This is a genomic window from Actinomadura sp. 1N219 (genome assembly GCF_044326405.1).
Taxonomy (GTDB): Bacteria; Actinomycetota; Actinomycetes; order Streptosporangiales; family Streptosporangiaceae; genus Spirillospora.
Window position 1 is genome coordinate 287,151 of record NZ_JBIRAY010000009.1, and the last position, 57,671, is coordinate 344,821.

The following is a 57,671-nucleotide window of genomic DNA, read 5'->3' on the forward strand; positions in this document are numbered from 1 at the left end:
CTCTCCGCGTAGGTGTGCTGCGGCGCGACGCCGGTGCCGGTCTCGCCGTCGCCGAAGTCCCACGCGTAGCCGGTGATCTGGCCGTCGGCGTCGGCGGAGGTGGCGCCCTGGAAGGCGCATTCGCGCGCCTCGCAGGCGGTGGTGAACGCCGCCACCGGCTCCTTGTTGGCCGTGCCGGCGAGCAGGAACATGGCGCGGGAACGCCAGTCCCCGGTCGAGTCGACGGTCTTGATCGTGCCCGCGACGGGCGCGCCGTTCTCGAAGTCGACGCTCTTGAGCGCGCCGTTCGCCTGGCTCGCCCAGTACAGCTTGCCTCCGGCGACGAACATGCCCTGGACGTCGGTCCAGCTCAGCCCGGTGATGCCGGTGGACGCGGTGTACACCTCGCCGCCGACGATGCCGCTCTCCGGCTCGAAGTAGCGGTAGAACAGCTTCCCGGTCGCGCCGAAGCCCGATCGCGTGTAGTAGACGCGGCCGTTCTGGAAGAACATGCCGGTGATGTCGTCCACCTCGCCGTGCCAGGTCGACATGTTCGCGAGCTGGTCGGCGGTGGTGATCGCCTCGGCGGCGCCGTAGGTCGTCCCGTCGAAGCTGCGGCGGTTGAAGGTGCCGTTGGACGCGCCGTAGTACAGCTGCCCGTTGATCATGAACGCGCCGCGCGCCGCGGACCAGGGGGTGCCGCCGTTCGGGACGGACGCCGCCGCCCCGGCCGTGGTGCCGTCGAAGTGGCGCTTGTCGACGTTGTTGTCCGGGTTGACGGGCTGGACGCCGCCGGCCATGAAGACGTCACCGGGAAGCTTGCCGGTGTTGTTCTTCGGGATCTCCTTGCCGCCCGCGAGCGGGAACTTGGCGATCTTGGCGTGGTACTCGCCGCCGACCTGGTCGGTGTCGGCGCCGAACCACAGGCCGTCGGGGGTGGGGAGAATGTCCTCCACCGCGTGCCCGCGGTCGCGCCCCGGGTTCCAGGCGTAGGGGACGCCGTTGACGGGGTTGAGCGCGGCGATGCCGGGCCGGTCGACGGCGCCCTGGCAGGCGCGGTCGGCGCAGAACGGGTTGTTCAGCCAGCGGTTGTGGCCGCCGACGTAGACGGCCACGCCGGTGATCGCGACGGCGCTCAGCGTGTCGCCGCCGGTGTGGTTGACCCAGGTGGGCTTGAGGTCGGTGCCGCTCTGGTCGGTCTTCCACCGGCTGGCGGTGTCGCAGAGGGTGTTGGCGTAGTAGGCGCCCGTCGAGACGATGACGAAGTACTCGCCGTCGGGCGAGAACTCGACGTCCCGCACGTAGGTCTCGACCGAGCGGGTGCAGCGGGCCTCGAAAGCCTTGGTGTAGTAGTTCGCCACCGCGGCCTTGTCGCCGGTGAGGTCCAGCATCGCGAACTGGTCGCGGGTCTGGCCCTCCATCTGCGTGAAGTTCCCGATGACCGCCATCTTGCTGCCGTCCGGGGTGATGGAGAACTGCCAGACCTTGGTGGTCCCGCCGTTGTGGAGGCCGCCGACACCGACGTTGAGGAAGTCGGTGACCTTGCCGGTCGTGGCGTCCAGCGCGGCCAGCGCGGCGTGCGGCTGGTTCGCGACCTTGGCGAACGAGCCGCCGATGAACAGCCGGCCCTTGGACAGGCCGATCGTGCGCACCATGCCGTCGACGAGCGACGGCTTGAACGAGGTGACCGTCGACCCGTTGGCGACGTTCAGCAGCGCGACGCCCTTCTGCGCGACGCCGTTCACGTTGTTGAAGGTGCCCGCGGCGTAGACGGACTTGCCGTCCGGCGCCGCCTGAAGGTCGTACACCGCGCGGTCGAGCTTCGGCACGAACGCGGTGTCGATCTTCCCGGTCGTCGCGTTGAAGGCGAGGATGTTGGCACGGGCGAAGGCCGTGCTGTTGCCCACCTCCTTCACCTGCGTGAAGGTGCCGCCCACGATGATCTTGTCACCGATCTGCTCGATCGCGTAGACGGTGCCGTCGAGGATATTGGGGGACCAGTTCACCGGGTCGGCGCTCACCAGCCGGTCCTGGGTCAGCCGTTCCGCGGATGCCTGTCCCCCGAGGGCGAAAACCCCCGTCATGACAAGGACAACCGCGGCCAGCGCTCTACACGTTCGAACCATCTACGGTCACTCCTGGAATTGCCCCATCCGGGGGCCCACCGAGGCGCGGGACCTAATGAGGGGACGGCCCCCGCGCACCACCGTTGCGCGAGAACGTTACCGCTAGCGCTTCCCCCGTCTCACGAGTTTCCAGAGGTCATCCGGTGCTACGCAAATTGTTATGTACGTTAAGTAAAAGTCGGTCACTTAAAGTGATTCCTGCCTGGATGCGGTAAACCGCCCTCCCGGCCGGGGCGTCTACTCCTGGCCGTTCTTCCACAGCCGGATTGGCCGGACGGCCCATGCGCCGTGCTACGGCATAATTGCGCAGACCCCTCACTTACGCTGCGGCGTCCCGGCCTCCGGCCCTAACACTCTCAAGGTGCCATGTCCGTCTTCATTGCTCTCTTGCTGCCTTTGGGCCTTCTGCTGATCGCACTCGCGGGCGGCGCGGCCTTCCGCCGCGCCGGACGCCTGGAAACCGCCCCCGGGGCGAACGCCCGCGGCGGGGAACGCGGCGGGGTCGTCGCGATGCTGCGCGGCGGGCCGCTGGGCCGGCTGAGCGCGCCGTTGCGGTTCGCCGTCGTGGCCGCCGGGACGCTCGCGGTCGGCTGGGGGATCTCCGCCGCGCTGGGCCCGGTGGCGGTGGCGTCCCAGCCCTTCGACGACTGGGTCTACCAGGGCATGGTGGACAACCAGATCGGGGCCTGGAAGTCCGTCAACAATGTGATCACCGATGTGAGCACGTCGTGGCTCGTCCGCGGGACGTGCGTCGGGGCCGCGCTGATGCTGGCGCTGGTGTGGCGGCGGCACCGCTGGCTGCCGGTGGCGGCGATGGGCGTCATGCTGTTCGCCTCGCACTACCTCGTCCTCGGCCTGACCTACCTGATGGACCGGCCGGCGCCGCCGAATTCGGGCGGCACCTATCCCTCGGGCGGGAATGTGCGGGTCGTCGCCGTGTACGGGATCGTGGCGGTCTTCTTCTTCCTCAGCGCGCGCGCGGGACCCCGGGGCCGGGCGATCGGCTGGACGATCCTGGCCCTGCTCGCCTGGATCGAGGCATATTCTCGCACCTATCTGGCCGTCCACTGGGTGAGCGATGTGATCGCGGGCCTCGTCTTCGGCGTCTTCCTACTGATCGCGCTGAACCTCGCGACCCGCGCCGTCATCGGCGACGACGACCCCGCCCGCGACCCGGCCGGGCCGGGCGCCGCGGGGGCGGAGCCGGCGCACGCGTACGCGGAGAGCGCGCCGCGGCGGGCGGCGACCGGCGCGGCCGGGCCGGGCGTGATGACCTGAACGACTGCTGAAAGAGGATCGGGGGGCGTTAGAACTTGAAGGAGCCGACCAATTCCCCGCAAGGGGGCGGACCTGCCGGACCGGGCGGACTCGCCGGACCCGCCGGACCCGTAGGGCCTGGCAGGCCCGGCGGGAGCCCGGACGGGAACGTGCCGAAGCGCCGCGGGACGTCCCAGCGCCCGCGGGCGCTGGGAGTCGTCGCGGGCGCGGCGGCCGTCGTGCTGGCGGCCGTCGGGGGGCTGGCCTGGGCCGCCCGCGAGGACGACCCGGCCACCGTGCGGGAGCTCGACTCCTATCCGGCGGGCGGGCCGCGTCCGCCCGGGAAAGGCGCCTGGTTCGGCGCGTACGTCGACCCGAAGGGCGGCGACCACACCCAGCAGGGCCAGATCGACGCGGTCACCGACTTCGACCGGCGGATCGGCGGGCCGCTGGACCTCGTCCGCAGCTACTACCCGTGGGACAAGCCGTTCCCGCGGGACGTCGACCAGAAGTTCGCCGCGGAGGGCCGGGTGATGATGATCGGCTGGGGCGGCACCGCCACCGAGTCGATCGTCGAGGGACGCGAGGACGGCCTGATCCGCGAGCGCGCCCGCGCCGTGAAGCAGCTCGGCAGGCCCGTCCTGCTGGCGTGGCGCGGCGAGATGGACCGGCCGAACCTGCAGAAGGAGATCGGCTCCCCGAAGCAGTACATCGCCGCGTGGCGGCGCATCCGGGGGATCTTCCACGACGAGGGCGCGTCCAACGTCGGCTGGGTGTGGTGCCCCACGGTCGAGGGCTTCGACGCCGGCCGCGCCCCCGCCTACTACCCGGGGGACGGCCAGGTCGACTGGATCTGCGCCGACGGCTACGCCTACCCGGCGCTGCGCACGCCCGAGCAGATCTTCGGCTCGTTCCTGACATGGGCGAAGAACCACGACAAACCCGTCGTCATCGGCGAGTACGGCGCCGAGGAGCAGGGCGGCGCGCGCGCCGAATGGCTGCGCTCGTTCGGCGACTACATCCGGCGGCAGCCGCAGGTGAAGGCGCTCGCCTACTACGACAAGAACCACAGGCACAACAAGAAGACGACCATGTACTACTCGCTGCGCGGCTATCCGGAATCGATGCGCGCGTTCCGCGAGCTCGCCCAGTCGTCCTATTTCAACCCTGACGGAAGGAGGCGGCCGTGACCGGTTCCCAGGCGCTGACGGGATCCGCCAAGCAGACGGTCCGCAGGAGCGTGCGGGCCGTGGGGCGCCTCACCCACGAGGCGCGGATGGTCCCCGACTTCCTCATCGTCGGGGCGCAGCGGGGCGGCACCACGTCGCTGTTCCGCTACCTGCGCGCGCATCCGGCCGTCCTGCGGGACCGGATGGACAAGGGCGTGCACTACTTCGACATGGCCTACGAGCGCGGTTTTCCTTGGTACCGCGCGCATTTCCCGCTGAAGGCGACCGCCCGTCTGGTGGAGCGCCGCGTCGGAGTGCGGCCGCAGACTTTCGAGGCCAGCCCTTTCTACATGTTCCATCCGCTCGCCCCGGAAAGGATCGCGCGGGATCTGCCGGGCGTGAAATTGATCGTGATGGTCCGGGACCCGGTGGAGCGTGCCTTTTCGGCGCACGCCCAGGAGGTGCGGCGCGGGTTCGAGTCCGAGCCGTTCGAGCGGGCGCTGGAACTGGAGGAGGAACGGCTGGACGGCGAGATCGCCAAAATGGTCGCCGATCCGTCGTATCTGAGCTTCGCCGTCCAGCATCACGCCTACCGGGCCCGCGGGCGGTACGCCGAGCAGCTCGAACGGCTGGAGGGCCTCGTCGGACGGGAGCGCATCCACGTCATCGACAACCAGGATCTGGCGACGAGCCCCGAGAGCGTCTACGACGGCGTGCTGACGTTCCTCGGCCTGCCCGGCGGGCAGTACCCGGCGTTCGAGCGGCACAACGCGGCGCCCCGCGCGTCGAAGCTCTCGGACGCGGTGCGCCGGGAACTGTCGGACTATTTCCTCCCCGAGGACGAGCGCCTCGCCGGCTGGCTCGGGAAACCGCCGTCCTGGCGATGACACCTGCACGTATGGACACGGCATCTGAAACGACCACGACCCCCACACGCGGGACGGCCGACCTGCGGGCGCTGGCGCGCGGCGGGGTCCTGAACTTCATGGGCGCCGGGTTCGCCGCCGTCGCCCAGTTCCTGTCCGTGGTGGTGCTGACGCGCGGGTTCAGCAAGGAGGAGGCGGGCGTCTTCTTCGCCGCCACCACCGTCTTCCTGATGGGCCTGGCGCTCGCACGGCTCGGCACGGACGTCGGGCTCGTCTACTTCATCGCGCGGACGCGAGCGCTCGGCCTCGGGCACCGCGTCGCGGCCTACGTCCGCGCGGCGTTCGGTCCGACGGTCGTCGCGGCGATCGTCATCGCCGCCGTGCTGTACGCGGCCGCGCCGTGGATCGCGGAGGCCGCGGTGGACGGCCCCGCCGACGACGGCGCCCGCTACCTGCGCGCCCTCGCGCTGTTCCTGCCGGCTGCGGTCGTGTCCGACGCGGCGCTCGCGGCCACGCGCGGGTACCGCTCCATGCGCCCGACGGCACTGGTCGAGAACATCGCCCGGCAGGGTCTGCAGCTGTCGCTGCTGGCGGGTCTCGCGCTGTTCGGCGCGACGTCGCTGCTGGGCGCGGCCTGGGCGGGCCCCTACATCGTGACCGCGGTGATCGCCGTCCTGCTGCTGCGGCGCCTGATGCGCCGCCCCGTCCAGCCCCTCGAACCCGCGGCGGAGGCGTCGGAAAAGCCGAGCGAAGAGGCCGCGCACGGCGGGACGGCGGGCGAGTTCTGGCGGTACACGGCGCCGCGCGCCATCGCGTCGGTGGCGCAGATCGTGCTGCAGCGGTTCGACATCGTCCTGGTCGCGGCCATGCTCGGCCCCGTGCAGGCCGCCGTGTACACGGCGGCCACCCGCTACGTCGTGGTGGGGCAGATCGGCAACCAGGCCCTCGGGCAGGCGGTGCAGCCGCAGCTCAGCGCGGTCCTGTCGCGCGGCGACATGGCCGGGGCACGGTCGCTCTACCAGACGGCGACGTGCTGGCTCGTCCTGCTCACCTGGCCGGTCTACCTGGTGTTCGCCACGTTCGCGCCCTACTCGCTGCAGCTCTTCGGCGGCGGGTACGAGGAGGGCGCCGACGTGGTGCTGATCCTGTCGCTGACCATGCTGTTCGCGACGATCTGCGGCCAGGTCGACACCGTGCTGATCATGGCGGGCAAGACGACCTGGAACCTCGCGAACATCGTCACCGCGATGACCGTCAACATCGTGGCCGACCTGCTGCTGATCCCGTGGCTCGGGATCACCGGCGCGGCGGCCGGCTGGGCGATCGCGCTGTTCGTCAAGAACGTCATCCCGCTGGCGCAGATCGCGCACGTGCTGCGGCTGCATCCGTTCGGGCGCGGGACGCTCACCGCCGCGGCGCTCGCCGGGTTCGGCTTCGGCGTCCTGCCGCTGACCACGCGGCTCCTGCTGGACGGTCTCCTGCCCCTCCTCATCGCCACGTTCGCCGGCGCCTGCCTCTACGGCGCGGGCTGCCTGCTGCGCCGCGACGTCCTGCGCCTAGACGAGATCCGCCGCATCCGCCGACGCGCCGCCCCTTCTAGACCGACTCACGCTTGACCCCCACCCCATGCCCGTGAAGGAGTCCCATGCCACCGACTGGAAGACAGGTCCTGCTGATCGGGTCCGCGGGCGGCCATCTGACGCAGCTGCTGGCCCTCGAACCCTGGTGGCGTCCGCATGAGCGCTCCTGGGTGACGTTCGAGTCCCGGCACGCGGAGTCGCTGCTGGACGGCGAGCAGGTGTCCTGGGCGTACCAGCCCACCACCCGCAACATCCCCAACCTGCTCCGCAACACCCGGCTCGCCTGGCGGCTGCTCCGCAAGTCGCGGCCGGACGTCGTCGTCTCCACGGGCGCCGGGGTCGCGCTCCCGTTCTTCGTCCTGGCCAAGCTGATGCGGATCCCGTCGGTGTACATCGAGGTGTACGACCGCATCGACTCCCCGACCCTCACCGGACGGCTGTGCCGCCCCTTCGCGTCGCTCTTCCTCGTCCAGTGGGACGAGCAGCGCCGCTTCTACCCGAACTCCGTCGTCGTGGGGAACCTGCTGTGAACGATCTTCCGCTGGTGCTCGTGACCGTCGGCACCGACCACCACCGCTTCGACCGGCTGATCGAGTGGGTGGACCGCTGGTTCGACGAGCTGGGACGCGGCCGGGTCCGCTGCGTCGTCCAGCACGGCGCGTCCCGCGCGCCCGAGCACGCCGAGGCCCGCGACTTCCTCGACCATGTCGAGCTGCTGGACCTGATGGGGCGGGCGTCGGCGGTGGTGACGCACGCGGGCGCGTCCACGATCGGGGAGGCGCGCCGCCTCGGCCGCCTGCCGGTCATCGTGCCGCGCGACCCGTCCCTGGACGAGATCGTGGACGGCCACCAGATCGACTTCCTGCGGCGGATCGAGGAGAAGGGCCTCGTCGCCGCCTGCGCCACCGAGAAGGACCTGCGCACGCAGCTCGACCGGCTCCTCGACGACCCGGACGCGTTCCTGCTGGCCGAGGGCGACTCCGGGGCCGTCCAGGCGGCGGCCGTCCAGCGGACCGGCTCGCTGATCGACACCCTGATGAACGTGCGCGCCAAAACGCCCGCCGAAACGTCCGGCGAGGCCGTCGCCGAGCCGGAACGACCCGGGGACGACCGCGAGCCGGAGGAGTTCCCGGGCGTGACCGTCATCGTCGCGACCCGCGACCGGCCGGAGCTGCTGCGCGTCGCGCTCGACTCGATCCTCGCCCAGGACTATCCCGGCGACGTCCACGTCCTCGTCGTCCACGACCAGAGCGAGATCGACGGCACGCTCGTCCTCGACAAGCCGGGCCGGCGGGTGTCGGTCATGTCCAACGCCCGGGCGCCCGGCCTCGCCGGGGCGCGGAACTCCGGCATCCTCGCCGCCGCGAGCGAGCTCGTCGCGTTCTGCGACGACGACGACCGGTGGCTGCCCGGCAAGCTGACCGCGCAGGTCGCGGCGCTGCGGGACGCGCCGGGCGCGGGCCTGGCGTGCTGCGGCATCCGCGTGCTGTACGACGAGACGAAGGTCGACCGGACGCTCGACCGCGGCGAGGTCACGTTCACCGACCTGCTGCGTTCCCGCCTCACCGAGCTGCACCCCTCGACGTTCCTGCTCCGCAGGGACGTGCTGATCGAGCGGATCGGCCTGGTCAGCGAGGAGGTCCCCGGCAGCCACGGCGAGGACTACGAGTTCCTGCTGCGCGCCGCGCGGGACGCGCCGATCGTCAACGTCCAGGACGTGCACGTCGAGGTGCTGTGGCACAAGCGGTCGTATTTCGCGCAGCGGTGGCAGGTCATCGCCGAGGCCCTGGCCTGGCTGCTGGAGCGCTTTCCCGAGTTCCGCCTGATGCCCGCCGGGTACGGGCGGATCGCCGGGCAGATCGCGTTCGCGGAGGCGGCGTCGGGCCGCCGCCGTGCCGCGCTGCGCTGGGTGCGCCGGACCGTCCGGGCGAACTGGCGGGAGCCGCGCGCCTACCTGGCCGTCGCGATCGCCTGCCGCCTGGTCGGCGCCGACCGCATCGTCCGCTTCCTGCACCGCCGCGGACGCGGCGTCTAGGACCGGTCGCGGACGCGGCGTCTAGGACCGGCCGGGGGCGGGGAGTCTGACGCGGGTCAGCCGGTAAGGCTGAACTTGGTGGTGTACGGGGCGCGGCCCGCCTTCGCGAGGGCCGCGACCTCGGCGGGCCTGTCCAGCAGCCGGTACGGGCACACCATGCCCTTGGGCGGCTGCCAGAGCTGGACGGCCTTGATCTGCGGGTACCGCGCCAGCGCCGCCGGGAGCTGCTGGTACCAGCGGACCGAAAGCGCCGGGTCGGCGAACCGCACGGACGCCATGCCGTTCAGCATGTACGGCTTGCGCGGGTCGATGCCCGCCTTCACGCCGTCCTTCTTGAGCCAGTCGTAGAACGGCTTGAAGGTCTGCTCGAACGTCCGGAACCGGCGGTTCTCCCAGACGCGGCCGTCGCAGAGCGTGCCGAGGTAGTTCTCCCAGCCGATCCAGTCGACGTACCGGTTGCCCGGGTAGAAGCCCGCCGCGCGCGGGAAGTTGCCGGAGTAGCCGGTGAGGACCCACGCCCAGACGGCGTTGGTCGCGCCGTTGCGCTCGTAGATGTCGTGGACGCGGCGCCAGGCGCGCGCGAAGTCGGCCGGGGTGCCGCGCGTGCGCGCCTTCTCTTTGGTGTCGGGCTCGTGGTCGAACGTCAGGAAGATCGGCTCGCCGAAGGCGGCGACGCCGCGGGCCTGCTTGGTGAGCGCGGCGTCCCAGCGTCCGGCGGCGACGTCGCTCCACCGGGCCGACCCGGAGCCGGCGAAGGCACGGGACGCGATGTTGACGTGCAGGATGCGCCCCTGCGCGGCCAGCCGCTTGGCCTCGCGGCTCGGCACCGTGGTCTGGTCGACGCCGTGCCAGAAGTGCACCAGGTCGAACCGGCGGCCGAGCTTGGCCTCCAGCACGTGCAGCGGGTCGATGCCGGGGCTGTCGCCCCACAGGACGCCGCAGCGCGGCACGAGGTTCGCGCCGAGGACGCAGTCGCCGGCGCCCGTCGGGCGTGGCCGCGGCGAGTAGGACTCCCGGGCGGCGGCATCGGTGCCGCCGTCCGGGGCGGCCTTCGGCGCGGGCCGGGACGTGGGCGTCCCGACCGACGGGGACGGCGCCTGGGCGTCGGCGGCGGGGCGGGCGTCGGCCACGCCGCGCCCGTCGTGGAGCACGTAGGCGGCGCCGGACGCGGCCATGACGCTCGCCGCTGTCACGGCCAGCGCGGCACGGCGGCGCCTCCGCCGGGAACGGCTGGAACCCTCGGGTGGACGTCGCACAGCGAGAAACCTAGCCGTACCGCGACCTCCAGGGCATCCCAGGCCACATCCGGACAACTCAGACACAAGCGCGGGCGGCCCGGCGGGGCAGCCGCCGGGGCGGTGCAATCAGCCGCCGGGGCGGCGGCGGTAGCCGTAGCGGCCGAGCATCGGCATCGTCACGGCCGTGACCAGCGCGCGGTGCGCGGGACGCGTCGCCTCGCGCCACGCCTCGTCCGCCCGCAGCTCGACCCGTCCGGTGCGGAACCGCATCGGGTTGCCCGCGACCTGGTGGTTGGCGCTCAGCTCCACCGCCGCCGGGTCGGTGAACGGCGGTTCGGCGTCCTCAAGCCCGGCGAATCCGGCGATGCCGCGGACGGTGTCGGCGGGCGCGGCGGCGAAGTCCTCGTAGCGGACGCGCAGCGTCGGGACACCGGCACGGGCCAGCAGGTCGAACCCGAAGTTCTGGGCGTCCCAGTGCAGCGCGGTCTTCCCCGGCGACCAGCGCGCCATGAACTCGCCCTCCGCCGTCTCGCCGACCGCCTCCGGCCGCCGCACCGTCTTCGCCCACGAGTGGGCCACGGCGCGCGGGTCCCGGACGACGTGGACGATCCGCAGGTCGATCTCCGGGCTCCACCGCAGGCAGTGCGCCAGCGACGCCGACTTGCTGGAGTCGATCAGCACCCTGGCGCCGCTCACCTCGCGGACGGCGCCGTACAGCCGGGCGTAGACGGCGTTGTGCTTCTCGACGCGTCCGCGCAGGTCGTCGGCCAGGCGGGCGCGGGCGAGGGACGGGATGTACCGGGTGCGGTCCGCCGACGCCTTCACGTCCAGGAAGCCGGTGACGTCGAACGACGGCCAGCCGCCGAACGCCCTCTCCCCCGCCTTCCGCCACAGCCCGCAGTCGTGGAACGGCTCGCCGCAGCCGCAGCGCTCGCCGTCCACGACGCCGCGCTGCCACAGGTGGACGACCTCGCCCATCGCGAACGCGCCGTCCAGCTCGCCCAGGATCCGCTCCAGCAACGTCGAGCCGCTGCGCCCGAGCCCGCCGATGAACAGGACCCGGACCGGCTCCGCGCCCTCGTCCGCGCGCGCCACTACCGGGCGCCGGTGATCATGCCGGCGCCGACGGTGTTGTTGGTGGCCTCGTCGATGAGGATGAAGCCGCCGGTGAGGCGGTTGCGGCCGTAGTCGTCGACGAACAGCGGCTGCGTGACGCGGAGGGAGACGCGGCCGATCTCGTTCAGCTCCAGGGCCGCGGCCTGGTCGTCGCGGTGCAGCGTGTTGACGTCCAGGCGGTAGTGCAGGTCCTTCACCAGCGCCCGCGCCGTGCGCGTCGTGTGCTTGATGATCAGCTTGGTGCGCGGGCCGAGGGTGCGGTCGGGGGTCATCCAGCAGACCATCGCGTCGATGTCCTGCGCGACCTCCGGCCGGTTGTGCGGACGGGCGATCATGTCGCCGCGGGAGATGTCGATGTCGTCGGCGAGGCGCAGCGTGACCGACATCGGCGCGTACGCCTCCTCGACCGGCCCGCGCGGCCCGTCGATGTGCGTGATCGTCGTGGTCAGCCCGGACGGCAGGTGCACCACCTCGTCGCCGGGCTTGAGCACGCCGCCCGCGACCTGCCCCGCGTAGCCGCGGTAGTCGTGCAGCTCCGGGTCGGTGGACGCGTGCGGCCGGATCACGTACTGCACCGGGAACCGCACGTCGATCAGGTTCCGGTCGGACGCGATGTGCACGTGCTCCAGGTGGTGCAGCAGCGACGACCCCTCGTACCACGGCGTGTTCACGCTCCGCTGGACGACGTTGTCGCCGTGCAGCGCCGAGATCGGGATGAACGTCATGTCCGTCACCTCCAGCTTGGAGGCGAACGCGGTGAACTCGTCCACGATCCGCTCGTAGACGCCCTGGTCGTAGTCGACCAGGTCCATCTTGTTGATCGCCACGACGAGGTGCGGGACCTGCAGCAGCGTGGTCAGGAACGCGTGCCGCCGCGACTGCTCCAGGATGCCCTTGCGGGCGTCCACCAGGATGATCGCCAGGTCGGCGGTCGACGCGCCCGTCACCATGTTCCGCGTGTACTGAATATGGCCCGGGGTGTCGGCGATGATGAACTTGCGGCGCGGCGTCGCGAAGTAGCGGTACGCCACGTCGATCGTGATGCCCTGCTCCCGCTCGGCGCGCAGGCCGTCGGTCAGCAGCGCCAGGTTCGTGTACTCCTCGCCGCGGTCGGCGCTGGTCTTCTCCACCGACTCCAGCTGGTCCTCGAAGATCGACTTGGAGTCGAAAAGCAGCCGGCCGATCAGCGTGGACTTGCCGTCGTCGACGCTGCCGGCGGTGGCGAACCGCAGGAGATCCATGCTCTTTCCCGTGGAAGACCGCTGCGCGGGCTCGATACCGGCCATTAGAAGTAGCCCTCCTTCTTGCGGTCCTCCATGGCGGCCTCGCTGGTGCGGTCGTCGGCGCGGGTCTGGCCGCGCTCGGTGATCCGCGTGGCCGCGATCTCCTCGATCACCTCGTCCAGCGTCGCGGCGGACGACTTCACCGCGCCGGTGCAGGACGCGTCGCCGACCGTCCGGTACCGGACGGTCGCCTCGAACTCGGGCTCGTCGTCGCCGCGGTTGGCGAACCCGGTCTCCGCGTCCAGCAACAGGCCGTCCCGCTCGAACACGCGGCGGTTGTGCGCGAAGTAGATCGGCGGGAGCTCCAACTCCTCCCGGCGGACATAGTCCCAGATGTCCAGCTCCGTCCAGTTCGACAGCGGGAACACCCGCACATGCTCACCCTGGACGATCTTGGTGTTGAACAGGTTCCACAGCTCAGGACGCTGGTTCTTCGGATCCCACTGCCCGAACTCGTCCCGGAACGACACCACCCGCTCCTTCGCCCGGGCCTTCTCCTCGTCCCGGCGCGCCCCGCCGAAAGCCGCGTCGAACCGGTTCTCCTCGATGGCGTCCAGCAGCGACGTCGTCTGCAGCCGGTTCCGGGACGCGCGGCGCCCCTTCTCCTCCACCACCCGGCCGCTGTCGATCGACGCCTGCACGGACGCCACCACCAGCCGGATGCCAAGATCGGCGACCCTGCGGTCGCGGAACTCGATCACCTCGGGGAAGTTGTGCCCGGTGTCGACGTGCATCACCGGGAACGGGATCGGCGCAGGCCAGAACGCCTTCTGCGCCAGCCGCAGCATCACGATGCTGTCCTTGCCGCCCGAGAACAGCAGCACCGGCCGCTCGAACTCGGCCGCCACCTCCCGGAAGATGTGGATCGACTCGGCCTCAAGGACGTCCAACTGTGACAGCAGATAGTCGCAACGCTGCATGGTGTAGGGCTCTTTTCACGCTGTTGTGGCAGATGCACCGGTGGCCGACGGGACGGACGGCCACACCGGGTCGAACACCGGCCCGCCGCTGATCAATCCCGCCAGGCCGGCGGCCTGTCGGGACGGTCCCGCAGGACGGTTCCGCAAGGCGGTTCCGCAGGACGGGCCCGGCGTGCGGATCAGTCGGGCAGGGCGCCGGACACGTCCCGGATGCCGGTCAGCAGCGTCGGCGCCGACACGGGGTGGCACACCAGGATATCCGGCAGCCGGGGGTCCTCCCGGTTGTACTCCAGCGGCGCCCCGTCCACCCGGGACGCGTGGGCCCCCGCGGCGAGCGCCACCGCCGCCGGCGCCGCCGAGTCCCACTCGTACTGGCCGCCCGCGTGCACGTACGCGTCGACCTCGCCGAGCAGGACCGCGGAGATCTTCGCCCCCGCCGACCCGATCGGCACCAGCTCGACATCTAGATCAAGGCTTTCCGCCAGGACCCGGACGAATTCGGGCGGGCGGGTGCGGCTGACGGCGATGCGGAGCTTGCCCGCGTCCGGCGCCGGGACGTGCAGCGGGACCTCGCGCGGCTGCCCCCTGCGGGACGCGTCCCTCCCGGCGGTCACCGGGTCGGGCTCGCCGGGGTCGATCCGGACGAGGGAGGCGCCGCCGGTCGCGTCCGTCCGGAGGGTCAGGCCCTGCGCCGGGAGCGCCACCGCCCCCGCCACGAGCCGGCCGCCGCCGGCCGGGTCGCGCCGCCACAGCGCCACGTGGACGGCCCAGTCGCGGCGGCCCTCCTCGGAGAACTCGCGGGTGCCGTCCAGCGGGTCGACGATCCACACCCGGTCGGCCGTGCGCCGCTCCGCGTCGGACGTGTTGCGGGTCGGGGCGCGGTCGTCGCCGCCCGCCCGCTTCCCCGCGACGGCCGAGCGGCCCTCCTCGGACAGGACGGCGTCGCCGGGACAGCGCTCCGCCAGCGCCGCCATGAGGTACTCGTGCGCCCGCAGGTCGCCCGTGTCCTTCAGGGCCCGCGCGTCGGCGAAGCCCTGCTCGTCCCGGACGTCCAGCAGCAGCCGTCCCGCCTCGGCGGCCAGTTCCGCCGCCAGCGCGTGGTCGTCCGCCGCCGCTTCCACCGTCATCCCTCGATCACATTCCCGACTCGGCCGAGTTGCTCGGTCAACTTTCTCATGCGTCCAGAATGCCGCCCCGCGGCAGGGTGGACGATGCCGAAATGGGCGCTCAGTAGTTCAGTACGCGCCGGAGCCGCGGAAGACCGCGGACCAGGTCTTCCACATGATCTGCAGGTCGAGGGCGAGCGTCCAGTTGTCGACGTACCGCAGGTCGAGCCGGACCGACTCCTCCCAGGTCAGGTCGGAGCGGCCGCTCACCTGCCACAGGCCCGTCAGCCCCGGCTTGACCACCAGCCGCCGGTACACGTCGCCGCCGTACTGGGCGACCTCCTCCGGCAGCGGCGGACGCGGCCCGACCAGCGACATGTCGCCGCGCAGGACGTTGAACAGCTGGGGCAGCTCGTCCAGCGAGTACCGGCGCAGCCAGCGTCCCATCCGGGTCACCCGCGGGTCGGCGCGGATCTTGAAGAGCACGCCGTCGTTCTCGTTGTGCTGCATCAGCTCGATCTTGCGGGCCTCGGCGTCCCGCACCATCGTGCGGAACTTCAGCACGGTGAACTCGCGGCCGCCGCGGCCCACCCGGACCTGCCGGAACATCACCGGGCCCGCGCTGGTCACCTTGATCAGGAGCGCGACGGCCAGCAGCAGCGGGCTCATCAGGACCAGCCCGCCCAGCGCCGCCGTCCGGTCGAACGCGCCCTTGAGGATCTTCCGGCCGCCGTCCAGCTCGGGGTGCTCCACGTGCAGCAGCGGCAGCCCCGCCACCGGCCTGATCGAGATGCGGGGGCCGGTCACGTCCATCAGCGCGGGCGCGACCACCAGCTCGACGTCGTCGCGCTCGATCTGCCAGGCCAGCCGTCGCAGCGCCGTCCCGTCCATCTCCGGGCAGGCCAGCACCGCCACCGAGTCGGCGCCGATCCGGTCGGCGACCGCGGCGGCCTGGCTGAAGTCGCCCAGCACCGGCACGCCCTCGACCTCGCTCACCGCGTCGTCGCCCGCGGCCAGCGCGGGCGGCAGGCACACGGCCGCGATGTCCATCCCGTGGTAGCGCTTCTGCTGCAGCACCCGGATCAGGTCGGCGACGGACGTGCGGTGCCCCACCGCGACCACGCGGCGCATGCACTCGCCGTTCCAGCGCTTGCGGTGCAGCCACTTGCGGAGCCGGTACCGCGCGAACACGTTGAGGATCGTGCCGAGCGGCATCGCCATCACCACGTAGCCGCGGGCCACCTCCGTCTTGGTGGCGTACGCGATGATCGCCAGCGCGGCCGTGAGGATGAACCCGGCCCGCAGCACGCGGTGGAACTCCTCGTAGCCGACGCCGATGTACCTCGGCTGGTAGGCCCGGCACATCATCAGCGTCGGCACCCACACCATGGGCAGCGCCACCGTTAGCGCCACATACGGCACCGTGGGGTCGGTCGGCACTCCGGGGAACCGGAGCACGAAAGCGATCACACCGGCCAGGAGCATGCTGAGGAAATCGAGATATCCGGCGACACGCCGGTACACTCCGCTCCAGCTCTGGAAGGTCGCTCGCCGCTGCTCATGGCTGATCGATGACTCGGCCTGCACCTTGTCAACGACGGCCATAAACCACTCACCAATCCCCTGTAACGCGCGCCCCGTCAGCGCGATTCACACCGAAGACGGCTGAACGTCGCGTGAGGTTCACAAGCATCATGAACCACATTCGAGCAGCATCCTACGTCCGCTTTACCGTGGTCAGCGGACAAACGCGTACATCACTGCGGCAACACCGGCAAACCCTGCCGGACGTGCGGCGAAACCCGCCCCGGAGCATGGGGTCGTCCCGTATGGTGATCTTGCGGTCCCGCTCTGTGGCCGGATCCGGTCAGGCCGATTGAGCCCCCGGACCGCCGGCTCAGCCCGCGTGGAAGACGTTCTGCGCCGCGCCCAGACCGTCGGCGATCAGCGCCTCCACCGCGTCCGCCGCCCGGTCCACGTCGAGGTCGAGGTCCTTGCGCTCGGCCGCCGAGAAGTCCTTCAGAACGAACGCCGCCGCGTCCATCCGCCCGGGCGGCCTGCCCACCCCGAACCGCACCCGCAGGTACTCGCGCGTCCCGAGCGACCGCGTGACCGACCGCAGCCCGTTGTGGCCGTTGTCACCGCCGCCCAGCTTGAGCCGCACCGCGCCGAACGGGATGTCCAGCTCGTCATGGACGACGATCAGCCGCTCCGCCGGCGCCTTGTAGAAGTCGCACAGCCCCTTCACCGGGCCGCCCGACTCGTTCATGAACGACCGCGGCTTCGCCAGCACCGCCCGCGCGCCCGCCAGCCGTCCCTCCAGCACGTCCGCCCGCGCCCGGTGCGACTTGAACCGCCCACCGGCCCGCGCGGCCAGGACGTCCAGCACCATGAACCCGGCGTTGTGCCTGTTCTTCGCGTACGACGGCCCGGGATTGCCCAGGCCGGCCACCAGCCAGAGATCCGCGCTCACCCGAACTCCTCCACCACGAGCCCGCTGGGACAGCGGGAGCCCACCCGACAACGAGCACGGCCCCCGCCGGTGCGCACACCCGCGGGGGCCGTGAAATGCAGCTTTGAAAAGCGGCCGGCCACCCGGCGCGCCTAGCCGCCTCCGTCAAACGGAGGCGGACGTCACTCGGAGGCGGACTCGCCCTCGGCGGCGCCGCCCTCGCCCTCGCCCTCGGCGGCCTCGGCCTCGGCCTCGACCTCCGGCTCGGTGGACACGCTCGCGTCGCGGATCTGGACGATCAGGATGTCGTCGTCGGCGACCAGCGTGGTGCCGGACGGCAGCTTCAGGTCCTTGGCCAGCACCTGGCTGTCGATCTCCAGGCCGCTGATGTCCAGCTCGACGGACTCGGGGATGTGCGTGGCCTCCGTCTCGACGGAGATCTCCACCACGGTCTGCGCGATCTGGCCGCCCGGGATCACGTCGCCGGTCAGGACGACGGGCAGGTCGACGACGACCTTCTCGCCGCGCTTGACCAGCAGCAGGTCGACGTGCTCCAGGAACCCCTTGACCGGGTCGCGCTGCACGTCCTTCGGCAGCGCCAGCTCGGCGCCGTCGCCGACGCCCTCGATCGTCAGCAGCACGTTCGGGGTCTTGAGCGCCAGCATCAGGTCGTGGCCCGGCAGCGAGATGTGCTGCGGGTCGGTGCCGTGACCGTAGAGCACGGCGGGCACCCTGCCGGCCCGGCGGGTGCGCCGCGCGGCACCCTTACCGAACTCGGTGCGCGGCTCGGCGGCGATGCGTACCTCGGACACGGCGAAAACTCCTCATTGTTGCGATCCACGGCCGTCCGCCATCGGACGTCCGCTACGGACAGTAGCGATCCTCGCACGCCTACCGGGGGCGGGCGAATCAAAGACTCTTTGCGTTACCCAGGGAGCGCGGAACCTAACCGGCACGCACTGAACGACCTGAGGCAAGCGCGGGTTGGCCAAGTCTAGCGTGTTCATTGCAGTGCTCTCCTCCTTCGGGCGCTGGGCGCCCTCCATCGTCGAGCACTGCGCGCGATCGCTGCATCGCTCCGGCTCGCCTGGCGGCTCGCTGCGCGATCAGGTTTCTCGCAAGCTCGAAACCTGCCTTCGGACGCGATCGCAACTGGTCAGATCGTTGCGTGGTTGCGGTGATGGTCGAGGTCGTCGTCAGCTATGGCCGCCGAACAAGCTCGTGACGGAGCCGTCGGAGAAGACCTCGTTGATCGCGCGGGCGATCAGTGGGGCGATGGGCAGGACGGTCAGCTTGTCGAACTGCTTCTCCTCCGGGATCGGCAGGGTGTTCGTCAACACGACTTCAGAGACGCGCGAGTTCTTCAAACGGTCGACCGCCGGGCCCGACAGGACGCCGTGCGTGGCGGCGACCACGACCCGGCTGGCGCCGTGGTCGAACAGGGCGTCGGCGGCCTTCACGATCGTCCCGCCGGTGTCGATCATGTCGTCCACCACGACGCAGGTGCGGCCCTCGACCTCGCCGACGACGTCGAACACCTTCACTTCGTTCGCCACGTCCGGGTCGCGCTTCTTGTGGATGATCGCCATCGGGACGCCGCCCAGCCGGTCCGACCAGCGCTCGGTCACCCGCACCCGGCCCGCGTCCGGCGCCACCACCGTCACCTGCGAGGTGTCAAGACGGCTCTCGAAATGGTGGGCCAGCAGGTCGAGCGCGAACAGGTGGTCGACCGGGCCGTTGAAGAAGCCCTGGATCTGCGCCGTGTGCAGGTCGACCGTGATCAGCCGGTCGGCCCCGGCGGTCTTGAACAGGTCCGCCATCAGCCGGGCCGAGATCGGCTCACGGCCGCGGTGCTTCTTGTCCTGCCGCGCGTACCCGAAGAACGGCGCCACCACGGTGATCCGCTTGGCCGACGCGCGCTTCAGCGCGTCCACCATGATCAGCTGCTCCATGATCCACTGGTTGATGGGCGCGGTGTGGCTCTGGATCACGAAGGCGTCGGAGCCGCGGACGGACTCCAGGAACCGCACGAACGTCTCGCCGTTCGCGAAGTCGTACGCGGACGTCGGCGTGAGGTCGACGTGGAGGTTGTCGGCTACTTCCTTGGCCAGGTCCGGGTGGGCTCGGCCGGTGAAGAGCATCAGCTTCTTCTGGCCGCTCGCTTTGATCCCACTCACCTCTGACAACTCCCCCTCAATGGAATATGCCTTCACGTGGGTTGTTGTCCCCACTCCCCGCGCACCACAAGAGTCCGGGGCACGGGTTGCCTAGTTGTTCGCGGAGAACGCCGCTGTCCTCCGCCTCCCCGCCATGGGGCGGGGCAGTCTTCGCCGGACGCGCCGGGGTTACGGCGCGTCCTCCTCATGGGCCTCTCGGGCCTCGTCCGCCTCTTGCGCCTCGTCCGCTGCTTGCGCCTTCCGGGCCCGGCGGGCGGCGTCGGCGGCGGGCGTTCCCGCGCGCTTCCGCTCGACCCAGCCCTCGACGTTGCGCTGCCGCGCCCGCGCGACCGCCATCGCGCCCGGCGGGACGTCGTGGACGATCACCGAGCCGGCGGCCGTGTAGGCGCCGTCGCCCACCGTCACCGGCGCGACGAACATGTTGTCGCTGCCCGTCTTCACATGGGACCCGATGACGCTGCGGTGCTTGCGCACGCCGTCGTAGTTCACGAACACCGAGCTCGCGCCGATGTTGGAGTGCTCGCCGATCTCCGCGTCGCCGACGTAGGTCAGGTGCGGCACCTTCGTGCCCTCGCCGATGTCGGCGTTCTTCGTCTCGACGAAGGTGCCGATCTTGCCCTTGCGGGCCAGCCGCGTCCCCGGCCGCAGGTAGGCGTACGGCCCGACCGTCGCCTCCGGGCCGATCTCCGCCTCGACGCACACCGCGTTGATCACGGACGCGCCGTCGCCGACGCGCGTGTCCGTGAGCGTGCAGCCGGGCCCGACGCTGGCGCCCTCGCCCAGGTGCGTCTGGCCGTGCAGCTGCGTGCCCGGGTGGACCTCCGCGTCCCGCTCGGCGGTCACGTGCACGTCGATCCAGGTCGTCGCGGGGTCGACGATCGTGACGCCGGCCCGCATGTGCGCTTCGAGGATCCGGTCGTTCAGCTGCCTGCGCGCCTGCGCGAGCTGGACCTTGTCGTTCACGCCCTGCGTCTCGACCCAGTCGGCGGCCAGGTGCGCGCCCGCGCGGTGGCCGTCGCCGCGCACGATCGCGACCACGTCGGTGAGGTACTCCTCGCCCTTGGCGTTGTCGGTCGTGACGCGCTTGAGGGCGTCCGCCAGCAGGGCGCCGTCGAAGGCGTACATGCCGACGTTGATCTCGTTGATGGCGCGCTGCTCGCCGGTCGCGTCCTTGTGCTCGACGATCGACGCGACGCTGCCGTCCGCGGCCCGGATCATCCGGCCGTAGCCGGTCGCGTCGGGCATCTCGGCCGTCAGGACGGTCGCCGCGTTGCCCTCGTCCTCATGCGTCCGGACGAGCGCCGTGAGGGTCTCGCCCCGCAGCAGCGGGACGTCGCCGTTCAGGACGACCACGGTCCCGTCGAGCGCGCCGGTCTGCTCCAGCGCCATCCGGACGGCGTGGCCCGTCCCGTTCCGCTGGTCCTGGACGGCCGGCTCGGCGTCCGGCGCGGCCTCGGCGAGGTGCTCGACGACCTGCTCGCGCCGGTGCCCGACGACCACGACGAGCCGCTCGGGCTCCAGCTCGCGGGCGGCGGCCAGCACATGGCCGAGCATGCTTCGCCCGCACAGCTCGTGCAGCACCTTCGAGGTACGGGACTTCATCCTGGTGCCCTCGCCCGCGGCGAGAACGATGACGGCGGCCGGGCGGCTCGCAGCACTCACAAGGAGGCTCCTCGGCATCGCGGACGGGATCGGTCGCGAGCGCGTCCACCCCGCGACATCCCTGTCCACCAGGCCGGACGCACCCGACACGGGCAGGATACCGCCCGCTCCCCACCTGTCACCCCGCCGCCCACCCGCGGCCGCACCGGTGGCATGTCCCGGACATTCTCAACAGCTCCGGCGCCAGGACTCGAACCTGAACTATGGGTACCAAAAACCCAGGTGCTGCCAATTACACCACGCCGGATCAAACGGGACATTTCCCCGCTGGAGATCACTTGCCGGGACCAACGATACCGGTCGCGGAGTCGGCGCCCACATCGATTACCGGCGGCCCCCGCGCGGCGGGCGGACACGCTCGACCGGCCGTCAGGCGAGCCAGGCCGGAAGGGGCTCGCGGGCGGCCAGCCAAGAGGCGGGGACGGCCTCGGGCCCGAGGTGCGCGGCCACGATTCCGCCGGCCATCGCGGCCGTGGTGTCCATGTCGCCGCCGACCATCGCGCAGGCGCGGACGGCCGCCTCGAAGTCGGTCAGCCGGGTGGCGGCGGCCCACAGCGCGTACGGGACGGTGTCCTGCGCAGAGACCCGGCTGCCGTTCCCCAGTTCGCGGGCCGCTTCCAGAGGGGTCTTTCCGAGCAGCCGAAGCGAACGGCGCAGCCCTCGCCGCACGTACTCCCCCATCGTCGTCCACTCCAGGGCCGCCTCGATGACCGCCTGGGGCGGGACGGGCCGTCCACGCCGGGACGCGACGTAGGCCGCCGCGGCGCCCACTGCCACCGCACCGGCGATCCCTTCCGGGTGGGCGTGGGTCACCTCCGCGGACAGCACGGCCTGCTCCGCGGCGCGCGCCGGATCGTCGCTGAAGAAGGCGCCGAGCGGTGCGACGCGCATCGCGGCCCCGTTGCCGTAGGAGCCCCGCCCGCCGAAGAGCCGCCGGGACGCCGCCCGCCAGGACTCGCCGCCCTGGACCTCGGTGAGCAGCTCGTACGCGCCGGCGCCGTACCCGCGGCCGACGTCCATCCGGGCGGCGAACGCCGCCGCCAGCGCATCCTGATCGATTTGCCCGGTTTGGTGTAGGACGTCCAGGACGGAGCATGCCATCTCCGTGTCGTCGGACCAGGGCCAGGGGGCGGGCGGCACGCCGGTCTCCGCGGAGACGTCCCGGTTCGCGAGGAGGAAGAACTGGTCTCCGAACGCGTCGCCGACCGAGAGGCCGGTGAGCGAACCTTCGGCGAGCGTCGCGCGTTCGTCCAGGGTGAGGGGCATATCGCCATTCTTCCGTGCGTCCGGGACACAGGGGCGGAGTCGGACGACAGAGGCAGAAGAGTGTTTTGTTGCCTGTTGGGGCAGTTTCCCCCTTAATTTACCGTTGACCAGGTTCCAACCTACGGTTCCGTAGGTTACGTTGGCGTAGGTAAGGCCCCGAGGCCCGCCGTAGGCAAGACCGCCCGAAGCCGCAGGGAGTGGTGACGCAATGACGACAGCGCCGGCCGTGGATCCGCCTCGCCCGCAGAAGCTCCCGGAGACAGAGCCCGTCCCCCAGGGGAACGCCGAACGAGTGCTGGTCGCGGTGTTCACCGGCGTTCCGTTCCTGGCCCTGTTCGCGGCGATCCCGCTGGCCTGGGGCAGCTTCCTCGGCTGGACGGACATCGTCCTCATGGCGGTGTTCTACGTGCTGTCCGCGGGCGGCGTCACGGTCGGGTACCACCGGCACTTCACGCACGGCTCGTTCCGGGCCAAACGCCCGCTGAAGGTCTTCCTGGCGATCGCCGGGAGCCTGGCGATCGAAGGTCCCGTGATCATGTGGGTCGCCGACCACCGGCGCCACCACAAGCACTCCGACAAGGAGATGGACCCGCACTCGCCGTGGCGCTTCGGCAGCGACTGGAAGGCGCTGACGAAGGGGCTGGCGTGGGCGCACTACGGGTGGCTGTTCGGCGGCGACCGGACGTCCAAGCGCCGGTTCGCCAAGGACCTGCTCAACGACCCGGACATCAGGCGCATCCATCTCGCGTTCCCCGGGCTGGTGGCGGTGTCGTTCCTGCTCCCGGCGCTGATCGGCGGCATGGTCTCGATGTCGTGGGCCGGGTTCCTGACGGCGCTGTTCTGGGCGGGGTTCGTCCGGATCACGCTCGTCCACCATGTCACCTGGTCGATCAACTCCATCTGCCACACGTTCGGCAAGGAGGACTTCGAGGTCCGCGACAAGTCCCGCAACGTGTGGTGGCTCGCCATCCCCTCGCTGGGCGAGTCGTGGCACAACCTGCACCATTCGGACCCGACGTGCGCGCGGCACGGGGTGCTGAGGGGGCAGATCGACATCAGCGCGCGGATCATCTGGCTGTTCGAGAAGGCGGGCTGGGCCTATGACGTCCGGTGGCCGAACGATGACAGGCTGGCCGCGAAACGCACCAAGCAGGCGGTGTGAGCGCCACAATTGATCCTGTGACAGAACCCGCTCCCAGGACCCGCAGAAAGCGGATGACCGGCAAGGAACGTCGCGAGCAGCTCCTCAACATCGGGCGGACGCTGTTCGCGGCGCGTGGGCTGGACGGCACGTCGGTGGAGGAGATCGCCTCGGCGGCGGGCGTGTCGAAGCCCGTGGTGTACGAGCACTTCGGCGGCAAGGAGGGCCTGTACGCGGTCGTCGTCGACCGGGAGTTCGAGCGGCTGCTGCGGCTCGTCACGGAGGCGCTGAACTCGGCCGTCCACTACCGGAGCAAGCTGGAGAGGGCGGCGCTGGCGCTGCTGGAGTACATCGAGGAGAACCCGGACGGCTTCCGGATCCTCGTCCGCGACTCGCACGGCGGCACCGGCACCGGCAGCTACGCGAGCCTGCTGAGCGAGATCGCCGGCGAGGTGGAGTACATCCTCGCGCAGGAGTTCGACCGGCACGGCTACGACGTCAAGTTCGCGTCGCTGTACGCGCAGAGCCTGGTCGGGATGGTGGCGCTGACGGGCCAGTGGTGGCTGGACGTCCGCAAGCCGCGCCGCGAGGACGTGGCGGCGCACGTGGTGAACCTCGCGTGGAACGGTCTCTCGGGCCTCGAGCCGAGGCCGTCGCTCGATCCGCGCCGCCGCCGCAAGGAGCTTGAGCGGCTGGAGAAGCGCGCGGAGAAGGCGGCCGCGAAGGCGGAGAAGGCCGAGGAGAAGGCCGCCGCCAGGGAAGAGAAGGCCGCGGCCAAGGCCGAGAAGGCGCAGCGCAGGGGCCGCCGCGACTCGGAGATCGCCGACCCGTCCGCATAACGCGAGCACTGTGGCGCTGGTGGCGCGTCAGCGGCGTGGGGCGTCAGGGTGTCGGCTGCAGGAATTCGAGGCGGTTGCCGACGGGGTCGTCGGCGTAGAAGCGCCGGTGGCCGGGGAACAGCCCGTCCGGCGTGACGTCGTGGCCCGCGGCGCGGAGGCGTGCGGCGAGTTCGTCCAGGTCCCGGACGAGGAGTGCCGGGTGGGCCTTGCGGGCGGGACGGAAGTCGCGCTCGATGCCGAGATGCAGTTCGACGCCGCCGCCCCGGAACCAGGCCCCGCCCCGCTTGGCAAGCTCGGGCGGCTTGGCGATCTCCGCCAGGCCGAGGACGCCGCCGTAGAAGGCGCGGAGCGCATCTTCGCTGCCGGGCGGTGCGGCGAGGAGGACGTGGTGGACACCGTTGATCATCTGCGGCTCCTCGGTGCGGACCCGGCCGCCTTGTGACACCGGCGCCTTTGTGACACCGGCGCCTTTGTGACACCGGCCGCTTTGTGACACCGGCCGCTTTGTGACACCGGCCGCTTTGTGACACCGGCGGCCGGCCGGAGTTCGTCCGGGCGGCCGCCGGCCAGGGGTCGCCGGCCTCGGGTCGCGAGGCCGGGATACGCCGGACGCCGCCCATCCGTCCGAGGAGGCACACCGCAGGGGAACGAGTCGCCCCCTCGGCCGGACCGGGCGGCACCCCGTCCTTGGATGCCGGGGCCGCGCACGGCATCTCTCGACATCAAGACATAGGATGCCTCAGCCGGTATCTTGAGGTCAAGAATCCGGCCGGGTGGCGATCACGAAGATCCGCCGGAACGGGAACACGGTGCCGTAGGGCGCGGACGGGTACGCCTGCCGCAGCCTCTCCCGGTAGGCGTCGAGGAACTCCTCCGTCTCGCCGGGGTCCAGGGCGGACAGGACGGGTCGCAGCGCACTGCCCTTGACCCATTCGAGGACGGGGTCGTCCCCGTGCAGGACCTGGATGTAGGTCGTCTCCCAGGCGTCGACCGCGCATCCGTGGCGGATCAGCAGGTCGAGGTAGCCGGCCGCGTCGAGGACGGGCGCGTCCCGCTGGAGCGCGCCGAGCTTGCCGCGCCACCGGTCGGAGCGGCCCAGCTCGCGCAGCAGGACGTGGCTGGGCTCGCCGAAGTTGCCGGGGACCTGGAAGGCGAGCCGTCCGCCCGGCGTGAGCGCGTCCATCCACTGGGGCAGCAGGTCGAAGTGCTCCGGGACCCACTGCAGGACGGCGTTGCTCACGATGAGGTCGACGGGACCATCGGGGCGCCAGGCCGCGACGTCCCCGACGCGGAAGGTCAGCCGTCCCGGGATCTCGCGCCGCCGGGCCTCGGCGATCATCTCGGCCGAGCTGTCCAGGGCGTCGATGACGGCGTCCGGCCATCGGGCGGCGAGGGTCGCGGTCAGCTCCCCCGTCCCGCAGCCGAGATCGACGACGCGGGCGGGATCGGGGCCGGGGCCGTCGAGGCGTCCGACGAGTTCACGGAAGGGCCTGGCGCGTTCGCCGCCGAAAGCCTCGTACTGCGCGGGATCCCACACCGTGTTCACAGGCCACCGTCCATAATCCGCCCTGCCTGGCTCGACACTTGTCTCGATATCAAGATACAGCGTGCCGCGGCCGTCCGGCGGGTGCGGTCCCGGCGTGGCGCTTTAGGCTCGCCGCCATGACGAAGCGCGGAGGATCGGGCGGGTGGGCGCTGGTGCTCGGGCCGGGCGGGCCGGCATGGCTGGCGGGCCTCGCCGCCGGGCTGCGCCGGTCGGGCGTGGATCCGGCCGCCGCGACGCTGATCGTCGGGACGTCCGCGGGCGCGATCGCCGGCGCGATGATCACGACGGGACGCGATCTCGCCGCGGTGGCCGAGCTGCCCCTCCAGGGCCGGGACAGGCCGCCGCCGGACGCCGCCGCGATGATCCGGGCGTTCGAGCTGACGGGCGCCCCGGACCTGGACCCGGGCGAGGTCAGGCGCCGGATCGGACGGCTCGCGCTGGAGGCCGGGGCGCTGCCGGAGGAACGCCACCGGGCCGGAATGGCGTACCTCGTCGGGACCGACGAGTGGCCCGGCGGGCGGCGGCTGCTCGTCACCGCGGTGGACGTCGGGTCGGGCGAGCCGGTCGTGTGGGACGGCAGCGACGGCGGCGTCCCGCTGACGGCGGCCGTCGCGGCGAGCAGCGCCGCGCCCGGGTTCGCCGAGCCGGTGACCATCGGGGGCCGCCGCTACATGGACGGCGCGTTCGGCGGCGGGTCCAACGCGCATCTCGCGGCGGGAGCGGGCCCGGTCGTCCTGATCGAGCCGCTCCCCCAGATGTCGGACGGGTCGGGGGCCGACGTGCGGATCGTCCCCGACGAGCGGGCGCGCGAGGCGTTCGGCGACGACGTCGGCGACATCGCGCGCTGGACGCCCGCTTACCAGGAGGGCGTCCGGCAGGGCCCCGCGGCGGCGGAGCTGATCGTGTCGGCGATCAGGGATTCGGCCGGCTGATGAGGCCGCGGTCGAGGGCGACGACGACGGCGTGGGTGCGGTCGCTGACGTCGAGCTTGGCGAAGATGCGCAGCAGGTGCGTCTTGACGGTCGCCTCGGCGATGACGAGGCGGCGGCCGATGTCGGCGTTGGACAGCCCGTCCGCGACGGCGTCGAGGACGTCGATCTCCCGCGCCGTCAGCGTCACCGGCGCGGGCCGCCGCATCCGGGCGACGAGCTTCTCCGCGACGCGGGGCGCGAGGACGGTCTCGCCGCGGGCCGCGGCGTGGATCGCGTCGACGAGCTGGTCGCGGGTCGTGTCCTTGAGGAGGTAGCCGATGGCGCCGGCCTCGATCGCGTGCTCGATGTCGGCGTCGGTGTCGTAGGTGGTGAGGACCAGGACGCGGGTCGCGGCGCCGCTCCCGACGATCCGCTCGGTGGCGGCGACGCCGTCCATCACGGGCATGCGCAGGTCGAGGAGCGCCACGTCGGGACGGAGCCGCCCGACCAGCTCGACGGCCTCGCGCCCGTCGCCGGCCTCGCCGACGATGTCGAGGGTGGGTTCGGAGGCCAGCAGCGCGACGACACCCGCGCGCATGACGGTGTGGTCGTCCACCACGATGATCCGGAGCCTGCCGTCGGTCATGTCATGCCTCACCGGGATGCGGGGGGACCAGGGCGAAGACGCGGGTGCCGTCGCCGGGCGAGCTGGTGACGGTCAGCTCGCCGCCGAGCTCGGCGAGGCGGCGGCGCATGCCCTCCAGGCCGAACCCGCGGGACCCGCCGGCGGTGTCTCCGGCGGCAGCGGCGACGACGAAGCCGCGGCCGTCGTCGGTGATCTCCAGTTCGATGCCGTGCGGGCGCCGTTCCAGGACGACGCCGACCGTGGTCGCGGCGGCGTGCTTGCGGACGTTGGCCAGGGACTCCTGCGTGCAGCGCAGGAGCGCGATCCGGGCCGTCCGGTCGCAGTCGACCTCGGGCAGGTCGGCGGTGACGGCGAGCCCGGTGTCCTCGGCGAACCGGTCGAGGGTGCGGCGCAGCGCGGCGGCGATCGAGGCGGGCGCCGCACCGCCCTGCGCGAGGCCGTCCTGCGCAAGGCCGTCCTGCGCGAGGGGGCCACCGGCGCCCGACGCGACCAGGACGCGGGCCTCGGCGAGGTTCTCGCGCGCGGTCTGCTCGATCGAGAGGAGCTGCTGGGCGCTCCGGCCCGGGTCGGCGTCGAGCCCGTTCCGGGCCGCCTCCGCCAGGACGACGATGGACGCGAAGCCCTGCGCGAGCGTGTCGTGGATCTCGCGGGCGAGCCGTTCCCGTTCGTCGGCGGCGCCCTGGCGGCGCTGCGCCTCGGCGAGCTGCCGCTGCGTGTTCTCCAGGTCGGCGGCGAGGAGGCGGGCGCGTTCGTCGCGCTGCCCGACGACCCGGTGCATCCACAGCCCGAACAGCACCCCGGCCGCGTAGCCGATGAGGGTGGCGATCGTGTTGCCGGTGAGGATCTCGCCGTCCCGTCCCTGCTGGACGGCGTTCCCGGCGACCGTGGCCGCGGCGGCGGCGCCGCTGAGGACGACCGCGCGCCGCGGGCTCCCCGCGAAGATCCAGAAGTGCGGGAGCGACACGATCAGCAGGGAGGCGGCGCCGTCCATCAGGTAGGAGACGCCGCCGATCCCGATGATGAGCACGCCGAGGAACGCATGCCGGCGGACAGTGGGGTCACCGGGGAAGTTCCCCGTGATCGGATAGGCGAGCGCGAGCACGGCCAGCAGCGCCAGCGTGGTGGACTTCGTGTCGTCCGGCTGGTCCCACACGCCCATGGCCTGCGGGACCAGTCCGAGGGTCAGCCAGAAGGCGGCGTACCACCGGCGTAGTGCCCGTTGCGCCATGCGGTCAGCCTACGTTTTCCAGCGGCGGCCCGGTGACCACGGGGTCATCCGTCCGGCCGGACGGCCTGGACGGCCGGGACGGCCACCAGCTCCGCTCGCCGAGCAGCAGCATGAGCGACGGCAGGATCACGATCCGGATGACGACGGCGTCCAGCAGGACGGCGACCGCCAGCGCGAACCCCATCTGCTTCATCTCCATGATGTGCAGGGCCACGAAGCTGGCGAACACGGTGACCATCACGAACGCGGCGCTGGTGACGACGCCCGCCGAGTTCCGGATCCCGCCGAGCACCGCGTCCCGGGTGGACGCGCCCGCCAGGACGGCCTCCCTGATCCGGCTGATCACGAAGACCTGGTAGTCCATCGAGAGGCCGAACAGGATCACGAACAGGAACAACGGCACCCGGGAGCCGATCGACCCGGTGGAGGTGAAGTCGAGCGCGCCCTCCGCCCACGTCCCCTGGAAGACGAGGGTGAGCACGCCGAGCGCCGCGCCCGCGGACAGCAGGTTCAGCACCACGCCGACCAGGCCGAGCGCGACCGAGCGGAACGCCCACACCGTCATCGCGAACGTCACCAGCAGCAGCGACCCGATGATCATGGGCAGCTTGCGCTCCTGATGGGCGGGGTAGTCGGCGTAGCGGGCGACGTCGCCGGTCACGGCCGTCTCGACGCCGGCGTCCCCGGGTGTGCCGGATTCCCCGAGTTTCCCGAGTTTCCCGACGGTGGCGGGCACGTACTCGTCGCGGAGCGTCGTCAGGGACGACTGCGCCTCGTCCGTGCTGCCGTAGTGCGGGACGGCGAGTTCGAGGAGGCTGATCCGGCCGTCCGGCGAGGTCCGCAGTTCGGTCGTGCCGGTGAAGCGCGCGTCGTCCCCGGTGCGGGCGGCGAGGTCGCGGAGCGCGGCGGTGACCTCGTCCGCGCGGCCCGGGTCGGCGCGGACGACGACCTGGTGCATCGACTTCAGCTCGGGGAACGCCGCGTTCAGCCGGTCGTAGGTCTGCATGGCCGGGATGTCGCGCGGGTGGGACTCGCGTCCCATGTCGGTGAGGTTGAGGTTCAGCAGCGGCGCGGACAGGGCGAGCATCACGAGAACGCCCACGATCAGCGTCACGGCGGGGCGGCGCTCAACAGGACGGAGCATCGCGGTGGTGATCCGCCCGCCGTCCTTCGACCTCAGTGTCCTGGCGGGCTTGCCGCGGCGGGCTCGGCGGGCGGCGCGGCGCTCCGACCACTGGCCGAGCTTGGCCAGCAGCGCGGGCAGGACGGTCAGCGAGCTGACGACGGCGACGAGCGTGACGACGATCGCGCCCGTCGCGATGGACGAGAAGATGACGTCGTCGGCGATGTAGAGGGTGGCGCTGGAGACGGCGACCGCGAGCCCGGACAGCACGACGGCGCGTCCGGACGTCGCCGCCGCCAGCTCCACCACGGCCCGCGGGGAGAGCCGGCCGCCGGACCTGGCACGTTCCTCCCGTTCCCGCTTGAGGTAGAAGAGGGTGTAGTCGACGCCGACGGCCATCCCGATCAGCAGGATCATGCTGGCGCTGACGCCGGCGTCCGGGAAGACGTGCGAGGCCAGCATCGACAGGCCGACCGCCGCCGCGATCGACGTCAGCGCCAGCACGATCGGCACGACGGCCAGCGACACCGACCCGAACACCACCAGCAGCGTGATCAGCGTGATGGGCAGCGCGATGACCTCGGTGCGCGCCAGGTCCTCGCCGCGGAGCTTCTCGATGCCCTTGCTGATGGACGGACCGCCGGTCTCCTCCACCCGGACGCCGGGATGCGCGGCCTGCACCTCGGCCGTCTGCGCGAGAAGCGGCTCGACGTGCTTCTTCCCGTCCAGTTCGGGGCCTCGCAGGGTGACCTCGACGCGGACGGCGGTCCCGCCATCCGACCGGATCGGCGCCGACACCGACTCGACCTCGGGGAGCCGCTTCATGCGGGACGCGGCGTCGCGGGCGGCGGCGTCGGCGGCGGGCGCGTCGAGCCCGGCGGCCGTGCCGGGCTTCGCGGTGATCAGGATGTGCTCGACGGGCTTCTGCTGCAGGCCGCCCTCGGCGGCCATCGCCTCGGCCCGGCCGGCCTCGCCGATCCGGAAGTCCTCGGAGGTGGCGGCGTGCCCGCCGACGGCGATCCCGATGCCGAGGCACATCACCACGAACAGGAACCATCCGGCGATCGCCCGCCAGGGATGCCCGGCACTCCACCGGGCCATGATCAATGAGGGGTTCGTCATGCTGAGAATGCTCGCTGCGGGCATCCTTTGCGCATGAGGCCCGTCCGGCTGAACTTCGTGTCCACCGACCGGTGGACCCCCCGCCGCCGGACACCTCTCTCGATATCAAGATACAGGTAGGGTGACGGCATGCAAGATGAGGTGGACAGGCTCGTCGCCGCGTGGCGCACCGAGCGTCCGGACCTGGACGTCCGGCCGCTGCAGGTCCTCAGCCGCGTGTCCCGGCTGGCCCGGCACCTCGACCGCGCCCGGCGCGGCGTGTTCGCCGACCACGACCTGGAGTCGTGGGAGTTCGACGTCCTCACCGCGCTGCGCCGCGCGGGCAGCCCCTACCAGCTCAGCCCGGGACGGCTGCTGCACGCCACGCTGGTCACGTCCGGCACGATGACGAACCGCATCGACCGGCTCGCGGCGGCCGGGCTCGTGGAGCGGCACCCCGACCCGCAGGACAAGCGCGGCGTCCAGGTCCGGCTCACCGGCGCGGGCATGACCCGGGTGGACGCCGCCTTCGCCGATCTCCTCGAACGGGAGGAGGCGATCCTCGAAGGCCTGAGCCCCGCCCAGCACGACGCCCTCGCGGACCTGCTCCGCATCCTGCTCATCCCGTTCGACGAGTAACCCCGGAGGGTCAGCCGAGGTCCTCGGCGAGCATCAGCCATTCCTCCTCGACGGTGGCGGCCTCGGCCTGGATCTCCTTCAGGCGTCCGTCGAGTTCCTGGAGTTTGGCGTAGTCGGTGGCGTGGGCCGCGAGCTGCTCGTGCAGGTCGGCCTCCTGCCCGGCGAGCTTCTCCAGGCGGCGTTCGAGCCGGTCCAGCTCCTTGCGGGCCTTCCAGTCCTGCCCGCCCTTCGGCTTCGCCGCAGACGCCGGCGCGGTCTTGGCCGCGGTCTTGGCCGCCGGAGCGGTCTTCGCCACTGGGACGGCCGCGTTCTCGGCGCGTCCGGGCTTCGGGGCCGTCCCGGCGGCGCGGCGATCGAGGTACTCGTCGACGCCGCCGGGCAGCATCGACACGCGTCCGTCGCCGAGGAGCGCCACGACGTGGTCGGTGACGCGCTCCAGGAAGTACCGGTCGTGGCTGACGACGACCAGCGTTCCGGGCCAGCCGTCCAGGAGGTCTTCGACCTCGGTGAGCGTCTCGATGTCGAGGTCGTTGGTGGGCTCGTCCAGGAGGAGGACGTTGGGCTCGCCCATCAGGAGGCGGAGAAGGTGCAGGCGGCGCCGTTCACCGCCGGAGAGGTCGCCGACGGGCGTCCACTGACGTTCGCGGTGGAAGCCGAGGCGTTCGAGGAGCTGGCTCGCGGTCCAGTCCCGCTTGCCGACGGTGATGCGGCGGCGGATCTCCTCCACCGACTCCAGGACGCGCCGCGACGGCTCCAGGTCTTCGAGGTTCTGCGTCAGATGCGCGAGCTGGACGGTCTTGCCCTGCACCACCGTCCCGGACACCGGCGACACCGAGCCGTCCAGCAGGCGCAGCAGGGTGCTCTTGCCGCTGCCGTTGACGCCGACCAGCCCGACGCGGTCGCCCGGCCCGAGCCGCCACGTCATCCGCTCGAAGATCGTGCGAGCGCCGTCGTCCCGCCCGACCCGGACGGTCACGTCCTCCGCGTCGTAGACGGTCTTGCCGAGCCGCGCGGTCGCGAACCGGGTCAGCTCCACCGAGTCGCGCAGCGGCGGCTCGTCGGCGATCAGCGCCTGCGCGGCGTCCACCCGGAACTTCGGCTTGGACGTGCGCGCCTGCGGGCCGCGCCGCAGCCACGCCAGCTCCTTGCGCAGCAGGTTCTGCCGCTTCGCCTCGGTCGCGGCGGCGATCCTGGCGCGTTCGGCCTTCGCGAGGACGTAGGCGGAGTAGCCGCCCTCGTAGCGTTCGACGTTCCCGTCGACGACCTCCCACGTCCGGTCGGTGACCTCGTCGAGGAACCAGCGGTCGTGGGTGACGACGAGGACCGCGGACTTGCGGCCCCTCAGGTGCCGGGCCAGCCAGGCGATGGCCTCGATGTCGAGGTGGTTGGTGGGCTCGTCCAGCAGCAGCAGGTCGGACTCGGGGACGAGCAGCCGCGCCAGCGCGACACGGCGGCGCTCGCCGCCGGACATGGCCGCCAGCGGCGCGTCCAGGCCCGCGTTGGCGATCAGGTCGGCGAGCAGGCCGTCGAGGACGTCGCGGACGCGCACGTCCCCCGCCCACTCGTGCTCGGCGCGGTCGCCCAGCACAACGGACCGGATGGTCGCCGCTTCGGCGAAGTCGTCCCGCTGGGCCAGATGGCCGAGCCGCAGCCCGCGCGAGTGCGTGACGCGCCCGGTGTCGGGCTCGGTCTCCCGCGCGAGGACGGACACGAGGGTGCTCTTGCCGCCGCCGTTGCGGCCGACGACGCCGACGCGGTCGCCCTCGTCCAGCCCGAGGGACACGGCGTCGAGCAGCGGCTCGGGCCCGTAGGCCTTGGCGACGTTCTCAAGGTTGATCAGATTCACGACGCCATCAAGCCTATTGGCCCCGGAGCCCCCGTCAGACCCGCCCCGTCATACGCCGGGCGGCGGCGGACCCTGCGGCCCTTGCGGGCCAGGGCCATACCCAGGGCCAGAGCCGGGACCAGGGCCGGGTGGAGGCGGGGGGCCGTAGCCGGGCGGACCGTATCCGGGCGGGACGCCGGGGTTCTGGCCTTTCTTCCGGCTGGCGGTCGCGGCGACGATGATCACCACGACCACGCCCACGAGCCCGAACACGACGATCAGGAGCAGGAGGAGGATTTCCATCGCTCCAATGGTAGACATTGCGGTCCTCGGCGGTCGGGGAGCGCCGCCTGGACTGAGAGCGGCGAGCCGGACGAGGTCAGCGCATGGCGGGTGGGGTCGGGCCGACCTCGGCCTGCGCCTCAAGGCTAGCGGCCCGCGCCCGTCCCGCGACGACGGAGCCGGGCGCGTTGCGGCGGAGGTCCCGGTCGCGGCGCACGGCCAGCAGGACGAGGGTCGCCATCATCGCGATCGCCATGATGGCCAGCAGCCCGGAAAGGTACGTCATCGCTCCACCTCGCCGGCAGGATCAGCGCTTGAGTGCATCGGTGTCACGGGTACAAGACGCCTGCCTTGCGCAAGAAGTTCGCTTGTGTGACAAGCGCATCTACCCTTTTTTATTAGGAAAGCTTCTTATCGTGAAGCCCCAGGGTATCGGTGTCGTCACACCGGCCGTCACACCGGTCGCCATACCGGCCGTCACCAGCCGTTACCAGTCGTCACACCACTGTCGCGCCCGGGACGGGTCCCTGGGCGCGCAGGATCTGCTGGGCGACGCCCGTCCCGTCCAGCGCCTCCGCGAGGTCGCCGGCGTCCTCCTCGGTCTCGGCGAGGAAGGCGCATGTCGGGCCGGAACCGGACACGAGCGCCCCGGCGGCGCCGAGATCGCGGCCCGCGTCGAGGACGCGTCCGAGCGACGGCCGCAGCGACAGCGCCGCCGCCTGGAGATCGTTGGTCAGCGCCGCGCCCAGCCCCTTGGCGTCGCCGGTCGCGAGCGCGGTCATCAGCGCCTCGGAGACCACCGGCCGCGCCGCCGCCTCCCCCTCGGCCGCGCGGATCCGGTCGCACTCGGCGTAGACGGCGGGCGTGGACAGCCCGCCGTCGGCGGTCGCGAACACCCAGTGGAAGGTCCCGCGGGTCAGCGCGGGGGTGAGCCGCTCGCCGCGTCCGACGCCGACCGCGGTCCCGCCGAGGACGGCGAACGGCACGTCGCTGCCCAGCTCGGCGCCGAGTTCCACCAGGTCGTCGCGGGTGAGGGCGGGGCTGTCGCGGTCGTCCCAGAGCCGGGCGCAGGCGACCAGCGCGGCGGCGGCGTCGGCGCTGCCGCCCGCCATGCCGCCCGCCACCGGGATGGCCTTGCGGATCCGGATCGCGACGCGGGGCTCGACGCCGAGCCGCGCCGCGACGAGCCTGGCCGCCTTCGCCGCGAGGTTGCCGTCGTCGACCGGGACGCCGCCGACGTCCACCCGCGAGTACGGGGCGGCCTGGACGCGCACCTCCAGGCGGGGCGCGTCCGCGGCCGTCACCTCGTCGAAGAGGGAGACGGCGTGGAACACGTTGACGAGGTCGTGGTAGCCGTCGTCGCGGATCGGCCCCACGCCGAGCTGCAGGTTGACCTTGGCGGGGACGCGTACGCTCACTGCGGTCACGTCCGAAACCCTACGGCCAATCCCGGGCATGACGGGTCCCGGGTCAGTCTCCGCTGGTCACAGGCAGGTTGCGGGGGTTGAAGTAGGGGGTCGTGGCGAGTTCGCGGAGCGCCGAGACGGTGTGCTTGTCGCCGGTCACCGAGTAGGCGCGGCGCTTGTCGCGGGCGTTCGCCGCCTGCTCGTCGGAGTTGAAGTAGACGACGGCCTTGACCTGCGGGTCCTGGAGCGTCTTGGACGCCTCCCTGAGCCATTCGGCGCGCCGCTCGCCGTAGGACTTCGGGACGCCGAACTCGGCGATCATGATGGGCTTCTCGCGGTCCCGCGCCCACTGCAGGAACATCTTCACGGCCTCCGACAGGTCCCGGTACTCGTAGTCCGCGCCGGGCTGCGCGTCGGCGCAGATCCAGTCGACCTGATCGTCGCCGGGGTAGTACGCGGGGGCGTCGCCGCCGCCGAAGCCGCGGGCGCTCGGGCACCACACCCACGCGACGTTGTCGACCCGCTCCTGCTTGAAGATCGCCCGCAGGTGCTTCCAGGCCGCGGTGAAGTCCTGCGGCGAGTGGACCCGCTTCTTGTTGGACGCCTTGTCCATGTCCCGCGACCAGCGCAGGAAGACCGGCTTGCCGAGGGCCTTGACCGCGCGGGCCCGGCGCTGGACGAGCTCGTCGTACTCGCCCTGGACGATCTTCTTCGTGTCGGCGCCGCCCCAGGTCAGCAGCAGGTACCGGTTGCCCGCGGTGACCGACTCCTCCAGCTCGGCCGGGAACTCCGACGTCCAGCTCCGGTAGGTCTGGACGATGTCGAGCTGCCGTCCGAGCTCCTGCTCGAAGCCGACCACCGGGGCCATGCCCGGCTTGTCCGCGTCCTTGCCGGTGGGCTTCGCGGACGGCGACGCCGACGCGGACCCCGACGGAGTGCCCGACGGCGACTCCGACGGTGAAGCCGAAGGCGACCCCGAAGGCGATCCCGACTTGGACGCGGACGGCCTGCCCTCGCCCTCCGGCGGCACCCAGGCCCCGAAGTACGCCCCCTCCTTCGGCGGCACCGGGGCCACGCCCGCCCGCGCCGTCGTCGTGATCTTCGGCGCGGCCCCCGCGCCGCCGCCACAGCCCGCCGCCACTGTCGCGACCATCGCCGCGGTGGCGAGCAGGGCCGTCCCCAGGATCGGCAACCTCGCCCGCGCCGTCCGCGAACGCCCCTTCACATCGACCTCCGGCTCGTCCTGTCCAGTGTCCCCCGTGGAGCCGTCCGTCCCCAGGCTCCCCGCAGCACTCCGCACCCCGAAAAAAACACGCTCTGCTGAAAACATGCCCCCGCTGAGAAAACACGCCCTAGGGGGTCGGGAGCTGATCTCCCCGGCGTGAAGGACCATACTCGGCAATCCGGGCGAAGGCGGCCACGTCCAGAGCTTCCCCCCTCGCCCGGGGGTCCACGCCCGCGGCGCGCAGGGCCTCCTCGGCGGCCGCCGCGGACCCGGCCCAGCTCGCCAGCGCGGCGCGCAGCGTCTTGCGGCGCTGCGCGAACGCGGCGTCCACCACGGCGAACACCTCCTCGCGGGTCGCGGCGGTCTGCGGCGGCTCGCGGCGGGTGAACGCGACGAGGCCCGAGTCGACGTTCGGCGCGGGCCAGAACACCGCGCGGCCGACCGCCCCGGCCCGGCGCGCGTGCCCGTACCAGGCGAGCTTCACCGACGGGACGCCGTAGATCTTCCCGCCGGGCGCGGCGACCATCCGGTCGGCGACCTCGGCCTGCACCATCACGAGCGCGGTCCGCAGCGACGGCAGGACGGCCAGCAGGTGCAGGACGACCGGCACCGCCACGTTGTACGGGAGGTTCGCGACGAGCGCCGTCGGCTCCGGCCCCGGCACCTGTGTGATCTTCATCGCATCGGCGTGGACGACCTCCAGCCGTCCGGCGAGATCAGGCGCCCGCGCCTCGACCGTGCCGGGCAGCGCCGCGGCCAGCCCGCGGTCCACCTCGACGGCGACGACGCGCCCCGCCTCCGGGAGCAGGGCGAGCGTCAGCGAGCCGAGCCCCGGCCCGACCTCGATCACGACGTCGCCGGGGCGCACCCCGGCCGTCCGGACGATCCGCCGGACGGTGTTCGCGTCGATGACGAAGTTCTGCCCGAGCGTCTTCGTCGGCCTGACGCCGAGCCGTTCCGCCAGCTCGCGCACGTCCGCCGGACCCAGCAGCCCCGCCTTTGTCTCCCCCACGCCCCCGATTGTTCCAGCTCAGCCGAACAGGAATTTCCCGCAGTTGGGCCACTGGCCCTGCCAGCGGCCGTTCACCCTCTTGTAGAGGAGCTGCGCGCGGTAGGTCTGCTCGGCCGCGCTGGCGTCCGACGGCTTGCCCTTCCCGCCGACCGACGCCCACGAGGCCAAGGAGAACTGGTACAGCCCGTAGTAACCGGCCGGGTTCACGGCCTTCGGGTTGTTGTTCGACTCGCAGTTCGCGAGACCGCGCCAGTTCAGCCTGGCCGCCGAGCCGGTGCCCGCCGACTCGGGGCCGACCGCGACGACCCGCGCGACGGGCTTCCGCTTGATCCGCTGCGTGATGACCTTCTTGACGGGCTTGAGCCTCCCGCCCTTCCCGACCGGCCGCCGGACGTACGCCCACGTCACGATCTTGATGCCGGGGCGGCCCTCGCGCAGCACCTTCTCGCCCCACGGCGGCACCGAGGCGCTCTTCTTGCGGATCGTCTTCGCGGGCACCTTCACGGCCAGGGTCTTCGGCGCCGACAGCAGCCGCAGGACCTTCACGACGTCCCCGGCGGGCTGGTCGATGGTCGGCTTGACCAGGTCGTACTGGCCCAGCGCGACCCCGGCCTCCTGGAGGACCTGCCGGACGGTCGTGCCCGTCGTCATCGTCTCGGTCCGCTTGCCGTCCACGACGATGACGACCTTGTGCGGCGCGGGCGCGTCGGCGCGCGGCGCGTCCGCGGCGGCCTTGGGACCGGCCGATCCATCGCCGCCGCACCCCGCCGCCGACACCGACAACGCCGCGGCCAGCAGCACATGGACGGCAGGACGACGCAGGGGGTGGCGACGCACGGGTACCTCCAAGGGGGTCGGGCTCAGGGGCGCCCGCTCAGAGGCCAGAGAGTAGAGCCGCCCGCCGCGTCTCCGCCACCACATCACTCACATGCGTCCCGCCGGCCCCCGGAGGCGCGGGCCGCTGCCCCGGGCCTTACCGGCTGCCCCAGGCCCTACCAGCTGCCCCGGGCCTTACCAGGGGCCGAAGGCGCGTTCGCCGTTGGCGGCGATGGCCGTGCACAGGTCCGCCACGTCCACGCCCTTGTACTCCGCCATCGCGCGGACGGTGTGCGGGATCAGGTACGAGGCGTTCGGCTTCCCCCGGTGCGGGATCGGCGTCAGGAACGGCGCGTCGGTCTCCACGAGCACCAGGTCGAGCGGCGCCGCCTTCAGCGCCTCCCGCAGCGGCTCGGCGTTCTTGAACGTGACGTTCCCGGCGAAGCTCATCAGATAGCCGCGCTCGGCGCAGATCTCGGCCATCCGGGCGTCGCCGGAATAGCAGTGGAAGACGACCGTGCCGGGCGCGCCCTCCTCGTCCAGGACGCGCAGGACGTCGTCGTGCGCCTCGCGGTCATGGACGACGAGCGCCTTCCCGGTCCGCTTGGCGATCTCGATGTGGCCGCGGAAGGCGCGGTGCTGGTCGTCCTTCGGCGCCCAGTCGCGGTAGTAGTCCAGGCCCGTCTCGCCGATCGCGCGGACCTTCCAGTGCGCGGCCAGCCGCGCCACGTCCTCCAGGACGGCGTCGGAGATCCCGGTCGTCTCGTTCGGGTGGATCGCGACCGCCGCGTAGACGTCGTCGAACTCGCGGGCGGCGTCCACGGCGAACCGCGACGACGGCAGGTCGCAGCCGATCGTGACGATCCGGGTGACGCCCGCCGCCTTCGCCGACCGCAGCTGCTCCTGCACCGGGGTGTCGACGATGTCGAGATGGCAGTGGCTGTCGAACACGTCCACCGGGAGGCGCTCGGGGAGCGGCGCGAACGAGCGTGAGCTCTGCCCGTCCCCGTCCCGGCTCAACGGTTCTCCAGCCTGGCGAGCTCCTCGTCCACCACGGACGTGTCGAGCTTCGTGAACAGCGGGACCGGCTTCGTCAGCGGGACGCCCGGCTTGATCGGCATGGACTCCCAGCGCGCCTCGGTCGCGTAGTCGCCGGTCAGGATGGTGTAGTCGGGGCCGCCGTCCTCAGACACGGTCTGCAGTTCGGGCATGCCGCTCCACACGCCCTGCCCGCCGAGCATCTCGTAGACCTTCTGCGACGAGCGCGGCAGGAACGGCGTCAGCAGCGTCTTCGCGTCGTCGACGACCTGCAGCGCGGTGTGCAGGATCGACTTGACGCGGGCCGGGTCGTCCTTCAGCTTCCACGGCGCCTGGTCGGACAGGTACTTGTTGGCGTCGCGGACGACGTCCAGCGCCTCGGTGATCGAGTTCTTGAACCGGGACCGTTCGAGCTCCGCGCCCACGGCCGCGAACGCGTTCCGGCTGCGCTCCATCAGCGCCCGGTCGGCGTCGGTGAGGTCGCCCGCCTCCGGGACCGCGCCGAAGTTCTTCGCCGCCATGTTCACCGACCGGTTGACGAGGTTGCCCCACGCGGCGACCAGCTCGTCGTTGTTGCGGCGGACGAACTCCGCCCACGTGAAGTCGGTGTCCTGGTTCTCGGGCCCGGCGACCGCGACGTAGTAGCGCAGCGCGTCCACGTCGTAGCGGGCGAGGAAGTCCTGCACGTAGATGACGACCTGGCGGGACGAGGAGAACTTCTTGCCCTCCATCGTCAGGAACTCCGACGACACGACCTCCGTCGGCACGTTCAGCCCGCCGAGGGACCCGGGCGTGCCGCCCTTGTCGCCCTTGCCGCTGTAGCCGAGGAGCATCGCCGGCCAGATCTCGGCGTGGAAGACGATGTTGTCCTTGCCCATGAAGTAGTAGGACAGGGCGTCCGGGTCCTGCCACCAGGCGCGCCACGCCTCCGGGTCGCCGGACCGCCGCGCCCACTCCACGGACGCGGAGAAGTATCCGACGACCGCGTCGAACCACACGTACAGCTTCTTCGCCGGGTTGTCGCGCCAGCCGTCCAGCGGGATCGGGACGCCCCAGTCGAGGTCGCGGCTGATCGCGCGCGGCTGCATGTCGTCCAGCAGGTTCAGCGCGAACTTCAGCACGTTCGGCCGCCACGCCAGCGCGCCGTTCTGCTTGCCGCGCAGGTACCGGCCGAGGACCTCGGTGAACGCGGGCAGGTCGAGCATGAAGTGCTCGGTCTCGACGAACTTCGGCTTCTCGCCGTTGATCCGCGACACCGGGTTGATCAGGTCGACGGGGTCGAGCTGGTTGCCGCAGTTGTCGCACTGGTCGCCGCGCGCGCCGTCGTACCCGCAGATCGGGCAGGTGCCCTCGATGTAGCGGTCGGGGAGCGTCCGCCCGGTGGACGGCGAGATCGCGCCCATCGTCTTCTGCGGGAAGATGTAGCCGTTGTCGTACAGGCCCTTGAAGATCTCCTGGACGACGGCGTAGTGGTTCAGCGTCGTCGTCCGGGTGAACAGGTCGTAGGTCATGCCGAGGCCGTGCAGATCCTGCGCGATCACGCCGTTGTACCGGTCGGCGAGCTCCCGGGCGGACACGCCCTCCTTGTCGGCTTGGACCTGGATCGGCGTGCCGTGCTCGTCGGTGCCGCTGACCATGAGTACCGTGTTACCCGCCATCCGCTGGTAGCGGCTGAACATGTCGGCGGGCAGCGCGAAACCGGAGACGTGCCCGATGTGACGGGGCCCGTTGGCGTACGGCCAGGCGGGCGCGGTCAAGATATGACGGCTTGACGAGGACATGGAATCAAGGGTAGTCGCGTCACGGACGGCGCGGCACGCGAGTATCCTGGTCCGTCGTCTCAGGGGCATTCACCCGGGTGTCAGCGGGCCCGGGCATCGGCAGCACTGATCAGCGGAGGCGGAGCCAGGCATGGCCCAGACCACGTCCGACGAGCCGGCCGTCGGCGAGGCGGCGACCGGAACCGAGCCGGACGGACCGGACCGGCCGGACGAGCCGGACGGGCCGCGGGGAGGCCCGCTGGCACGCCTGGCCGCGGGAACGGCCGCGCGGGTCCGGCGGACGCGGCGGGTCGTGTGGCTGTCCCTGCTGGTGGCGGCGGCCACGGTGCTCGTGCAGTGGGTGATCATGACGCCGCCGCTGTACTTCGACCCGTACTACGTGTGGCTCGCCGCCCGCGACTGGCCCGACGTCCCGCTGACGGTGTGGCCGTTCGACGAGGTCCCGCACCAGGTCACCCGGATCGGCCTGGTGCTGCCCGCGCGGCTCGTCCAGGAGGTCCTCGGGGACGGCCAGGCCGGCTTCTTCGTCGTCGCGGCGCTCGGCGGCTGCGCGTTCTTCGTCGGGACGTACCTGGTCGTCAGGTCGCTGTTCGGGGACGTGGCGGGCGTGGCGTCCGCCGCCGTCCTGCTGATCCACCCGTTCTTCACGATGACGAACCCGTTCGGCCACGAGATCACCTGGTCGACCGGGGCGGTGCTGCCGGACATGCCCGGCGCCGGGCTGTTCGCGATCGGGATGGCGGGCCTCGTCGTCGCGAGCCGCAGGACGGGACGCGCCCAGACCCGCATGCTGATCCTCGCCGGGGTGTGCATGGGCTCGGCGTTCCTCGTCCGGGAGTTCCTGGCCTTCCTGTTCCTCCCGATCCCCGTCTACCTGGCGCTGCTGCGGATCCCGTGGCGCCGGAACGTCACGGTCGGCGCGCCGATGCTGCTGATCCTGGCGGTCAGCCTCGTCCACAACCAGATCGTGTGGGGCAGCCCGCTGGCCGGGCTGATCTCCGCCGCGGAGCACGGCGGCCAGTCCCGCGACTACGTGACGCGCGAGCTCGCCGCCCGCTCGTTCCTGCGCGCCATGCACGACTGGAACGAGCTCGGCATGATCTTCACCGCCGCGCTGGTGCTCACGACCCTCGGCTGGTCCGTCACCCACGACCGGCGGCTCGCGCTGATCCTCGTGTGGTTCTGCAGCCTCGCCGTCCCGCTGACGCTGTTCTCCGGCGTCCTCGACCCGAACGACATCTCGCTGCGGGCCTGGCTGCAGCGGTACTGGTTCGCGGTGCTGCCCCCGCTGCTCGCGGGCGGCTTCGGCTCGCTGATCCTGATGCTCCGCATGCTGCCGTCCGACCTCGTCCCCCAGAAGCAGTTGCGCACCCGGATCATCCCGGTGCTGCTGGTGGCGCTCAGCGGGGTGTACGGGGTCGTCGCCGTCCGGGCCGTCCCCGACCTGCCGCGCGACAAGGCGTGGGGCGAGCTGCGCGGCTACCTCGCCGGGCACCGCGACATCACGCTGATCTGCGCCGACCGGCGCCTCGCGCAGACCCTGACGTTCTATACGCGCGACGTGTGGGGCGACCCGGTCTGGCGCGGCGAGATCCGCGACTTCCCGCACTACATGCCGCAGATCCCGCGGAACGCGACCGAGGGCCCGATGCTGTACACGCGGTGGCGCGGCATGGAGTCGCAGATCGCGGGCGGCTGGCGGCCGGACCCGGCGAAGGGCTGGCGCCTCATGTGGCGCTCGTCCGACGGCATCCTCCAGCTCTGGAACCCGCCGCCCCGACCGGCTGAGAGCTAGCGCGCCCAGGCGACCCAGTCGCCCTGGACGGTGCGGCGGCTGTCGATGATCCGCCAGCCGGGCGGGGCGCCCTTCGGCCAGGACTCGGCGGCCGGCTTGTCCTTCGGCCACGCCAGGACGACCATGTCCACGTTCCGCGGCGGGGGCGTCCAGCGGGCGTCGAAGACGCTGCCGTCGCTCCACCAGGCCCAGTAGTAGTGCGACAGCCGGATCGTCCACGGGACGTTCCAGTCGACGGCGATCGACCGCTGCCGATGCAGGTCGATCTTCTGCCTGATGTCGGTGTGCGCGGTCTCGTCGCGGACGAGCGGCCGGGCGATCCGGTCGGTCGCCGTCACGGACATCCCGACCGCGACGACGGCGAGCACGCCCGCGAGCAGCAGCGGCCCGCTGCGCCGCAGCCGGACGACGGCCACGGACGCGCCCAGCAGCACGAGCGCGGCCGCCGTGGCGTGCCACAGTTGGAACGACTCCCAGTCCCACGTCAGGAACGACGTCTCCGGGAAGTCGTAGGGCGTGTGCTTGTACAGGGTGAGCAGATCGCCCGCGTACCACTGGACGACGCACGCGGCGACGACCGTCAGGGTGGCCGCCGAGGCCGACGCCCACAGCAGCGTCCGCGGCGACGCACGCAGCAGGACCGCGACCCCGACGGCGAACAGCACCGGCGTGATGGACGCGAGGTAGCGGCCGTAGACGTAGTTGCCGATGCGGTATTCGACCGGGAGCGCCGCCGAGGTGGCGAACGCGATGCCCGCCACGATCGCGATGACGGCGAGCGCGAGCGCCCGCGTCCGTCCAGGCGCGCCCAGCGGTGTTCCAGCGGGACGGACGGCGACGAACGCGACCGCCACGAGGCCGATCGCCGCCATCCCGCCGGTCGCGGCGGCCTGGTACCAGACCTGTCCGGTGCCGAGCGACAGCATCCAGCCCCAGCCGTCCTCGGACGTGAGCCGCCGGACGACGTTGCCGCCCAGGTCGTTGTCTCCCTGCGGGTACATGTGCGGCAGCAGCGACCGGTTCAGTAGCATCCCGGCGCCCGTCCCGGCGGCGGCCGCGAGCGCGGCGAGGCCCGCCGCGCGCCAGGACCGCCACCGGAACACCAGCGCCGCCGCGAGCAGCGCGACATGCGCGGCCAGCAGGACCGCGCCGCGCGTGTGGCAGGCATAGGCGTAGGCGACGATCAGCGACGCGCCCGCCCCGGCAAGGTTCAGCCGCGCGGACGAGCGCGGACCCGCAGGCGGCGGCGCGTTCAGCCACGCGTGGACGAGTAGCAGCCAGCCGACCAGCATCACCGGCAGGATCGCGTCCGTCAGCGCGAACTCGGAGTAGAACAGCACGGACGGCAGCACCGCCGTCACGTGCCCGAAGACGTACGACCAGCGCCTGCGCACCCGGAGGCGGCGCAGCAGCAGGTAGCCCAGCGGGAGCATGGCGGCGCTGATCAGCGCGTTGATCACCAGGGCGCCGCGGTAGACGCTCACCGGGTCGTCGCCGAACCAGAACGCGGGCGTCAGCAGCAGCGGGTAGCCGCCGCGGTAGACGGTCCCGTACGACATGTCCGCGTCGGCGCCGCCGGTCAGGACGCGGGCGGCGAACAGGTAGCCCGACTCGTCCGGGGTGGCGACGGGCACCGTCTGCCCGGACGCCAGCACGAGCCGGACGGCGACCTGCGCGGCCCAGCCCAGCACGAACAACCAGGCCCAGCGGCGGCGGCTCGGCCGGGACGGGGCCGGGCGCCGGTCCGGCGGCGCGACCGGCGGGCGTGCGCTGACAGCCGGCCGGGCCGCCGACGGGGCCGCGGTCGGGGCCGGCGGCGCGGTCTCGGCGCCCGCCGGCGTTGGCGTGCTCATCGACGTACGGCCCCCCGGGCGCCGGGCTGTCAGAGAACGGTGATCCATCGACGGTCAAGCCTGTCACAACACTGTCCGGGCACCGGTCAAGGCCCGGGAACGCTCAGCGAGTTCTCGGCTTTCGCGACGTTCTGTCCCGCGTGTTTTTCAGATGTTGACAATCATCGCGTGACGGCTTCACGACCGGAATGACACGGATCGGCACGGATAGGCGAGTTACCGGCCGGACGCGCCGTCCTCGTCGCTCTGGTCGCCTTCGTCGCCTCCGGCCGCCCTCGTAGCGCCCGCCTTACCGGCAGTGCTCTTTCCGGCGGTGCTCTTCCCGGCGGGGACCTTCGCGGACTCGTCGTCCTTCGCGACCTGGCGGGCGGCGGCGTCCACGACTCCGGCGGCCTCCTCGGCCGCGTCCACGATCGGCGGGTGCTGGCGGCGGCGGATGCCGAGGATGCTGACGAACAGCGAGGCGAAGATGGCCTGGAGGCTCATCACGAGCGCGGTGGCGGCGGGGACGACGATGCGCAGCGACTCGCGCGGGTCCAGCTCGCCGAAGCTGTTGACCCGCCAGTGCAGCAGCGACGCGACGAGGCCGCCGAGACCGGCGACCGCGAGCAGCCCGCCGAGCAGCAGCCCGCGCTCCAGGCTCCACCAGTCGATGATCTTCTGGACCCGCTTGTCGTGCGGCAGGAATCCCTCCTGCATCGCGTAGACCTTCGTGAGCAGCGCGAACAGCACCGCCTGGAAGCCGATCACCAGTGCCGCCCCGGCGCCGACCAGCGTGTCGACGTCGAACGCGATCTCCCCGACCGTGACCGGACCGGTCGACAGCGCGATCCCGGCGAGCAGCCCGAGTGTCATGAAGACGAGACCGGGGATGAGGAACAGCCAGCGCGGGCTGTAGAGCATGAGGAAGCGGAGATGACGCCAACCGTCGCGCCAGGTGTTCAGGTGCGGGGCGCGGGTGCGGCCGTCCGGCGACAGCGTCGTCGGGACCTCGCGGATGTCGTAGCCCTGCAGGGTCGCCTTGACGACCATCTCGCTGGCGAACTCCATGCCGCCGGTCTGCAGGCCGAGCCGCATGATCGCTTCCTTGTCGAAGGCCCGCAGCCCGCAGTGGAAGTCGCCGATCTTGCTGCGGAAGAACAGCCGTCCGACGAAGCTGAGCACCGGGTTGCCGAGGTAGCGGTGCAGCGGCGGCATGGCGCCCTCCGCGATGCCGCCCTTGAACCGGTTGCCCATGACGAGGTCGGCGCCGCCGCGCAGCTCGTCCAGGAACGGGCCGAGGGTGGTGAAGTCGTAGGAGTCGTCGGCGTCGCCCATCGCGACGTACCGGCCGCGCGCGGCGCGGATCCCGCCCATGAGGGCGTTGCCGTACCCCTTGTCGATGACCGGCACGACACGCGCCCCCGCGTCCCTGGCGAGCTGCTGGCTGCCGTCGGTGCTGCCGTTGTCGGCGATGACGACCTCGCCGTCGATGCCGTTGTCCTCGAAGAACCCGATCGTCTTGCGGACGCAGGTCTCGACCGTCTCGGCCTCGTTCAGACACGGCATCACTACGGAGAGTTCCACGCGATCTCCTTCGTTACCCCTGGTGACGTTTTCCCTGATGGCGTTTCCCCTGATGACCGCCGGCGGGACGATCCACTAATCTCAGTTGTTCTGCGCGGCGGCCCGTCATCGTTCATGAATCCAGTGGTTCATGATGCCTGCCGGAGACGGGTATTGATGGCCGCTCTCGTCAAGAGCACCCGTATCGTGTTGCCCTATCGCAACCCAAAAAACATCGCCGCCACGTTCGCGGGCGGCAGGCTAGGACGTCAAGCATACGGGCACAGCGGCCCGGAAGGGGTGGGTCGGCTGTGACGCACGCCGGACAGCGCAGTGCCCTCGACCAACAGCGCAGTGCCCTCAACCAACGCAGTGCCGCCGGACAGGGGGCCGGACACCGAAGGGGAGGTGCGGCAGTGGCGGGCGAATCGCCGCGGGGCGCCGCGGCCGGCACGGGGCAGGTGGACGCGGCGCCGGGCGGCACGGGCGGGACGGCCCTGGCCACGGCGGACGGGGCGGACGGAGCCGCCGAGGACGCGGACGGGCGGCCCGGAGCGTCCACCGCGGCCGACACGCCCGGCGGGACGACGACCGTCCCGGTCCCGGACGAGGACCAGAGGGACGGGACCCTCCAGGACGAGCCGGGCTCCGAATCGGCGGCGGGCCCCGAATCGGGTGATCAGGCGTCCGGGACGCCGGAGGACGAGGCCGCCGACTCCCAGGGCAGGCGGCGCGGCCGCGGCCTGTGGGAGCTCGCCAGGCGGCACCCCGCGTTCAGTGTGATCATTGCCACAGCGGCGCTGCTCCGCGTCGTGGCGATGCTCGGCTACCAGCCGGTGATGTTCTTCAACGACAGCTTCGACTACCTGCACGTCGCGACCGACCCCTACCCGCATCCGCTGCGGCCGGACGGGTACGCCTTCCTGCTGCTCGTCCTCAAGCCGTTCCACAGCTTCGTACTCGTCTCCGCCGTCCAGCACCTCATGGGCCTGGCGATGGGCGTGATGATCTACGCGCTGCTGCGGCGGCGGTTCCGGCTGCCCGGCTGGGGCGCCGCGCTCGCCGCCGCGCCCGTGCTGCTGGACGCCTACCAGCTCCAGCTCGAGCACCTCGTCCTGTCGGACACGATGTTCACGTTCCTGGTGATGAGCGCGGTCACGCTGCTGCTGTGGCGGGACCGGCCGTCCTGGAAGATCGCCGCGGCGGTCGGGCTGATCGTCGGGCTGGCGTGGCTGACCCGGTCGGTCGGCATGCCGGTGCTGCTCGGCGTCCTGGTGTACATGCTGATCCGGCGCAGCGGCTGGAAGATCATGGCGGCCACGCTCGCGGCCTGCATGCTGCCGGTGCTGGCGTACATGGGCTGGTACAAGGCCGACAGCGACAAGTTCGCGATCACCGAGAGCAACGGGATCTTCCTGTACGCGCGGGTCTACAAGTTCGCCGACTGCCACCAGATGAAGGACCTGCCGGTCAGCGAGTACCCGCTGTGCACCGAGCCCGCGAACCGGCTGCCGAACTCGCAGGACGGCATCTGGAACGCGCAGTCGCCGCTCAACCGCTACACCGGCACGCGGTTCAGCCCGGAGAACAACGCGCTCAGCAACGATTTCGCCAAGCGCGCGATCATCGCACAGCCGTTCGACTACCTGAAGGTCGTCGCGCACGACTTCTTCAAGGTGTTCCGCTGGGAGCGGACGGTGTTCCCGGACGAGGCGACGTACTCGCAGTACGAGTTCGGGAAGAAGAGCAGGCCGCTACCCGAATGGCACATGCCCGGCGGAGGGATCGCGTCCGCGGAGGCCAGGGCCTACGAGCGCGGCGACGCCCGCACCCAGGTCGTCGAGCCGTTCGCCGGGGTCGCCCGCGGCTACCAGGACGTCTTCTACCTGCGCGGGACGATGATCGGCGCCATCCTGCTCATCGGGCTGGCGGGGCTCGTCCCGCTGTGGCGGCGGTTCGGCGGCGAGGCGCTCCTGCCGTGGACGCTCGCGACCGGCCTCCTGCTGGCGCCCGCCGCCACCGCGGAGTTCGACTACCGGTACGTGCTCCCCGCCATCCCCCTCGCGGCACTCGCGGCCGGGGCCGCGTTCAGGCCAGAGGCCCGCGCGACGGCCGCCGGCTGGACGCGCACCCTCCGCGCCCTTCCGAAAGCCCGGCGCGGCAAGGACGAGGCAACGCCCCAGGACGCCGACACCCCCAAGACCCCGAGCGCCTAGCTCTCGGGGCCCTCGGGCCCTCAAGGGCCCGCTTCACCAGGCGTGCATGCGGCGAAGGTGGTACACCATCGCCACGTCGCTGCCGCTGCGCGCCTCCGGCAGCTCGCCGTGCCTGCCCTTCATCGCGGACAGCGCCTTGACGTTCTGGCTCTGGCAGTTCGGGCAGGAACGGTCCACCCAGGGCGTCGTGCAGGGCTGGCCGCCGCGCTCGTAGACAACGGCCTCGTTCCCGTGCCCGTCGCCGTAATGGCGGGCATCCAGCTCCTCGTCCCAGGTCGTCGCGCAGTTCAGGCACTCGAAGACCCAGATTTCGTGGCTCGACCATGCGTCCCGCACGGCTCTCACCTCCGCATCCGTGGCGACGCCACCAACTCCATAGTGCGCCCCGGATTCCGGTGACCGCTACTTCCTGGCGCGGACGACGGCGTCGTAGACCAGCCGCTTCGGGGCGCCGTTCTCCTTGGCGACCTCCGCGATGGCCTGCTTGCGGGGCGTCCCGGCGTCCTCGCGCGCGGCGACGGCGGCGGCCAGCTCCGCCGGGTCGGACAGCCCTTCCGGCTCGGGCGCCCCGCCGACCACCAGCGTGATCTCGCCGAGCACTCCGCCCTCCGCCCACGCGGCCAGCTCGCCGAGGCTCCCCCGGCGGATCTCCTCGTAGGTCTTGGTCAGCTCCCGGCAGACGGCGGCCGGACGGTCCGCGCCGAACGCGTCCGCCATCGCGGTGAGGGTCACCGGGAGCCGGCGCGGGGACTCGAAGAACACCATCGTGCGGGGCTCGCCCGCGAGCGCGTCCAGCCGCCGGGCCCGCTCGCCCGGCTTGCGCGGCGGGAACCCCTCGAAGCAGAACCGGTCGGTGGGCAGGCCGGACGCCACCAGCGCGGTCGTGACGGCGGACGGACCGGGCAGCACCGACACCGGCACGCCTTCGGCGACGGCCGCGCGGACGAGCCGGTATCCGGGATCGGAGACGCCGGGCATGCCCGCGTCGGTGATCACGAGGACGTCCCGTCCGGCGAGCAGCTCGGCCAGCAGCCCTTCCGCCCGCGCCTTCTCGTTCTGGTCGTGGTACGACACGATCCGCGCGGTGAGCGGCACGCCGAGGTCGCCCGCGAGCCGCCGCAGCCGCCGCGTGTCCTCGGCCGCGATCACCGGCGCGTCCGCCAGCGCCGCCCGCAGCCGCGCCGACGCGTCCTCCGGCCGCCCGATCGGCGCCGCCGCGAGCACCAGAGTCCCCATCACGCGCCCCAGTCTTCCACCTGCGCCGCGCACGGCGTTCTCCGCCCGAAACCGGCGGGTCCCGGCCGCCCGTACGATAACTGGATGGCGACGACGGATCTCGTGCACGCGCCGGCCACCGGGTCACGGCGGAGGCCGCCCCCGCTCCGGGAGTGGCTCGCGCCCGCGATCCCCGGCAGCCCGCTGCTGTCCTGGCTGGGGCCGCTCCTGGTGACGCTGTTCGCCGGCTACCTGCGGTTCGACGGGCTGGGGACGCCGAAGTCGGTGGTGTTCGACGAGACGTACTACGCCAAGGACGCGCTGGCCCTGCTGGAGTTCGGCTGGGAGCACAACACCGTCAAGGACGCCGACAAGCTGCTGATCGCCGATCAGGACGCGAACATCTGGACGGACGGCCCCTCGTTCGTCGCGCATCCGCCGTTCGGCAAGTGGATGATCGCGGTGGGCGAGTGGATGTTCGGCGCGACGCCGTTCGGATGGCGGTTCATCCCGGCCCTCGCCGGGACGCTGTCGGTCCTGATCCTGTGCCGGGTCGCGCGCCGGATGACGGGGTCGACGATGCTCGGCTGCGCCGCCGGGCTGCTGCTCGCCGTTGACGGCCTCGCGTTCGTGACCAGCCGCGCCGCGCTGCTCGACATCTTCGTGATGTTCTGGGTCCTCGCCGGGTTCGCGTGCCTGGTGAACGACCGCGACCGCTCCCGCCGCGTCCTCGCCGAGAAGCTCGAACGGGGGGACACGTCCCTCTACGGGCCGTTCCTCGTGCACGGCTGGCGGTGGGGCGCGGGCGTCTGCCTCGGCCTGGCCTGCGCCACCAAGTGGACGGGCGTCTTCTACGTCGCCGCGTTCGGGCTGATGGTCGTCCTGTGGGACTACGGCGCCCGCCGCGCGGCCGGGGTCCGGGCGCCGTTCACCGGGACGTTGGCGCTGGAGGCCGTCCCGGCGTTCGTGCAGCTCGTCGTGGTCGGGCTGCTGACCTACCTGGCGACGTGGTGGGGCTGGATCTTCAGGCCGGGCGCCTGGGGACGGGGCGAGGCGTCCAGCCATGTGCTGTGGCGGCCGTTCGAGGCGATGCCCGACCTGTGGCGCCACCACAAGCAGATCCTCGACTTCCACACCGGGCTGGACGACAAGCATCCGTACCAGTCGTGGCCGTGGGACTGGCCCGTCCTGCGGCGTCCGGTCGCGTTCTTCTACACCGAGCCGAAGAACGCCTGCGGCGAGGCGACGCGCTGCTCCCGCGAGATCCTCGGGATCGGCACGCCCGCGCTGTGGTGGGGCGCGCTGGCGGCGCTGATCGCCGTCGCGATCATCTGGGTCATGCTGCGGGACTGGCGGGCCGGGGCGATCCTGCTCGGCTTCCTCGCGGGCTGGCTGACCTGGTTCCCGTCCGCGTTCGCCGAGCGGACGATGTTCCTGTTCTACGCGACGCCGCTGATCCCGTTCATGGTGCTGGCGGTCGTCCTGGTGCTGGGGTATCTGATGGGGCCCGCGCCCGCCTCGTACGCGGGGGCGCACGCCGCCCGTCCCGGCGAGCACTACGACGACGCGTCCGAGGACGCGTCCGCCCTTCCCGGCTACGAGCCGGGCGGCGCGCACACGGCCGTGGATCCGGGGCCGCCCCCGCCGGGCGCGGGGATGCGGCGGCTGGTCGGCGCGGCCGCCGCGGGCGCGTTCCTGCTGGTGGTGCTGGCGAACTTCGCCTACTTCCACCCGATCCTGTCGGCCCAGACGATCCCGTACGACGACTGGCACGAGCGGATCTGGTTCGGCTCCTGGGTCTGACGGGCCCGATCAGCGGCCGCCCGGTCGGCCGGTCGGCCGGTCGGCGGTCGCCGGTCGGCCGGTCGGCGGTCGGCGGTCGGCCGGACGCGGGGTCAGGCGTTGGCCTTGGCGGCGACGGCCGGGGCGGGGTGCGGACGCAGCGTCCTGCCGCCGGCCAGGCAGAAGACCAGGGCGAGGACGCCGCCCGCCCCGGCCCCGGCGAACGCGCCGGGCACGCCCGCGAGGTCCTGCCCGAGGCCGGCGGCGAACGAGCCGGCCGAGCTGCCCGCGCCGACCGCCGCGACGACCCACGCGAACGCCTCGGTGACGGTCCCGCTCGGCGCGAGCCGGTCGACGAGCGTGAAGCTGCACGCGAGCACGGGCGCGAGGAAGACGCCGGACGCGAACGCGAGCACCGACATGGCCGCCGGCCCCGGCGCGAGGACGAGCGGGACGTACCCGGCGGCGAGCGCGGCCAGCAGCCACGGCAGCCGCCGGTGCGGCGCGCCCGTCCACCGCCTGGCGCCGTAGACGATCCCGCCCGCGAGCGCGCCGCCCGCCATGCACGCCAGCAGCAGCCCGGACGCGACGTCGCTGTCCTGCCGTTCGGCGTAGGCGACGACGGCGACCGCGTACACGCCGAGCGCGATCCCGGCGCAGGCCAGGGACAGCAGCAGCACCCGCAGGCCGGGCGATCGCAGCGGCCCGGCCCAGTCGGCGGCGCGCGGTTCGCCCGTCCAGCGGCGCGACGGCCCGGACAGCGCGACGATCAGCGTCCCGGCGATGCCGAGCGCGCCGGTCAGCAGCAGCGCGGTCTCGGTGTTCACGACGGCCGCGGCGACGACGAGCAGCGGCCCGAGGGTGAAGAGGAGCTCCTGGGACGCGGCGTCGAGCGCGTAGGCGGTGTCGACCTGGTCGGGGCCGTCCAGGACGTCCTGCCAGAGGGCGCGCAGCCCGGCCTCCAGCGGCGGCGTGGCGAACCCGGCGGCGACCACCGCGAGGACGGCCGCGGGCAGCGGGCCGGCTCCGACGGCGGCGAGGAGCCCGAAGCCCGCGGCGGACGCCAGCGCGGCCGGGATCAGGACGCGGGGCTGCCCGAACCGGTCCATGGCGCGGCCGAGGGCGGGCTGCCCGGCGGCGGTCGCCAGGCCGAGGATCGCGGCGAGCGTCCCGGCGAGGGGGTAGCCGCCGCCGTCGGCCCGGACGTGCAGCACGACGGCGAGCATCCCCATCCCGTTGGGCAGCCGGCCGAGGAGGGTCGCGCCGAGCAGCCTCCCCGCGTACGGCCGTCGCAGGAAGACGACATAACCCCGCATCATGCCCCCGTATTTCACCCCGTCATACGTATTACCCGCCGGGGTCATACGTACCACCTCCGGGGCGTGCGGCGCTAGTCTGAATTCGTCCATGATCGGCCAGGGGAGGCGCAGGTGCCGGCAGTCAGCCGTCCCACCAGCAAGGACGTGGCTCAGGAGGCCGGAGTCTCGCAGTCCACGGTCTCGCTCGTGCTGGGCGGCAAGTGGACGGGCCGGGTGTCCCCCGCCACCGCCCGCAGCGTCCGCAGCGCCGCCGCGCGCCTCGGCTACCGGCCGAACCAGGCGGCCCGGAACCTGCGGCTCGGCACGACCCGGACCGTCCTGCTGATGGTCCCGACCCTGACCGCGCCGTTCTTCGGCCCCGTCTACACCGGCGCGGCGCGGGTCGCGTCCCGGCACGGGTTCGGCGTCGTGGTCTCCACCTGGCCGGACGACACGGCGGATCCGGAGCGCGGGGCCGGGCAGGGGGCCGACAGCCCGTTCGCCGTGCCGGACGAGGCGATCGACGGCGTCCTCGCGTCCTCGCTGGCCGTCGAGGCGCTCGGCGAGTTCCGGCAGACGCCCGCCGTGATGCTCGACAGCGGCCCGGCGGGACCCTCAGGGCACCGCCTCCCCACGGTCGACTTCGGCGTCGCGGACGGGATGCGGGACATCGTCGCCCACCTCACCGCGCTCGGCCACCGCCGCGTCGGGCACGTGGCCGCCGGCGTCGACCAGTGGACGTTCCGCGCCCGCGCCGACGCCCTCGCCGGCGCCCTCGGGCGGGTGCCCGGCTCGGCCCTGCTCCGCGCGACGTGCGCCATCGACGTCGGCTCGGCCAAGGACGCCGCCGCGCGGCTGCTGGACCGTGCCGATCCGCCCACCGCCCTCATCTGCGACGACGACCTGATCGCCGCCGGCGCCTACAAGGCGGCGCGGGCGCGCGGGCTGGACATCCCCGGCGACCTGTCGGTCACCGGGTTCGACGACGTCCTGCTCGCCACCGCGCTGGAGCCGGAGCTGACGACCGTCCGGCTGCCCGCGGAGGAGCTGGGCGCGCAGGGCATGACGGCGCTGCTCGACCTCCTCGCCGGTCGCCGTCCCGCGCCCCGCGTCCTGCCGGGGCAGCTGATAGTCCGCGGCTCCACGACACCCCCGTCATCCTCTTAGAGTGCTCTCCTCCATGAAGGCCCCCGCTCCCCGGTTCCGAAAGCCGCTCGGCGCCGCCGTCCTCGCCCTTTCGGCCTTCGCCGCGATCGCCGGTTGCGACTCCGAGGCCACCCCGGCATCGAAGAGCAGCGCGTCGCCGCAGAGCCCGCAGAGCCCTGTGGTTTCCGCGGCGCCCGCGCCGTCGCAGAGCGATGTCACGGCGAAGCTCCGCAGGCTTGAGGAGACCCGCGACGTGCGAATCGGCGCCTATGCCGTCGACACTGCCACCGGCCGTTTCGTCGGGCACCGCGCGGACGAGACGTTCCCGTTCGCGTCCACGTTCAAGGCGATCGTCTGCGGAGCGGTCCTGCGGAAGGCGCGCAATTCCGACCCGGGGCTGATGGACCGCGTCATCCGGTACAAGAAGAGTGACCTGGCGGCCTTCTCCCCCGTCACCGAGAAGCACGTCGGCACCGGCATGACCGTCGCCGACCTGTGCCACGCGACGATCACGCAAAGCGACAACACCGCCGGGAATCTGATGCTGAAACAGGTCGGCGGACCGTCCGGCCTCACCGCGTTTCTCCGTTCGCTCGGCGACACGGTCAGCCGCGGCGACCGCTGGGAGCCCGGCCTCAACGACTGGAAGCCGGGCGAGAAGCGCGACACGACCTCGCCGCGCGCCTGGGCGGGCAGCCTGCGCGCCCTCACGGCCGGCGACGCCCTCGCGCCCGCCGACCGCGACCGGCTCATCGGCTGGCTGAAGGCCACCGTGACCGGCGGCGAGCGCATCCGCGCCGGCCTGCCCGAGGGCTGGACGGCGGGCGACAAGACCGGCACCGGCGGCACCTACGGCAGCGCCAACGACATCGCGATCGTCTGGCCGCCGTCCCGCGCCCCGCTGGTCATCGCGATCCTGACGACCAGGCCGGACGCGGACGCCGAAGCCGACGAGCGGGCCATCGCGGAGACGGCCCGCGTCCTCACGCAGGCCCTGCGCTGAGCGCAGCGCCGGGGCAGAGCCCCTTGCGACCGGGTCAGAGCCCCTTGAGGCCGGGTCAGAGCCCCTTGAGGAAGTTCGCCGCGATGGGGGCGGCCGCCTCGGCGCCCGTGCCCCCGCCCTCCACGATGACGGCGAAGGCGACGTCCTTCCGGTAGCCGATGAACCAGCCGTGGGTCGGCGGGTTCTCGCCCTCGCCGAACTCGGCGGTCCCGGTCTTGCCCGCCGTCCCGGACGGGAACGCGACGCCCGCCGCCGTCCCCTCGCTGACGACGGCGGGCATGATCGTCTGCAGCGCCTTCTTGACGGCGGGTTCGAGCTTCTTCGGCGGCTCGGGCTTGCGGCCGCCCGCGTCCGCGGCGTGCACGGTGTCGGCGGCGCTGACGAGGCGCGGCGACCGCCAGGTGCCGTCGGCCGCCGCTGCGGCGACGGCGGCCATGTTGAGCGGGCTGGTCAGCACCTTGCCCTGCCCGAAGGACGCGGCGGCGAACGCGGTGTCGTCCTTGTTCGCGGGGAACGCGGCGCGGACGGCCGGGACCCCCGCGATGATCGGCGCGTTGAACCCGAACTGGGACGCGACCTGCGTGAGCCGCTTCTCGCCCAGTTTGTCCACGGCGAGGCGCGCGAACGTGGTGTTGCACGAGTGCGCGAACGCCTCGCGGAACGGGACCGTCCCGAAGTCCTCGTGCTTGTAGTTGTGGAACGAGCGGCCGCCGATCGTGGTGGTGGCGGGGCAGGCGACCTTCGTGCTCGCGCCGACGCCGCCCGCGACGAGCGCGGCGGCGGTGACGACCTTGAACGTCGATCCGGGCGGGTACTGGCCCATCAGCGCCCGGTTGTAGCCGCCGGGCTTGTTCGCCACGGCGAGGATCTCCCCGGTGGACGGGCGCAGCGCGACCATCGCGGCGGGCTTCTTCGCCGCGCTCAGCGCCTTGCCTGCGGCGGCCTGCGCCTTCGGGTCGATGGTCGTCTTCAGCGGCTCGCCGGGCGAGCTGTCGAACCGCTTCAGCGTCTTGACCGGGGTGCCGTCCGCGCCGACGATCTGCACGGCGAGCCCCGGCGTCCCGGCGAGGCGCCGCTCGTACTGCTTCTGGAGGCCGTCCTGGCCGACCGGGTCGTCCTTGCGGTAGGGGGCGCGGAGCTTCTTCGCCGCCTCGGCGGACGCGGGGCCCACCGGTCCGGCGAGCTGCCGCGCGGAGCCGGACGGCGAGTCGCTCAGCGTGCTGCCGTCCGCGGCCAGGACCGCCGCGCGCTCCGGCCAGGCGCGGCCGGCGTTCAGCCGCTGCCCCTCCTTGAGCTCCGGGTACAGGAGCTGCGGCGACCACCGGACGCGCCATTCGCCGTCCCGCTCGACGAGCGGCAGCGGCGCCTCGTACGTCCACGTCCGGGTGCCGGCGAGGAGCAGCTCGGCGCCGTAGGACGCGCCCGCCTTCCCGCCGTCCGCGCTGCCCACGGACGCGACGGTGAACCGCTGGGCGGTGAGCCCGAGGTCGTCGTACATCCTGGTGAGGCGCTGCTCGAAGTCGGCGGGCGGACCGTCCGTCAGCGCCCTCATCGCCGCGTGGTCACGCTTCGTCCAGGCCGCGAGGTAGCGCTCGGCGGTGTCCCTCGGGTCGTCTCCCCGGGTCAGGAACCACACCGTCCCCGCCCCCGCGACCACGACCGCCGTCGCGATCGCCGCGACGATCCACACCCGCGGCGTGACCCTCCCGGATCGGCGCATCATCAGTCTCCTCCCCCTGGCCGAAGCCACCAGAACACCAGGCCGAGGCCGAAATGTCCAAGATTGATATCTATGTCACACATATATCTGAATTGATATGATCCCTGGTCGTGAACCTCGTCGGCCACCTGCGGTGCTTCGTCATCGTCGCGGAGGAGCTGCACTTCGGCCACGCGGCGGAACGGCTCGGCATGGCCCAGCCGCCGCTCAGCCAGCGGATCCAGCGGCTGGAGCGGGAGCTCGGCGTCCGGCTGTTCGACCGGTCGAGTCGCCGGGTGGAGCTCACCGCGCCCGGCAGGCTCCTGCTGGACGAGGCCCGTGACATCCTCGCCCGCGTGGAGCGCATCCACTCCGTCGCCGAGCGGGCCAGGCGCGGCGAGGCCGGCACGGTCCGCGCGGGCGTGCCGAGCGACCTCGGCGGGACGATCGTCGCCGCGCTCATCGCCGCCTTCCGCGACCGCCGCCCCGACCTGCGGCTCGACCTGCGCGAGACGGGCACGGCCGAGCAGGTCCGCGCACTCGCCGACGGCGCGCTGGACGCCGGCGTCGTCCGGCACCCCTGCGACACCCGCGACCTGGACCTCGGCCCGATGCTCGCCCAGCCCCTCGGCGTCCTGCTCCCCACCGCATCCTCGCTCGCGCTCACCAACCCCCACGGCGGGCCCACCGAAACCTACCCGCCCGCCGAAGTGCACCTGGCCGACCTTCGCGGATTCGACCTGGTCATGCCGCCGCGGGACGACGCGCCCGGCGCCCACGACGACCTGCTGGCGGCCTGCCGGCGGCACGGGTACGCGCCCGCCGCCGTCCACGAGGCGCGGCATCCGCAGTTCGCGCTGGGCCTCGTCCTGGCGGGGAGGGCGATGGCGCTCGTCCCCCGCACCGACGACTCCGCCGGGGTGACGTGGCGTCCCCTGGTGGGCGAGCCCCTCTCCTGGCGGACGTCCTGCGTGTGGCGCCGGGCCCGCGACCCCGAGCACGCCCGCGCGATCGCCGACTTCACCGCCGTCGCGACCGCCGTGCTGCGCAGCGAGGCCGGGATGACGCCGCCGGACGGCGTCCCCGCCCGCCGGGTCGTCCCGCGCCCGTCGTCCGGCTTCCTGGCATGAGCGCGGCACCGGGCATGGGCGAGACGAGCCGGGGTCCAGGCGCCGAGAACGTCCGTGCGGACGTGGCGGAGCGTGTCGAGGCTGAGTTCCGCTCCGCGGGCGTCACAGGGTTCCTGCACACCGTCGACATGGACACCGGACGGGAGGTCGCCGTCCGCGCTGACGCACCCGTCGTGCTCGCGTCGGTGTTCAAGGTGC

49 protein-coding genes and 1 tRNA gene (2 of these 50 cut by a window edge) are annotated in these 57,671 nt (G+C 72.2%); 17 read left to right on the top strand and 33 right to left on the bottom strand.

Features of this window, described 5'->3' with window-relative positions:
• Positions 1-2,063: the 5' portion of a PKD domain-containing protein gene (locus tag ACH35V_RS26585; RefSeq protein WP_395976057.1), read on the bottom strand. It extends 712 nt beyond the left edge of the window; 2,063 of the gene's 2,775 nt are visible here — the first part of the coding sequence; the start codon lies at positions 2,061-2,063; the stop codon falls past the left edge of the window.
• Positions 2,064-2,471: 408 nt separating this feature from the next.
• On the opposite strand from ACH35V_RS26585, the gene ACH35V_RS26590 reads away from it, so the two are divergent.
• From ACH35V_RS26590 to ACH35V_RS26615, 6 genes are all read left to right on the top strand, one after another.
• A complete protein-coding gene (locus tag ACH35V_RS26590; RefSeq protein ID WP_395976059.1) occupies positions 2,472-3,383 on the top strand; it encodes a phosphatase PAP2 family protein in 912 nt (303 codons plus the stop codon).
• A 149-nt stretch (positions 3,384-3,532) separates the two neighbouring features.
• The gene (locus tag ACH35V_RS26595) at positions 3,533-4,552 is read left to right on the top strand and encodes a hypothetical protein (protein ID WP_395976061.1); all 1,020 of its coding nucleotides are present in this window, start codon (positions 3,533-3,535) and stop codon (positions 4,550-4,552) included.
• Entirely contained in the window at positions 4,549-5,418 is an 870-nt protein-coding gene (locus ACH35V_RS26600; protein WP_395976063.1) for a sulfotransferase family protein, read from the top strand. Before ACH35V_RS26595 ends, ACH35V_RS26600 begins: the two co-directional genes overlap by 4 nt.
• Before the next feature lie 11 nt (positions 5,419-5,429).
• Positions 5,430-7,013: a lipopolysaccharide biosynthesis protein gene (locus ACH35V_RS26605; protein ID WP_395976065.1), complete on the top strand. Its 1,584-nt coding sequence runs from the start codon at positions 5,430-5,432 to the stop codon at positions 7,011-7,013.
• Positions 7,014-7,042: 29 nt separating this feature from the next.
• Positions 7,043-7,507, top strand: a complete 465-nt coding sequence (gene pssD, locus ACH35V_RS26610; RefSeq protein ID WP_395976067.1) for a PssD/Cps14F family polysaccharide biosynthesis glycosyltransferase — start codon at positions 7,043-7,045, stop codon at positions 7,505-7,507.
• Positions 7,504-9,012 (top strand): glycosyltransferase, encoded by a 1,509-nt coding sequence (locus tag ACH35V_RS26615; RefSeq protein ID WP_395976069.1) that lies wholly within the window; start codon positions 7,504-7,506, stop codon positions 9,010-9,012. Before pssD ends, ACH35V_RS26615 begins: the two co-directional genes overlap by 4 nt.
• Positions 9,013-9,068: 56 nt before the next feature.
• Here the strand turns inward: ACH35V_RS26615 and ACH35V_RS26620 are convergent, their stop codons facing one another.
• The 12 genes from ACH35V_RS26620 to ACH35V_RS26675 all read right to left on the bottom strand — a co-directional run bounded on the left by ACH35V_RS26620 (position 9,069) and on the right by ACH35V_RS26675 (position 22,232).
• Positions 9,069-10,268: a hypothetical protein gene (locus tag ACH35V_RS26620; RefSeq protein WP_395976071.1), complete on the bottom strand. Its 1,200-nt coding sequence runs from the start codon at positions 10,266-10,268 to the stop codon at positions 9,069-9,071.
• A 108-nt stretch (positions 10,269-10,376) separates the two neighbouring features.
• On the bottom strand, positions 10,377-11,345 hold the full coding sequence (locus tag ACH35V_RS26625) for a sulfotransferase (RefSeq protein WP_395976073.1): 969 nt from the start codon (positions 11,343-11,345) through the stop codon (positions 10,377-10,379).
• Positions 11,345-12,607: a sulfate adenylyltransferase subunit 1 gene (locus ACH35V_RS26630; protein ID WP_395976075.1), complete on the bottom strand. Its 1,263-nt coding sequence runs from the start codon at positions 12,605-12,607 to the stop codon at positions 11,345-11,347. Before ACH35V_RS26630 ends, ACH35V_RS26625 begins: the two co-directional genes overlap by 1 nt.
• A 44-nt stretch (positions 12,608-12,651) precedes the next feature.
• Positions 12,652-13,569 (bottom strand): sulfate adenylyltransferase subunit CysD, encoded by a 918-nt coding sequence (cysD, locus tag ACH35V_RS26635; protein ID WP_395976077.1) that lies wholly within the window; start codon positions 13,567-13,569, stop codon positions 12,652-12,654.
• Positions 13,570-13,748: 179 nt separating this feature from the next.
• The gene (locus tag ACH35V_RS26640) at positions 13,749-14,696 is read right to left on the bottom strand and encodes a 3'(2'),5'-bisphosphate nucleotidase CysQ (protein WP_395976079.1); all 948 of its coding nucleotides are present in this window, start codon (positions 14,694-14,696) and stop codon (positions 13,749-13,751) included.
• A 108-nt stretch (positions 14,697-14,804) separates the two neighbouring features.
• Positions 14,805-16,280: a sugar transferase gene (locus ACH35V_RS26645; protein WP_395976081.1), complete on the bottom strand. Its 1,476-nt coding sequence runs from the start codon at positions 16,278-16,280 to the stop codon at positions 14,805-14,807.
• Between the two features lie 292 nt (positions 16,281-16,572).
• On the bottom strand, positions 16,573-17,148 hold the full coding sequence (pth, locus tag ACH35V_RS26650) for an aminoacyl-tRNA hydrolase (RefSeq protein ID WP_395976083.1): 576 nt from the start codon (positions 17,146-17,148) through the stop codon (positions 16,573-16,575).
• Between the two features lie 161 nt (positions 17,149-17,309).
• A complete protein-coding gene (locus ACH35V_RS26655) occupies positions 17,310-17,939 on the bottom strand; it encodes a 50S ribosomal protein L25/general stress protein Ctc (RefSeq protein ID WP_395976085.1) in 630 nt (209 codons plus the stop codon).
• Positions 17,940-18,323: 384 nt separating this feature from the next.
• Positions 18,324-19,304 (bottom strand): ribose-phosphate diphosphokinase, encoded by a 981-nt coding sequence (locus ACH35V_RS26660; RefSeq protein WP_395976087.1) that lies wholly within the window; start codon positions 19,302-19,304, stop codon positions 18,324-18,326.
• Between the two features lie 168 nt (positions 19,305-19,472).
• Positions 19,473-20,966 carry a bifunctional UDP-N-acetylglucosamine diphosphorylase/glucosamine-1-phosphate N-acetyltransferase GlmU gene (glmU, locus tag ACH35V_RS26665; RefSeq protein WP_395976089.1) on the bottom strand — a complete coding sequence of 498 codons (1,494 nt, stop codon included), beginning with the start codon at positions 20,964-20,966 and terminating at the stop codon, positions 19,473-19,475.
• Positions 20,967-21,141: 175 nt separating this feature from the next.
• Positions 21,142-21,213, bottom strand: a tRNA-Gln gene (locus tag ACH35V_RS26670).
• A gap of 122 nt (positions 21,214-21,335) precedes the next feature.
• Positions 21,336-22,232, bottom strand: coding sequence for an ADP-ribosylglycohydrolase family protein (locus ACH35V_RS26675; RefSeq protein ID WP_395976091.1), 897 nt, complete (start codon positions 22,230-22,232; stop codon positions 21,336-21,338).
• Between the two features lie 208 nt (positions 22,233-22,440).
• On the opposite strand from ACH35V_RS26675, the gene ACH35V_RS26680 reads away from it, so the two are divergent.
• Both ACH35V_RS26680 and ACH35V_RS26685 read left to right on the top strand, forming a co-directional pair.
• On the top strand, positions 22,441-23,394 hold the full coding sequence (locus ACH35V_RS26680; protein WP_395976093.1) for an acyl-CoA desaturase: 954 nt from the start codon (positions 22,441-22,443) through the stop codon (positions 23,392-23,394).
• Positions 23,395-23,411: 17 nt separating this feature from the next.
• On the top strand, positions 23,412-24,212 hold the full coding sequence (locus ACH35V_RS26685; RefSeq protein ID WP_395976095.1) for a TetR/AcrR family transcriptional regulator: 801 nt from the start codon (positions 23,412-23,414) through the stop codon (positions 24,210-24,212).
• 43 nt (positions 24,213-24,255) lie between these two features.
• Here ACH35V_RS26685 and ACH35V_RS26690 read toward each other — a convergent pair whose 3' ends face one another.
• Both ACH35V_RS26690 and ACH35V_RS26695 read right to left on the bottom strand, forming a co-directional pair.
• Complete coding sequence (locus ACH35V_RS26690; protein ID WP_395976097.1) at positions 24,256-24,618, bottom strand: VOC family protein; 363 nt, start codon at positions 24,616-24,618, stop codon at positions 24,256-24,258.
• Between the two features lie 351 nt (positions 24,619-24,969).
• Positions 24,970-25,758, bottom strand: a complete 789-nt coding sequence (locus tag ACH35V_RS26695; protein ID WP_395976099.1) for a trans-aconitate 2-methyltransferase — start codon at positions 25,756-25,758, stop codon at positions 24,970-24,972.
• A 116-nt stretch (positions 25,759-25,874) separates the two neighbouring features.
• Here ACH35V_RS26695 and ACH35V_RS26700 point away from each other — a divergent pair, with 116 nt between their 5' ends.
• Entirely contained in the window at positions 25,875-26,690 is an 816-nt protein-coding gene (locus tag ACH35V_RS26700; protein ID WP_395976101.1) for a patatin-like phospholipase family protein, read from the top strand.
• Here ACH35V_RS26700 and ACH35V_RS26705 read toward each other — a convergent pair.
• The 3 genes from ACH35V_RS26705 to ACH35V_RS26715 are packed head-to-tail and all read right to left on the bottom strand — an operon-like array spanning position 26,671 to position 30,788.
• Positions 26,671-27,315 carry a response regulator gene (locus ACH35V_RS26705; RefSeq protein WP_395976103.1) on the bottom strand — a complete coding sequence of 215 codons (645 nt, stop codon included), beginning with the start codon at positions 27,313-27,315 and terminating at the stop codon, positions 26,671-26,673. The two genes, ACH35V_RS26700 and ACH35V_RS26705, sit on opposite strands and share 20 nt — an antisense overlap.
• Position 27,316: 1 nt before the next feature.
• Complete coding sequence (locus tag ACH35V_RS26710) at positions 27,317-28,543, bottom strand: sensor histidine kinase (protein ID WP_395976105.1); 1,227 nt, start codon at positions 28,541-28,543, stop codon at positions 27,317-27,319.
• Positions 28,544-28,547: 4 nt separating this feature from the next.
• Positions 28,548-30,788, bottom strand: coding sequence for an MMPL family transporter (locus tag ACH35V_RS26715; protein ID WP_395976107.1), 2,241 nt, complete (start codon positions 30,786-30,788; stop codon positions 28,548-28,550).
• A gap of 129 nt (positions 30,789-30,917) precedes the next feature.
• Here ACH35V_RS26715 and ACH35V_RS26720 point away from each other — a divergent pair, with 129 nt between their 5' ends.
• On the top strand, positions 30,918-31,406 hold the full coding sequence (locus ACH35V_RS26720) for a MarR family winged helix-turn-helix transcriptional regulator (protein WP_395976109.1): 489 nt from the start codon (positions 30,918-30,920) through the stop codon (positions 31,404-31,406).
• A gap of 10 nt (positions 31,407-31,416) precedes the next feature.
• Here ACH35V_RS26720 and ACH35V_RS26725 read toward each other — a convergent pair whose 3' ends face one another.
• The 9 genes from ACH35V_RS26725 to metG all read right to left on the bottom strand — a co-directional run bounded on the left by ACH35V_RS26725 (position 31,417) and on the right by metG (position 40,791).
• Entirely contained in the window at positions 31,417-33,252 is a 1,836-nt protein-coding gene (locus ACH35V_RS26725; protein WP_395976111.1) for an ABC-F family ATP-binding cassette domain-containing protein, read from the bottom strand.
• Between the two features lie 48 nt (positions 33,253-33,300).
• Positions 33,301-33,534, bottom strand: coding sequence for a hypothetical protein (locus ACH35V_RS26730; protein ID WP_395976113.1), 234 nt, complete (start codon positions 33,532-33,534; stop codon positions 33,301-33,303).
• A gap of 76 nt (positions 33,535-33,610) precedes the next feature.
• On the bottom strand, positions 33,611-33,799 hold the full coding sequence (locus ACH35V_RS26735) for a hypothetical protein (RefSeq protein WP_395976115.1): 189 nt from the start codon (positions 33,797-33,799) through the stop codon (positions 33,611-33,613).
• 211 nt (positions 33,800-34,010) lie between these two features.
• Positions 34,011-34,970 (bottom strand): 4-(cytidine 5'-diphospho)-2-C-methyl-D-erythritol kinase, encoded by a 960-nt coding sequence (locus ACH35V_RS26740; protein WP_395976117.1) that lies wholly within the window; start codon positions 34,968-34,970, stop codon positions 34,011-34,013.
• Positions 34,971-34,983: 13 nt separating this feature from the next.
• Positions 34,984-36,144 carry a glycoside hydrolase family 26 protein gene (locus ACH35V_RS26745; RefSeq protein ID WP_395976119.1) on the bottom strand — a complete coding sequence of 387 codons (1,161 nt, stop codon included), beginning with the start codon at positions 36,142-36,144 and terminating at the stop codon, positions 34,984-34,986.
• A gap of 127 nt (positions 36,145-36,271) precedes the next feature.
• The gene (gene rsmA, locus ACH35V_RS26750; protein WP_395976121.1) at positions 36,272-37,156 is read right to left on the bottom strand and encodes a 16S rRNA (adenine(1518)-N(6)/adenine(1519)-N(6))-dimethyltransferase RsmA; all 885 of its coding nucleotides are present in this window, start codon (positions 37,154-37,156) and stop codon (positions 36,272-36,274) included.
• A gap of 18 nt (positions 37,157-37,174) precedes the next feature.
• On the bottom strand, positions 37,175-37,993 hold the full coding sequence (locus ACH35V_RS26755; protein WP_395976123.1) for a transglycosylase family protein: 819 nt from the start codon (positions 37,991-37,993) through the stop codon (positions 37,175-37,177).
• A 174-nt stretch (positions 37,994-38,167) separates the two neighbouring features.
• Entirely contained in the window at positions 38,168-38,992 is an 825-nt protein-coding gene (locus ACH35V_RS26760; RefSeq protein ID WP_395976125.1) for a TatD family hydrolase, read from the bottom strand.
• Positions 38,989-40,791 carry a methionine--tRNA ligase gene (gene metG, locus ACH35V_RS26765; protein ID WP_395976127.1) on the bottom strand — a complete coding sequence of 601 codons (1,803 nt, stop codon included), beginning with the start codon at positions 40,789-40,791 and terminating at the stop codon, positions 38,989-38,991. Before metG ends, ACH35V_RS26760 begins: the two co-directional genes overlap by 4 nt.
• Positions 40,792-40,921: 130 nt before the next feature.
• On the opposite strand from metG, the gene ACH35V_RS26770 reads away from it, so the two are divergent.
• The gene (locus tag ACH35V_RS26770; protein ID WP_395976129.1) at positions 40,922-42,586 is read left to right on the top strand and encodes a glycosyltransferase family 39 protein; all 1,665 of its coding nucleotides are present in this window, start codon (positions 40,922-40,924) and stop codon (positions 42,584-42,586) included.
• Here the strand turns inward: ACH35V_RS26770 and ACH35V_RS26775 are convergent.
• Together ACH35V_RS26775 and ACH35V_RS26780 are read right to left on the bottom strand one after the other, a co-directional pair.
• On the bottom strand, positions 42,583-44,439 hold the full coding sequence (locus ACH35V_RS26775; RefSeq protein ID WP_395976131.1) for a hypothetical protein: 1,857 nt from the start codon (positions 44,437-44,439) through the stop codon (positions 42,583-42,585). The two genes, ACH35V_RS26770 and ACH35V_RS26775, sit on opposite strands and share 4 nt — an antisense overlap.
• Before the next feature lie 216 nt (positions 44,440-44,655).
• Positions 44,656-46,005 carry a glycosyltransferase gene (locus ACH35V_RS26780; RefSeq protein ID WP_395976133.1) on the bottom strand — a complete coding sequence of 450 codons (1,350 nt, stop codon included), beginning with the start codon at positions 46,003-46,005 and terminating at the stop codon, positions 44,656-44,658.
• A 395-nt stretch (positions 46,006-46,400) separates the two neighbouring features.
• On the opposite strand from ACH35V_RS26780, the gene ACH35V_RS26785 reads away from it, so the two are divergent.
• Entirely contained in the window at positions 46,401-48,200 is a 1,800-nt protein-coding gene (locus ACH35V_RS26785; RefSeq protein WP_395976135.1) for a hypothetical protein, read from the top strand.
• Between the two features lie 33 nt (positions 48,201-48,233).
• Here ACH35V_RS26785 and ACH35V_RS26790 read toward each other — a convergent pair whose 3' ends face one another.
• Together ACH35V_RS26790 and rsmI are read right to left on the bottom strand one after the other, a co-directional pair.
• Entirely contained in the window at positions 48,234-48,536 is a 303-nt protein-coding gene (locus ACH35V_RS26790; protein ID WP_395976137.1) for a hypothetical protein, read from the bottom strand.
• Between the two features lie 66 nt (positions 48,537-48,602).
• Positions 48,603-49,436, bottom strand: a complete 834-nt coding sequence (gene rsmI, locus ACH35V_RS26795; protein ID WP_395976302.1) for a 16S rRNA (cytidine(1402)-2'-O)-methyltransferase — start codon at positions 49,434-49,436, stop codon at positions 48,603-48,605.
• Between the two features lie 84 nt (positions 49,437-49,520).
• Here rsmI and ACH35V_RS26800 point away from each other — a divergent pair, with 84 nt between their 5' ends.
• On the top strand, positions 49,521-51,218 hold the full coding sequence (locus ACH35V_RS26800; protein WP_395976139.1) for a dolichyl-phosphate-mannose--protein mannosyltransferase: 1,698 nt from the start codon (positions 49,521-49,523) through the stop codon (positions 51,216-51,218).
• A gap of 92 nt (positions 51,219-51,310) precedes the next feature.
• Here the strand turns inward: ACH35V_RS26800 and ACH35V_RS26805 are convergent, their stop codons facing one another.
• Positions 51,311-52,516 carry an MFS transporter gene (locus tag ACH35V_RS26805; RefSeq protein WP_395976141.1) on the bottom strand — a complete coding sequence of 402 codons (1,206 nt, stop codon included), beginning with the start codon at positions 52,514-52,516 and terminating at the stop codon, positions 51,311-51,313.
• A gap of 111 nt (positions 52,517-52,627) precedes the next feature.
• Between ACH35V_RS26805 and ACH35V_RS26810 the strand changes: the two genes are divergently transcribed.
• Together ACH35V_RS26810 and bla are read left to right on the top strand one after the other, a co-directional pair.
• Positions 52,628-53,662, top strand: coding sequence for a LacI family DNA-binding transcriptional regulator (locus ACH35V_RS26810; protein ID WP_395976143.1), 1,035 nt, complete (start codon positions 52,628-52,630; stop codon positions 53,660-53,662).
• Position 53,663: 1 nt separating this feature from the next.
• Positions 53,664-54,644, top strand: coding sequence for a class A beta-lactamase (gene bla / locus ACH35V_RS26815; RefSeq protein WP_395976145.1), 981 nt, complete (start codon positions 53,664-53,666; stop codon positions 54,642-54,644).
• A 55-nt stretch (positions 54,645-54,699) separates the two neighbouring features.
• Here bla and ACH35V_RS26820 read toward each other — a convergent pair whose 3' ends face one another.
• Positions 54,700-56,367: a penicillin-binding transpeptidase domain-containing protein gene (locus ACH35V_RS26820; protein ID WP_395976147.1), complete on the bottom strand. Its 1,668-nt coding sequence runs from the start codon at positions 56,365-56,367 to the stop codon at positions 54,700-54,702.
• 107 nt (positions 56,368-56,474) lie between these two features.
• Between ACH35V_RS26820 and ACH35V_RS26825 the strand changes: the two genes are divergently transcribed.
• Together ACH35V_RS26825 and ACH35V_RS26830 are read left to right on the top strand one after the other, a co-directional pair.
• The gene (locus tag ACH35V_RS26825; RefSeq protein WP_395976149.1) at positions 56,475-57,473 is read left to right on the top strand and encodes a LysR family transcriptional regulator; all 999 of its coding nucleotides are present in this window, start codon (positions 56,475-56,477) and stop codon (positions 57,471-57,473) included.
• Positions 57,470-57,671: the 5' portion of a serine hydrolase gene (locus ACH35V_RS26830; protein ID WP_395976151.1), read on the top strand. 740 nt of this gene lie beyond the right edge of the window; 202 of the gene's 942 nt are visible here — the first part of the coding sequence; it begins with the start codon at positions 57,470-57,472; its stop codon lies off the right edge, out of view. Before ACH35V_RS26825 ends, ACH35V_RS26830 begins: the two co-directional genes overlap by 4 nt.

Bases quoted from the DNA above. Each gene is read 5' to 3' on its own strand.
- ACH35V_RS26775 (WP_395976131.1), bottom strand. From the start codon at position 44,439: ATGAGCACGCCAACGCCGGCGGGCGCCGAGACCGCGCCGCCGGCCCCG.
- ACH35V_RS26735 (WP_395976115.1), bottom strand. From the start codon at position 33,799: ATGACGTACCTTTCCGGGCTGCTGGCCATCATGGCGATCGCGATGATG.
- ACH35V_RS26630 (WP_395976075.1), bottom strand. From the start codon at position 12,607: ATGGATCTCCTGCGGTTCGCCACCGCCGGCAGCGTCGACGACGGCAAG.
- ACH35V_RS26705 (WP_395976103.1), bottom strand. From the start codon at position 27,315: ATGACCGACGGCAGGCTCCGGATCATCGTGGTGGACGACCACACCGTC.
- ACH35V_RS26730 (WP_395976113.1), bottom strand. From the start codon at position 33,534: ATGGAAATCCTCCTCCTGCTCCTGATCGTCGTGTTCGGGCTCGTGGGC.
- rsmI (WP_395976302.1), bottom strand. From the start codon at position 49,436: ATGGGGACTCTGGTGCTCGCGGCGGCGCCGATCGGGCGGCCGGAGGAC.
- ACH35V_RS26820 (WP_395976147.1), bottom strand. From the start codon at position 56,367: ATGATGCGCCGATCCGGGAGGGTCACGCCGCGGGTGTGGATCGTCGCG.
- pssD (WP_395976067.1), top strand. From the start codon at position 7,043: ATGCCACCGACTGGAAGACAGGTCCTGCTGATCGGGTCCGCGGGCGGC.
- ACH35V_RS26590 (WP_395976059.1), top strand. From the start codon at position 2,472: ATGTCCGTCTTCATTGCTCTCTTGCTGCCTTTGGGCCTTCTGCTGATC.
- ACH35V_RS26680 (WP_395976093.1), top strand. From the start codon at position 22,441: ATGACGACAGCGCCGGCCGTGGATCCGCCTCGCCCGCAGAAGCTCCCG.
- ACH35V_RS26805 (WP_395976141.1), bottom strand. From the start codon at position 52,516: ATGATGCGGGGTTATGTCGTCTTCCTGCGACGGCCGTACGCGGGGAGG.
- cysD (WP_395976077.1), bottom strand. From the start codon at position 13,569: ATGCAGCGTTGCGACTATCTGCTGTCACAGTTGGACGTCCTTGAGGCC.
- ACH35V_RS26715 (WP_395976107.1), bottom strand. From the start codon at position 30,788: ATGACGAACCCCTCATTGATCATGGCCCGGTGGAGTGCCGGGCATCCC.
- ACH35V_RS26605 (WP_395976065.1), top strand. From the start codon at position 5,430: ATGGACACGGCATCTGAAACGACCACGACCCCCACACGCGGGACGGCC.
- ACH35V_RS26740 (WP_395976117.1), bottom strand. From the start codon at position 34,970: ATGCCCGGGATTGGCCGTAGGGTTTCGGACGTGACCGCAGTGAGCGTA.
- ACH35V_RS26645 (WP_395976081.1), bottom strand. From the start codon at position 16,280: ATGGCCGTCGTTGACAAGGTGCAGGCCGAGTCATCGATCAGCCATGAG.
- ACH35V_RS26770 (WP_395976129.1), top strand. From the start codon at position 40,922: ATGGCCCAGACCACGTCCGACGAGCCGGCCGTCGGCGAGGCGGCGACC.
- ACH35V_RS26700 (WP_395976101.1), top strand. From the start codon at position 25,875: ATGACGAAGCGCGGAGGATCGGGCGGGTGGGCGCTGGTGCTCGGGCCG.
- ACH35V_RS26800 (WP_395976139.1), top strand. From the start codon at position 49,521: ATGGCGACGACGGATCTCGTGCACGCGCCGGCCACCGGGTCACGGCGG.
- ACH35V_RS26710 (WP_395976105.1), bottom strand. From the start codon at position 28,543: ATGGCGCAACGGGCACTACGCCGGTGGTACGCCGCCTTCTGGCTGACC.
- ACH35V_RS26640 (WP_395976079.1), bottom strand. From the start codon at position 14,696: ATGACGGTGGAAGCGGCGGCGGACGACCACGCGCTGGCGGCGGAACTG.
- metG (WP_395976127.1), bottom strand. From the start codon at position 40,791: ATGTCCTCGTCAAGCCGTCATATCTTGACCGCGCCCGCCTGGCCGTAC.
- ACH35V_RS26690 (WP_395976097.1), bottom strand. From the start codon at position 24,618: ATGATCAACGGTGTCCACCACGTCCTCCTCGCCGCACCGCCCGGCAGC.
- ACH35V_RS26720 (WP_395976109.1), top strand. From the start codon at position 30,918: ATGCAAGATGAGGTGGACAGGCTCGTCGCCGCGTGGCGCACCGAGCGT.
- ACH35V_RS26675 (WP_395976091.1), bottom strand. From the start codon at position 22,232: ATGCCCCTCACCCTGGACGAACGCGCGACGCTCGCCGAAGGTTCGCTC.